The organism is Planococcus beijingensis, assembly GCF_016820615.1.
Taxonomy (GTDB): Bacteria; Bacillota; Bacilli; order Bacillales_A; family Planococcaceae; genus Planococcus; species Planococcus notacanthi.
Window position 1 is genome coordinate 169,485 of record NZ_JADHDZ010000001.1, and the last position, 57,671, is coordinate 227,155.

Annotated in this window: 50 protein-coding genes (2 of these 50 cut by a window edge); 33 read left to right on the plus strand and 17 right to left on the minus strand. The window is 46.3% G+C overall.

The window, feature by feature from the left end:
• From IRE19_RS00895 to trhO, 4 genes are all read left to right on the plus strand, one after another.
• Positions 1-1,038 carry the 3' portion of a metallophosphoesterase gene (locus IRE19_RS00895; RefSeq protein WP_203338983.1) on the plus strand. The gene continues 51 nt to the left of window position 1, outside the view, so only the last 1,038 of its 1,089 coding nucleotides appear in the window; the start codon falls outside the window, past its left edge; its stop codon occupies positions 1,036-1,038.
• A 14-nt stretch (positions 1,039-1,052) separates the two neighbouring features.
• Positions 1,053-1,664 (plus strand): DedA family protein, encoded by a 612-nt coding sequence (locus IRE19_RS00900; protein ID WP_191713454.1) that lies wholly within the window; start codon positions 1,053-1,055, stop codon positions 1,662-1,664.
• Positions 1,665-1,739: 75 nt separating this feature from the next.
• Positions 1,740-2,690 carry a 2-hydroxyacid dehydrogenase gene (locus IRE19_RS00905; RefSeq protein ID WP_203338984.1) on the plus strand — a complete coding sequence of 317 codons (951 nt, stop codon included), beginning with the start codon at positions 1,740-1,742 and terminating at the stop codon, positions 2,688-2,690.
• A 196-nt stretch (positions 2,691-2,886) separates the two neighbouring features.
• On the plus strand, positions 2,887-3,849 hold the full coding sequence (gene trhO, locus IRE19_RS00910; protein WP_203338985.1) for an oxygen-dependent tRNA uridine(34) hydroxylase TrhO: 963 nt from the start codon (positions 2,887-2,889) through the stop codon (positions 3,847-3,849).
• A 60-nt stretch (positions 3,850-3,909) separates the two neighbouring features.
• Here trhO and IRE19_RS00915 read toward each other — a convergent pair whose 3' ends face one another.
• From IRE19_RS00915 to IRE19_RS00945, 7 genes are all read right to left on the minus strand, one after another.
• The gene (locus IRE19_RS00915) at positions 3,910-5,436 is read right to left on the minus strand and encodes a tripartite tricarboxylate transporter permease (protein WP_203338986.1); all 1,527 of its coding nucleotides are present in this window, start codon (positions 5,434-5,436) and stop codon (positions 3,910-3,912) included.
• A gap of 18 nt (positions 5,437-5,454) precedes the next feature.
• Positions 5,455-5,904 (minus strand): tripartite tricarboxylate transporter TctB family protein, encoded by a 450-nt coding sequence (locus IRE19_RS00920; protein WP_203338987.1) that lies wholly within the window; start codon positions 5,902-5,904, stop codon positions 5,455-5,457.
• Between the two features lie 50 nt (positions 5,905-5,954).
• Positions 5,955-6,974, minus strand: a complete 1,020-nt coding sequence (locus tag IRE19_RS00925; protein ID WP_203338988.1) for a Bug family tripartite tricarboxylate transporter substrate binding protein — start codon at positions 6,972-6,974, stop codon at positions 5,955-5,957.
• 136 nt (positions 6,975-7,110) lie between these two features.
• Positions 7,111-7,788, minus strand: coding sequence for a response regulator (locus tag IRE19_RS00930; RefSeq protein ID WP_432419925.1), 678 nt, complete (start codon positions 7,786-7,788; stop codon positions 7,111-7,113).
• On the minus strand, positions 7,781-9,319 hold the full coding sequence (locus IRE19_RS00935) for an ATP-binding protein (protein ID WP_238943025.1): 1,539 nt from the start codon (positions 9,317-9,319) through the stop codon (positions 7,781-7,783). The genes IRE19_RS00930 and IRE19_RS00935 overlap by 8 nt, the downstream gene beginning before the upstream one ends.
• A gap of 159 nt (positions 9,320-9,478) precedes the next feature.
• A complete protein-coding gene (locus IRE19_RS00940) occupies positions 9,479-9,619 on the minus strand; it encodes a hypothetical protein (RefSeq protein ID WP_185960000.1) in 141 nt (46 codons plus the stop codon).
• The gene (locus IRE19_RS00945; RefSeq protein ID WP_203338991.1) at positions 9,612-10,487 is read right to left on the minus strand and encodes a MerR family transcriptional regulator; all 876 of its coding nucleotides are present in this window, start codon (positions 10,485-10,487) and stop codon (positions 9,612-9,614) included. Before IRE19_RS00945 ends, IRE19_RS00940 begins: the two co-directional genes overlap by 8 nt.
• Positions 10,488-10,987: 500 nt before the next feature.
• On the opposite strand from IRE19_RS00945, the gene IRE19_RS00950 reads away from it, so the two are divergent.
• Both IRE19_RS00950 and IRE19_RS00955 read left to right on the plus strand, forming a co-directional pair.
• Positions 10,988-12,469, plus strand: coding sequence for an aldehyde dehydrogenase family protein (locus IRE19_RS00950; protein ID WP_203339674.1), 1,482 nt, complete (start codon positions 10,988-10,990; stop codon positions 12,467-12,469).
• Between the two features lie 21 nt (positions 12,470-12,490).
• Positions 12,491-13,657, plus strand: a complete 1,167-nt coding sequence (locus tag IRE19_RS00955) for a saccharopine dehydrogenase family protein (RefSeq protein ID WP_203338992.1) — start codon at positions 12,491-12,493, stop codon at positions 13,655-13,657.
• A 77-nt stretch (positions 13,658-13,734) separates the two neighbouring features.
• Here IRE19_RS00955 and IRE19_RS00960 read toward each other — a convergent pair whose 3' ends face one another.
• Positions 13,735-14,646, minus strand: coding sequence for a diacylglycerol/lipid kinase family protein (locus IRE19_RS00960; protein WP_203338993.1), 912 nt, complete (start codon positions 14,644-14,646; stop codon positions 13,735-13,737).
• A gap of 93 nt (positions 14,647-14,739) precedes the next feature.
• Here IRE19_RS00960 and IRE19_RS00965 point away from each other — a divergent pair, with 93 nt between their 5' ends.
• From IRE19_RS00965 to IRE19_RS00985, 5 genes are all read left to right on the plus strand, one after another.
• Positions 14,740-15,921: an alanyl-tRNA editing protein gene (locus IRE19_RS00965; RefSeq protein ID WP_203338994.1), complete on the plus strand. Its 1,182-nt coding sequence runs from the start codon at positions 14,740-14,742 to the stop codon at positions 15,919-15,921.
• Positions 15,922-15,989: 68 nt separating this feature from the next.
• The gene (locus tag IRE19_RS00970) at positions 15,990-18,146 is read left to right on the plus strand and encodes a beta-propeller domain-containing protein (RefSeq protein ID WP_238943026.1); all 2,157 of its coding nucleotides are present in this window, start codon (positions 15,990-15,992) and stop codon (positions 18,144-18,146) included.
• 107 nt (positions 18,147-18,253) lie between these two features.
• Complete coding sequence (locus tag IRE19_RS00975) at positions 18,254-19,393, plus strand: zinc-dependent alcohol dehydrogenase (RefSeq protein WP_203338995.1); 1,140 nt, start codon at positions 18,254-18,256, stop codon at positions 19,391-19,393.
• A gap of 114 nt (positions 19,394-19,507) precedes the next feature.
• Positions 19,508-20,263 (plus strand): threonine/serine exporter family protein, encoded by a 756-nt coding sequence (locus IRE19_RS00980; protein ID WP_203338996.1) that lies wholly within the window; start codon positions 19,508-19,510, stop codon positions 20,261-20,263.
• A 12-nt stretch (positions 20,264-20,275) separates the two neighbouring features.
• A complete protein-coding gene (locus tag IRE19_RS00985) occupies positions 20,276-20,743 on the plus strand; it encodes a threonine/serine exporter family protein (protein ID WP_203338997.1) in 468 nt (155 codons plus the stop codon).
• A gap of 314 nt (positions 20,744-21,057) precedes the next feature.
• Here IRE19_RS00985 and IRE19_RS00990 read toward each other — a convergent pair whose 3' ends face one another.
• Positions 21,058-23,064 carry a bifunctional diguanylate cyclase/phosphodiesterase gene (locus IRE19_RS00990; protein WP_203338998.1) on the minus strand — a complete coding sequence of 669 codons (2,007 nt, stop codon included), beginning with the start codon at positions 23,062-23,064 and terminating at the stop codon, positions 21,058-21,060.
• Positions 23,065-23,230: 166 nt separating this feature from the next.
• Between IRE19_RS00990 and IRE19_RS00995 the strand changes: the two genes are divergently transcribed.
• From IRE19_RS00995 to IRE19_RS01020, 6 genes are all read left to right on the plus strand, one after another.
• Positions 23,231-23,764: a copper resistance CopC family protein gene (locus IRE19_RS00995; protein WP_203338999.1), complete on the plus strand. Its 534-nt coding sequence runs from the start codon at positions 23,231-23,233 to the stop codon at positions 23,762-23,764.
• Positions 23,764-24,822, plus strand: coding sequence for a copper resistance D family protein (locus IRE19_RS01000; RefSeq protein ID WP_238943027.1), 1,059 nt, complete (start codon positions 23,764-23,766; stop codon positions 24,820-24,822). Before IRE19_RS00995 ends, IRE19_RS01000 begins: the two co-directional genes overlap by 1 nt.
• Before the next feature lie 59 nt (positions 24,823-24,881).
• The gene (locus tag IRE19_RS01005) at positions 24,882-25,796 is read left to right on the plus strand and encodes a DMT family transporter (RefSeq protein WP_203339001.1); all 915 of its coding nucleotides are present in this window, start codon (positions 24,882-24,884) and stop codon (positions 25,794-25,796) included.
• 263 nt (positions 25,797-26,059) lie between these two features.
• Positions 26,060-27,787 (plus strand): ABC transporter ATP-binding protein, encoded by a 1,728-nt coding sequence (locus IRE19_RS01010; protein ID WP_203339002.1) that lies wholly within the window; start codon positions 26,060-26,062, stop codon positions 27,785-27,787.
• Positions 27,780-29,603 carry an ABC transporter ATP-binding protein gene (locus IRE19_RS01015; RefSeq protein ID WP_203339003.1) on the plus strand — a complete coding sequence of 608 codons (1,824 nt, stop codon included), beginning with the start codon at positions 27,780-27,782 and terminating at the stop codon, positions 29,601-29,603. Before IRE19_RS01010 ends, IRE19_RS01015 begins: the two co-directional genes overlap by 8 nt.
• A 254-nt stretch (positions 29,604-29,857) precedes the next feature.
• Positions 29,858-30,703 carry a GNAT family N-acetyltransferase gene (locus IRE19_RS01020; RefSeq protein WP_203339004.1) on the plus strand — a complete coding sequence of 282 codons (846 nt, stop codon included), beginning with the start codon at positions 29,858-29,860 and terminating at the stop codon, positions 30,701-30,703.
• A gap of 61 nt (positions 30,704-30,764) precedes the next feature.
• On the opposite strand, the gene IRE19_RS01025 is transcribed toward IRE19_RS01020, so the two are convergent.
• The gene (locus tag IRE19_RS01025; RefSeq protein ID WP_203339005.1) at positions 30,765-31,280 is read right to left on the minus strand and encodes a YusW family protein; all 516 of its coding nucleotides are present in this window, start codon (positions 31,278-31,280) and stop codon (positions 30,765-30,767) included.
• Between the two features lie 129 nt (positions 31,281-31,409).
• On the opposite strand from IRE19_RS01025, the gene kynA reads away from it, so the two are divergent.
• Together kynA and IRE19_RS01035 are read left to right on the plus strand one after the other, a co-directional pair.
• Complete coding sequence (kynA, locus tag IRE19_RS01030) at positions 31,410-32,264, plus strand: tryptophan 2,3-dioxygenase (protein WP_203339006.1); 855 nt, start codon at positions 31,410-31,412, stop codon at positions 32,262-32,264.
• Positions 32,265-32,274: 10 nt separating this feature from the next.
• On the plus strand, positions 32,275-32,991 hold the full coding sequence (locus IRE19_RS01035; protein WP_203339007.1) for a glycerophosphodiester phosphodiesterase family protein: 717 nt from the start codon (positions 32,275-32,277) through the stop codon (positions 32,989-32,991).
• Positions 32,992-33,108: 117 nt separating this feature from the next.
• Here the strand turns inward: IRE19_RS01035 and IRE19_RS01040 are convergent, their stop codons facing one another.
• From IRE19_RS01040 to IRE19_RS01055, 4 genes are all read right to left on the minus strand, one after another.
• Complete coding sequence (locus IRE19_RS01040; RefSeq protein WP_203339008.1) at positions 33,109-34,128, minus strand: DUF2804 domain-containing protein; 1,020 nt, start codon at positions 34,126-34,128, stop codon at positions 33,109-33,111.
• Between the two features lie 134 nt (positions 34,129-34,262).
• Positions 34,263-35,120, minus strand: coding sequence for a DegV family protein (locus tag IRE19_RS01045; protein WP_203339009.1), 858 nt, complete (start codon positions 35,118-35,120; stop codon positions 34,263-34,265).
• A 96-nt stretch (positions 35,121-35,216) separates the two neighbouring features.
• Complete coding sequence (locus tag IRE19_RS01050; protein ID WP_203339010.1) at positions 35,217-35,789, minus strand: glycerol-3-phosphate acyltransferase; 573 nt, start codon at positions 35,787-35,789, stop codon at positions 35,217-35,219.
• Positions 35,790-35,867: 78 nt separating this feature from the next.
• Positions 35,868-37,244: a dipeptidase gene (locus IRE19_RS01055; protein WP_432419926.1), complete on the minus strand. Its 1,377-nt coding sequence runs from the start codon at positions 37,242-37,244 to the stop codon at positions 35,868-35,870.
• Positions 37,245-37,393: 149 nt separating this feature from the next.
• On the opposite strand from IRE19_RS01055, the gene IRE19_RS01060 reads away from it, so the two are divergent.
• The 3 genes from IRE19_RS01060 to IRE19_RS01070 all read left to right on the plus strand — a co-directional run bounded on the left by IRE19_RS01060 (position 37,394) and on the right by IRE19_RS01070 (position 40,922).
• Positions 37,394-38,638, plus strand: a complete 1,245-nt coding sequence (locus IRE19_RS01060) for a CNNM domain-containing protein (protein WP_191714457.1) — start codon at positions 37,394-37,396, stop codon at positions 38,636-38,638.
• Between the two features lie 192 nt (positions 38,639-38,830).
• Positions 38,831-39,367, plus strand: a complete 537-nt coding sequence (locus tag IRE19_RS01065) for an RNA polymerase sigma factor (protein ID WP_191713478.1) — start codon at positions 38,831-38,833, stop codon at positions 39,365-39,367.
• A 100-nt stretch (positions 39,368-39,467) separates the two neighbouring features.
• On the plus strand, positions 39,468-40,922 hold the full coding sequence (locus tag IRE19_RS01070; RefSeq protein ID WP_203339011.1) for a phospholipase D family protein: 1,455 nt from the start codon (positions 39,468-39,470) through the stop codon (positions 40,920-40,922).
• 548 nt (positions 40,923-41,470) lie between these two features.
• Here the strand turns inward: IRE19_RS01070 and IRE19_RS01075 are convergent.
• Positions 41,471-43,036 (minus strand): ABC-F family ATP-binding cassette domain-containing protein, encoded by a 1,566-nt coding sequence (locus IRE19_RS01075; protein WP_203339012.1) that lies wholly within the window; start codon positions 43,034-43,036, stop codon positions 41,471-41,473.
• Positions 43,037-43,073: 37 nt separating this feature from the next.
• A complete protein-coding gene (locus IRE19_RS01080) occupies positions 43,074-43,256 on the minus strand; it encodes an SE1832 family protein (RefSeq protein ID WP_203339013.1) in 183 nt (60 codons plus the stop codon).
• A 147-nt stretch (positions 43,257-43,403) separates the two neighbouring features.
• On the opposite strand from IRE19_RS01080, the gene IRE19_RS01085 reads away from it, so the two are divergent.
• Together IRE19_RS01085 and IRE19_RS01090 are read left to right on the plus strand one after the other, a co-directional pair.
• Positions 43,404-45,227: a cation:proton antiporter gene (locus tag IRE19_RS01085; RefSeq protein ID WP_203339014.1), complete on the plus strand. Its 1,824-nt coding sequence runs from the start codon at positions 43,404-43,406 to the stop codon at positions 45,225-45,227.
• Positions 45,228-45,380: 153 nt separating this feature from the next.
• On the plus strand, positions 45,381-45,944 hold the full coding sequence (locus IRE19_RS01090) for an NADPH-dependent FMN reductase (protein WP_203339015.1): 564 nt from the start codon (positions 45,381-45,383) through the stop codon (positions 45,942-45,944).
• Positions 45,945-46,117: 173 nt separating this feature from the next.
• Here IRE19_RS01090 and IRE19_RS01095 read toward each other — a convergent pair whose 3' ends face one another.
• Positions 46,118-47,083, minus strand: coding sequence for a nuclease-related domain-containing protein (locus IRE19_RS01095; protein WP_203339016.1), 966 nt, complete (start codon positions 47,081-47,083; stop codon positions 46,118-46,120).
• Positions 47,084-47,349: 266 nt separating this feature from the next.
• On the opposite strand from IRE19_RS01095, the gene IRE19_RS01100 reads away from it, so the two are divergent.
• The 9 genes from IRE19_RS01100 to IRE19_RS01140 all read left to right on the plus strand — a co-directional run.
• Entirely contained in the window at positions 47,350-49,509 is a 2,160-nt protein-coding gene (locus IRE19_RS01100; protein ID WP_203339017.1) for a DNA topoisomerase III, read from the plus strand.
• Positions 49,510-49,571: 62 nt separating this feature from the next.
• The gene (gene ybaK, locus IRE19_RS01105; RefSeq protein ID WP_191713486.1) at positions 49,572-50,063 is read left to right on the plus strand and encodes a Cys-tRNA(Pro) deacylase; all 492 of its coding nucleotides are present in this window, start codon (positions 49,572-49,574) and stop codon (positions 50,061-50,063) included.
• 66 nt (positions 50,064-50,129) lie between these two features.
• The gene (locus tag IRE19_RS01110; RefSeq protein WP_191713487.1) at positions 50,130-50,771 is read left to right on the plus strand and encodes a YczE/YyaS/YitT family protein; all 642 of its coding nucleotides are present in this window, start codon (positions 50,130-50,132) and stop codon (positions 50,769-50,771) included.
• Positions 50,772-50,953: 182 nt separating this feature from the next.
• Entirely contained in the window at positions 50,954-51,589 is a 636-nt protein-coding gene (locus IRE19_RS01115; RefSeq protein ID WP_203339018.1) for a class I SAM-dependent DNA methyltransferase, read from the plus strand.
• A 19-nt stretch (positions 51,590-51,608) separates the two neighbouring features.
• Complete coding sequence (locus tag IRE19_RS01120) at positions 51,609-52,082, plus strand: S-ribosylhomocysteine lyase (protein ID WP_191713489.1); 474 nt, start codon at positions 51,609-51,611, stop codon at positions 52,080-52,082.
• 11 nt (positions 52,083-52,093) lie between these two features.
• Positions 52,094-53,029 (plus strand): PLP-dependent cysteine synthase family protein, encoded by a 936-nt coding sequence (locus IRE19_RS01125; RefSeq protein ID WP_203339019.1) that lies wholly within the window; start codon positions 52,094-52,096, stop codon positions 53,027-53,029.
• Positions 53,026-54,159 carry a bifunctional cystathionine gamma-lyase/homocysteine desulfhydrase gene (locus IRE19_RS01130; RefSeq protein ID WP_203339020.1) on the plus strand — a complete coding sequence of 378 codons (1,134 nt, stop codon included), beginning with the start codon at positions 53,026-53,028 and terminating at the stop codon, positions 54,157-54,159. Before IRE19_RS01125 ends, IRE19_RS01130 begins: the two co-directional genes overlap by 4 nt.
• Before the next feature lie 206 nt (positions 54,160-54,365).
• Complete coding sequence (locus tag IRE19_RS01135; RefSeq protein ID WP_203339021.1) at positions 54,366-56,480, plus strand: M6 family metallopeptidase; 2,115 nt, start codon at positions 54,366-54,368, stop codon at positions 56,478-56,480.
• Positions 56,481-56,573: 93 nt separating this feature from the next.
• A protein-coding gene (locus IRE19_RS01140) for a glycine C-acetyltransferase (RefSeq protein WP_203339022.1) crosses the window boundary here: on the plus strand, positions 56,574-57,671 show its 5' portion. It continues 93 nt past the right edge of the window; only the first 1,098 of its 1,191 coding nucleotides appear in the window; its start codon is at positions 56,574-56,576; its stop codon lies off the right edge, out of view.

A 57,671-nucleotide genomic window follows, 5' to 3' on the forward strand; every position in this document is an offset into this window, starting at 1 on the left:
GTTGCGTATCTTGGCTGGGCAGTCTATAGCTGGCTGGCCAGTTTTTGGGAAGGGGCGAATCCATGGGTTTTTGCGGTTCTGTGGCTGGTTGTTGCCTATAGTTACATCATCGGGCGAATTGGACACAAGTGGTTGAGTTTCACGATTCTGGGTTCCTATTGGTTCGCATTTTTACAGTATGCGATCCTGGTGATTCCGGTTGCGAATGTCCTCGTACTGGCAGTTGAGTTTATGGACGATGTGTTCATTATCGGCAGTGCTGCTGCGATAATATTGCTGGTGATATTTATTGTGGGCACTTATTTGGCTTATAGTCCGGTTGTCCGGAACCTGGAAATCACAGTAGATGGAAAAGAAGCCGACCCTTTGCATATGGTCATCGGCTCCGATTTTCACCTGGGAGTTTTATCAGGTAAAAGCCATTTGCAGCGTTTTGTGGACAAGACCAATGCGCTCGATCCGGATGTAGTGTTTTTAGCTGGTGATCTCGTGGACGATGATCCGGTCTGGTTTGCCCGCTATGGCATGGGTGAGGTAATGGCGCAATTGCAGCCTTCACTTGGTGTTTACGGAGTATTGGGGAACCACGAATATTACGGCAAAAAAATTCCTTTGCTGGTAAGGCTGATGGAAAAATCGGGAGTAAATATATTAAGAGATGAAACTATTCTTGTGGGAAATCGTTTCTATTTGACGGGGCGTGAAGACCGGACGAACGGCAAGCGCCATCCGCTGGCTCAGCTGAAGCCGGAAAAAGGCGGAATGCCGTGGATCATCATGGACCATACACCTTCTGATCTGAAAAAACCGGTGGAACTAGATGCCGATTTCCATATGTCAGGCCATACCCACAAAGGACAGATGTGGCCCAATCATTTATTGACAAGAAGGATTTTTGAATTGGATTACGGGTATCGGTTAATAAAGAAGACGCATTTCGTGGTATCTTCGGGTTTCGGCTTTTGGGGACCGCCTTTGCGCATTGGAAGCCGCTCAGAACTATGGTCGGTGAAAATGAATTTCCGGCCTTCTTCGTAAAAAGGAGTGTTTAGATGGAAGATTGGATTACATCAGTCATGTCGGATTATGGCTATTTCGGCATCTTTCTGCTGATTATGCTGGAGAATGTTTTTCCGCCGATACCGTCAGAAGTGATTTTGACGGTCGGTGGATTTATGACCACAACGACAACGATGACTATACCGGGAGTGATCATGGCCTCGACTGCCGGATCGGTTGTGGGTGCAGTTGCTTTATACGGTGTCGGTTTGTTGCTGGACGTGGAGCGATTGGAAAAAATCATTGATAAGTACGGCAATTGGTTGCGTGTGAAGAAGTCTGATATACATAAAGCAGATGCCTGGTTCGACCGCTTTGGAATATGGACAGTGTTTTTCGGACGGTTAATTCCTTTAGTGCGCAGTCTCATTTCAATTCCTGCAGGGATGTCGAATATGAAATTTTGGCTATTCTTAACTTTTACGACTCTTGGCACCTTGATCTGGAATACGGTATTGGTGTTTGTCGGAGAAGCAGTAGGCGATAATAGAGAGCAAATCATGCATCAATTGGAACTCTACTCCAACGTAGTCTATGTTTTGATAGCATTATGCGGGATCGCGGCTATTTGGTATTATTTTAAGAAGATTAGAGCACGCAACTAACAGGAAACTGCTGGCAATTGCCCGCAGTTTTTTTAATTGCTATAATCAGGGCATAACAGAGGATGGGGGATTTCTATGAAGCCGATTGTATTCATCACGCAAAAACTGCCAGATCAGGCAGTAGCTGGATTAAAGGAACAATATGAAGTCCGGATGTGGCCGGAAGAAGACACCCACGCACCACGCGAAAAATTGCTCGAAGAAGCGAAAGAAGCGCATGCGCTTTGGACGATGCTGTCCGACCAAATCGATAATGAAGTATTTGAAGCAGCACCTAACTTGAAAATTGTGAGCAATCTGGCAGTTGGCTATAACAATATTGACTTGGAGGCAGCCCGCAAACATGGTGTGACTGTCACAAATACACCTGATGTCTTGACGGAAGCTACTGCAGACCTGACCTTTGCTTTAATCCTGGCAACAGCCCGCAGAATCATTGAAGCGGAAAAGACGGTTCGCTCAGGTGAATGGAAATCCTGGACCCCAATGGGGATGACGGGACAGAATGTTGGCGGGGCAACGCTTGGAATCATTGGCATGGGACGTATCGGCGAAGCGGTGGCTCGCCGTGCGCAAGGATTTGGCATGGACGTCCTGTATCATAACCGGACGCGCCGAAGCTTGGAAGACGTGCGTTATGCCGGATTCGAGGAATTGCTGAAGGTTTCGGATTATGTAGTGATCTTGACGCCGCTGACACCGGAAACTGAAGGAATGATCGGAGCGGATGAAATAGCTTTGATGAAAGAAACCGCTTCTTTGATCAACGTTGCCAGAGGCGGCATCGTCGATGAAACGGCTTTATACGAAGCGTTGAAAGACAATAAAATCTGGGGCGCGGGCCTCGATGTTTTTGAGCAGGAACCGGTGCCGCTGGATCATCCGCTGCTGACATTGCCGAATGTTACGGTATTGCCGCATATCGGCAGTGCAACGATTCAGACCCGTCTGGAGATGATGGCACTGAATGCCGAAGCAATCAGCGCTTGTCTGGAAAGCCGGCCGGTGAAAAATAGGGTCTGCTGAAAGCCAGCAGAAACAGGCAGCTATTATTCAGCTGCCTTTTTTAGTACGAAAAATCGAAAATGAGTTGTCGAAGTTGGATAAAGCGTCTTTCCTGCGGAAGGAGAGTTGAAGTTTGCCGTTATTTATTGTAAAATGATTGAGGTTTTTGCTGTCTTTTTGGCAACGAATCAAATAGAAGAAATAGGAGGTATGATTCATGCAAAATCATACACACAACGTCTTACTTTATTATTTATATACACCCATTGAAGATCCAAAAGCTTTTGCGGCTGAGCATTTGGCGGCATGCAAGGAGCTTGAGCTGAAAGGGCGTATCCTTGTTTCTGAAGAAGGAATCAATGGTACATGTTCAGGAACTATTGAACAAACTGAAGCTTATATGGAAATGGTGAAAAGCGATTCACGCTTCTCAGACATCGTTTTCAAAATTGATGCTGCTGAAGGCCATGCATTCAAGAAAATGCATGTTCGTGCGAAAAAAGAAATCGTTCACCTTGGACTTGAAGAAGATATCAATCCAAATGAACTGACAGGCACTTACTTGGAGCCGGTTGAATTTTACAAGCAGATGCAGCAGCAGGACACTATCGTCTTGGATGCGCGCAATGATTACGAATACGATCTTGGGCATTTCCGCAACTCGGTCCGTCCGGATATTGAAAACTTCCGTGACCTTCCGGAATGGATCCGTGACAACAAAGAGCAATTCGAAGGCAAGAAAATTTTGACGTATTGTACAGGCGGCATCCGCTGTGAAAAATTCTCAGGCTGGCTGAAAAAAGAAGGCTTTGAAGATGTTGCTCAATTACATGGCGGTATTGTCACTTACGGTAAAGACTCTGAAGTGAAAGGCGATCTATGGGACGGACAACTATATGTCTTTGATGAGCGTATTGCCGTGCCGGTAAACCAGTTGGAGCACGTCGTTGTCGGAAGAGACCATTTTACAGGTGAACCTTGTGAACGCTATGTAAACTGTGCCAACCCTGATTGCAACGCGAAGATTTTAGCTTCCGAAGAAAACGAACATAAGTACATGCGTTCATGTTCAGATGAATGCCGTGAACACCCGCGCAACCGTTATGCTTTTGAGCATGGATTGACCGGGGAACAAGTACAGGCACGTCTTGATGCATTGAAAGAAACAACAACAATCTAATACAAAAAACGCCTCCATATTTTGGAGGCGTTTTTGTATTGCGTGGAAATCTATAGTCCATCAATCTTCTTCATTCAAAACAATAGTGCGGCCTTTTAATTTCAGAAGCAAGGGAATCAGCAACCAAGCGGCAGCAACGATAAGCAGGATCAAAGACAATGGTTTAGTAAAGAAAATCATGAAATCACCATTTGAAATAGTTAAAGCTCTGCGCAGATTGTTTTCAATCATTGGCCCCAACACCAGAGCCAAAACGAGTGGTGCAACAGGAAAGTCGTTTTTGACCAGCAAGTAGCCTAGAATTCCGCAAGCAAGCAACAGGAAAAGGTCGAAAGTCGTGTATTGGACTGCATATACTCCAAAGAAAGAAATCGCGATAATGATTGGCAACAAATATTTTTTGGGCGTTTCAATGATTTTGGCGAATACTTTGACTAGCGGCATGTTCAGCACCAACAACATCAAGTTGCCGACAAACATGCTGGCGATAAGTCCCCATGCCACTTCAGGATGATCATCAAACAATAATGGGCCTGGTTGAATATTGTACATGATGAGTGCTCCCATTAGGATAGCAGTGGTTCCGGATCCGGGAATGCCTAATGTTAGGAGTGGAATCATGGCGCCGCCTGATGCAGCGTTATTCGCTGATTCAGGACCCGCGACACCTGCAATTGCCCCTGTCCCAAACTTTTCAGGAGTTTTGCTGAATTTTTTCTCGGCAATATAAGAGAAAAATGAAGCAAGAGTCGCTCCGGCGCCTGGAAGCACGCCAATAAAGAAGCCTAGAAGAGATCCTCGCATAATCGGTTTGACACTATCTTTCATATCCTGTTTTGTAGGAAGGATTCTGCCGATCTTAGCGATCGTACCATCTTCGTGTTCACGCTCTAGAATGGTCTTAAATACCTCGCCCAGTGCAAACAAACCGACTGCAATTGTTAGAAATTCAAGACCGGAATATAAAATTGGCAAATCGTAAGTAAACCGGGCAATTCCTGATACAGCATCGATGCCGATTGTTCCAAGCATCAATCCGAAAACAGTCATCATTAATGCCTTGGTCATGGACTTCCCAGCTAATCCGCTTACGGCAGCAAGACCAAGCAGCATAAGCGAAAAGTATTCGGCTGGGCCGAACTGGAGTGCCACATTGGACAGCGGTTCTGCCAATAATACGAGACCGATCAAAGATACGATCCCCGCTGCAAATGAACCGATTGCCGCAATCGATAAAGCGGCTCCTGCGCGTCCTTGACGGGCCATTTGATATCCGTCAAGTGTAGTGACAACAGAAGAAGATTCTCCCGGCGTGTTCAAAAGAATCGATGTAGTTGAGCCTCCGTACATGGCTCCATAATAGACTCCAGCCAATAAGATAATGGAGCTTGCGGCCGCCGCTTCTGTCGGCATGCCGGAAGTGATTGTAGCAGTCACTGGAATAAGGAGGGCTACGCCGCTCATTGGTCCAATACCCGGCAATACGCCAACTGCTGTTCCAATAAGAACCCCTACAAAGGCAAAGAGAATGTTCTGCCACTGGAATGCGATGCTGAATCCATCCATTAAAAATTGTAATGTACTCATTGCCATCCGCCTTTCGTTTTAAAATCCAGGGAATCCCGGTAGTGACCCGCCGAGAAATTCGGCGAAAAGATAATAGACACCAAATGAAAATGAGCCGGCAATGACAAGTGTCTGAAGCCATTTTCCACGTTCCATTGTTTGAAATGCTGTGACCAAAAATAAGAATGTCGTAATGACGTAGCCAAGCGGCTCTAAGAGGGCAGCATATAGAACAGCACTAAAGAAAATGATGAAAAACTTTTTGTATTTAATAGACTCCTCATTTTTAGTGACTGCTTCGTAGCGGAAAGTTTCATACAGCAATCGAGCACTTAAGAGAATCAATATACTTCCTAATCCGATCGGAAAGATGTCTGGCCCGACTTCTGAACCGTAGGAACTCTCGGATATTCGCTGGCTTTCTATGACAAATAGAAGGCCAATCAGTAAAAAAATAATGCCAGCAAATCGATCGAATGTTTTACTCATGGTCTTTCGCTCCTTTTAAATTAGAAAACGGCCGAAGCCGTTTTTTCTAATTATTTTTGCATATCAAGTGCAGTCAACAACTCAACAATCAATTCTTCTTGATTTTTTAAATATTCTTCGAAATCCTCACCGTTTTTGTATTCACTTTGCCAGCCGTTCTGTTCAAGCTCTTGCTGCCATTCTTCGCTGGCAGACATTTCTTCCAGTTTTTCTGACCAGTACTTGTATGCACTATCTGTCATGTTCTTAGGACCGAAAATGCCGCGCCAGATTGTGAATTCAGTGTCAATTCCTTCTTCTTTGAATGTGGGGATTTCACTAAGCTCGCCTTCCAAGCGTTCAGGAGCGCTTACTGCCAGTACTCGGACATCACCAGACTTCATATATTCCCCAATCGTAGATGCATCTGTTGCAATGACATCCGCATTGTCTCCAAGCAGTGCAGCAACAGCTTCGCCGCCGCCGTCATAAGAAACGTATTTCACTGATTTTGGATCGATGCCATATTCAAATGCCGGCAAAATACCAACCAAATGATCCATTGAACCGGGAGCAGAACCACCGGCGAATGTTACGGCTGTAGGATCAGCTTTTACAGCGTCGAGTACATCAGTCAATGTCTGAAACCCAGAGTCAGCACGAACAACAATCGCACCGTAATCGCGTGTCAACTGGGCAAGTGGGGTTGTATCCTTGTAGCCGTATGGACTATTTCCTTCAGCTTTGCTGTTATTGATGAGAATCGGCGGGGATTTCACCATGAGCATGTAGTCATTGTCGACTTCTTTCGTTGCATATTCCGCCATATAGACAGCTCCACCGCCACCCGGTTTATTTTCGACCATGATCGGCTCTTCAATCAAGCCTGAGTTATTCATCGTTTTTGCAATAGAGCGCGCAGTCAAATCCCAGCCTCCACCAGCTCCAGAAGGTGCCACGATGGTTAATCCGCGTTCTGGATAATCAGCCGAACCATTGTTATTTGCTTGAGAATTTTCTTCAGACGAACAAGCAGCAAGACCCACCGCTAAAATACCGGCAAGAGAAACAGAAATCATTTTTTTCAACATATAATTCATCCCCTTTTATAAAAGTAAAAAGACAGCGCTTTCAGCGCTGTCTTAAACTTATCAGAATATATGCCCAATTCGATGTTTACAGTCATAAGGTGGATACTGTACATACTGGTAATACTGTTCATAAAGTTCACTGGGCAGGAAAGTACCGTCTTTCCGGTCTTCCGATTGTGCCATAAAGCAATTCAGCTCTGGCTGCCTGGCCGGCTGTCAAGTGTTCGAGATAGCGGCGGGCGGTTGAACGGCTCATGCCACAGGCGATTCCCATTTCTTCGGCTGTTATCCCGTTTGGTGAATCATTCAACTTTTCTTTTATTTTAATCATGGTACTTGGATCGATTCCTTTTGGTGTAACTACTTGTTCCATATAAGATTCAGCGTTTTTATTCCACAATTGCTCTATGGATTGTTCATCCAAGGAATCTGATTTTTCAAGAGATACTCTTTTAGACTGATAATCGAGAAGGCTTTTCTGAAAACGGTCAAAAGTGAGAGGCTTGAGCATGTAATCGGAAACTCCGGCTCTAAAAGCTTTTTTGACAATGGACGTTTCGGAGGCGGCTGTAATAAAGATAATATCGGATTCAGGGCTTTCCAGTTTTATATACGGCAAAAGGTCAGTACCTTTCATATCGGGCAAGAATACATCCAGCAAAATTAGCTGCGGTTTCAACACCTGTATCCAATCTTTTGCTTCATCGCCATTATGTGCAGCACCTACTACTTGAAACCCTGGGATTCTCTCAATAAATCGCTTGTGTATATCTGCAATTCGCTTATCGTCTTCAATGATTAGAGTTTCAATCATATTCATTTCCTCCAGTCGGTATGGAAATAATAAATAGAGCACCGCCAAAATCGCCGTTTTCCATGGTTATTTCTCCTTGTAAATCGTGAACATTTTCTTGAACTTTTACTAGCCCATAGCCGCGGTCATCGCCGTTTTTTGTGGAGATCCGTTCTTTAAAAAGAGTGGGCAGGATGGAAGGGTCCAGTCCTTTTCCGGTATCTTCGACTTCAATTAAAATTTCATGGCCATTATCGACAAATAAGAGTCTGACCAACCGTTCATGTTCAGGCAAGTATTCAACGGCCTCGAAAGCATTCGTTACAAGATTGCCAAGAATCGATACAAATAAACTTTTTTCAAGATGGGATGGAAGCTTCTCTAAATAGCTGTCCTCATCGAGAAGAAACTTCACTTTCAATTCACGAGCCCTATTAAAAAGACCGATGACAATTCCGCCAAGCAGCGGATCCTGCAGCCGATTCGCGATAAACTGAACAAGTGATTGCTGTTCTTTTGTTTCGTTATGAATGAGTTCCATCGCTTCATCGAGTGAATTCAATTGAATCAATCCGGAAATAGTATAGAGGAAATTATGATGTTCATGAGTCTGCGAACGCAGTAAGTCTGCATATTGCCTAATTTGTGTCAGCTCATTGCGCAAACCATCCAAGTCTGACTGCAATCGGAAACTGGAAACCGCTCCAGCAATTTCATTGTCAATAACAATGGGGATGCGGTTGACTATTGTTTTCTTGCCGCGGATTGTCATGGGACGATCGAATTGCTGTTCACCTGTCAACAGGACTTGAGGGAGCAAAGTATTGGGCAGAACTTCGTCAATCAACTTTCCAATCAGGCTTTTTTCTTTCGGCAAAGACAGAACTTCATAGGCGGACGCATTAGCCATTGTGATTTCACCACTTTTGTTGACCATTATGATGCCTTCTCTTACAGATTCGATCAGTGTATTTCTTTCTATGAATAAACTTGCAATTTCTGCAGGTTCTAAACCAAATAATGTCTTTTTAATGTTTTTGGATAGAATCATTGAAGCGATTCCGCCAATAGCAATTGCAATTAACACAATAACTATAATAGAGTCTGCATACTGCAAAAAAATAGAAGTCATGTCTGTTTTCAAAAAGCCCACTGAAATAACACCGATTATATTATTTTGCTCATCAACTATAGGTGCTTTTCCTCGCAGAGCGGGACCCAACGAACCGACTGCTTCTGAAATATAAGATTCGCCTTTCAAAATAGCACGTTCATTATCGTCGCCGACCATTTTCTGGCCGATGCGATCTTCTAGGGGATGAGTGTAACGGATTCCTTCAGCGTTGCCGATAACAACATATTCAGCGCCTGTCTGATTTTGTACTTCATCAGCGATTGGTTGAAGTGAAGCATGAGGATCATCAAAAGCAAAACCCTGCACTATATCTGGACGATCGGCAGTGGTAACAGCAATGTTCAAAGCACGTTTTCCCATTTGTTCTTCAATGGCTTCTGAAATCGTAAAATAAAACGACAACCCAGCCGAAATCATAATGAAGGCTACGAATAGGGCTCCATATAAAAAAATCCTTCGCTGCAAAGACATCTTGATATCACTCATTTCCAGTTCGTTGTCATAGTTAATGGGCTAATTATATAGTCATTGATATGAAAACTCCATGTTTTTAAGAAAAGAAAAAACGCAAAAGATTTACTTTTGCGTCAGTTCGTCTTGTTGTTCTTCGCAGTCAAAACAGACCAGTTCTCCATCAACATAAACTCCATCGAGAAATCCATCACGGCAATAGACGTCTTTACCACAATTGCTGCAAGGCCCGATGAGTTCACGCATCCTGTAAACCTTCAGCATAGACATACATGGCTTCTTTAAGATACTTGGCCAATCCTTCGCCATGCTGATCGATATTGTTGGCGAAACGGCTATCGGATGCATACAAGTCACCCAGGCCACGAAACATTTTCGGCGAACACTCATAGAAGCGGTTCAAAAGTGTATAGTAAGCCTTCATTTCCGTTTGGACAGGAGCAGCCTGTGGAGGCAAATGCATCAAACTGGCAACCGTATTGTAAATGCGGTCTCCTTCACGGTTGATTTCGTCCAAATCCTCTTCTTCTTTCTCCACTTTGACCGGTTCGCTGTAAGTTGCTGCAGCTTCAGGTTCTTCATGCAAAGCTGTTTCAACTGGAGCAATCGCAACGGCAACCGCTGAGTCCTCTTTGTCATAACTCGGTACAGCTTGATAAGCTTCCATCGGTGATTCACTCTGTTCTGGGACAGAAATATCCATGTCAGATTTGTGGTATTTCTTAAGCAGATCTTCCTGTTTTTGGCTTGTGAATGCGGAGAAACGTTCTGTATCCGACAAACTCTGCAACCCTTGCAGTTCCAGTTGAGTTTGCTGTGCATTTTCAATCAGACTTTCAATACGCTGTTTCTTTTGTTCAAGCAATCCAATGTGCTGGGACAATGCATATTCCTGGTCAAAGCCATCAGCCACAAGTTCCTGGATTTTCTTCAGCGAAAAATCCAATTCTTTCAAGAATAAAATCTGTTGAAGCAACTTCAAATCTTTTCCATTGTAGTAGCGGTAACGGTTGGTGCCGATATTAGACGGTTTCAATAAACCGATGCTGTCATAGTGATGGAGGGTCCGAACACTGACGCCCGCTATTTTTGCCACTTCTTGTACTTTGTACAATCTAATCACCTCTCTCTCTAAAATACACTATAACGCACCGTTAGTGTCAATAGTTTAAAGAAAAAGACATTAAAATGTTTGGTTCTGGTGCGGTAGTAAGGATTGAAAACGGAATTTCTACAAAATGAGCGAAACAAAGAAGAAAAAATTCTGTAAGTCACTTTTTTGTTTTCTAGGCTGAGATGGGGTGTTTGTAAATGAAGTTTTGAAATTTCTACCTCACCTAATGTCTTCTCTACATGAAGTATTTGTCTTCTAACATGAAAGTCCACTTTTTTTGCGTATGGAAGCTGGAAAGAATGGAGAAGGTGCAGGTGGCCAGCATAAATGTTCATGTAATAAAGGTGGAGCATAAAGTTTCTCCTCCAAAAACAAAAATTTAATCAATCCAAAGATAAAAAAACAGACATTTCAGAAATCTGATAGGTTTTTCTGGTTATCTGTGAAATAATGAAAATGAAAGCGTTCTCAAAAATAGAATGCGGGAAGGGGCAATGATGATGAAATTGACCAATTTCGTGAACGGACAGTGGCAACAGACAGAGCAGGCGGAATTCAGGCCTGTCTTGAATCCGGCAAATGGAGAAGAGTTGGCGCAAGTGCGGATGTCTACTGAACAGGATGTCGACTTGGCAGTACAAGCGGCTCTAAAAGCGCAGAAAAAATGGGCAAACGTGCCAGCTCCCAAACGTGCAGCTTATTTATATGAAATCGGGCGGCTGATGAAAGAACGAAAAGAGCAGCTGGCTCAAGTATTGACGAAAGAAATGGGGAAGGTCATCGAAGAAGGGCGCGGTGAAGTGCAGGAAGGAATTGATATGGCTTATTACATGGCTGGTGAAGGCAGGCGGTTATTTGGTGAAACGACACCATCAGAACTGGCGGATAAATTTGCCATGAGCATCCGTTCGCCAATCGGCGTCGTTGGATTGATCACGCCTTGGAATTTTCCAGTGGCAATTGCTACATGGAAGTCGTTTCCGGCGATCGTGGCAGGCAATACATTCGTCTGGAAACCGGCCACCGAAACGCCAATGATGGCTTACGAAATGGCGAAAATATTTGAAGAAGCCGGGCTTCCGGAAGGCGTCGCGAATATTGTCTTCGGGTCGGGCCAAGAAGTCGGGACAGCTCTTATTGAGCATGAAGGAGTCCGTGTCATTTCATTTACAGGATCTACAGAAACCGGGCGCAAAGTGGCAGAGGCAGGTGGCCGCAACCTGAAGAAAGTGTCGCTTGAAATGGGAGGCAAGAACGCCGTAATCGTCATGGAAGATGCTGATTTGGACTTGGCGGTGGAAGGGATTCTGTGGAGTGCATTCGGTACCGCCGGCCAGCGCTGTACGGCATGCAGCCGGGTGATTGTCCATGCAGATGTTAAAGAAGAGCTGCAGGAGCGTCTGCTGTCTAAGATGGAAGCGCTGACGATTGGAGATGGAATGGACGAATCCATCAAAGTAGGGCCGGTCATCAATCGCAAGGCACTTGAAAAAATCCATTCCTATATTGAAGTCGGCCGTCAGGAAGGAGCTACACTGCTGGTGGGCGGCGAGATCCTGACTGGGGGCATCTATGATAAAGGGAACTATTACGCTCCGACATTGTTTACGGATGTCAAGCCGGATATGCGCATTGCACAGGAAGAAATTTTCGGGCCCGTCGTGTCAATAATTGAAGTGTCAAGTTTCGAAGAGGCGATCGATGTCAACAATGGCGTGATTTATGGGTTATCCAGTTCCATTTACACCGCTGATGTGAATCGGGCATTCAAAGCGCAGCGTGATTTGGATACTGGAATCGTTTATATCAATGCTGGTACGACAGGAGCGGAAATCCACTTGCCGTTCGGCGGGACAAAAGGAACAGGCAACGGGCACCGCGATTCGGGAGTTGCTGCCTTAGATGTCTTTACTGAATGGAAAAGTGTCTATATCGATTACAGCGGAAAATTGCAGCGTGCTCAGATTGATAATGACATTTAATGGGGAAAGGGGATGCGGGAGATGAAAATCGTCGTATTAGGCGCAGGATTGATGGGTAAACAAGCGGCTCGGGACCTGGTTGAAGAAGAAGCGGTGGAACGGGTCTTTTTAGCGGATCGCAACATCAGCCAGGCAAAACTGTTCGGTGAGCAGCTTGGCAGCGATAAACTGGAAGTGCTGAAACTAGATGCTGCTGATGATGCTGCATTGGCAGAAACTATCAATAAAGGCGACATTGTCATCAATGCGTTATTTTATACTTTCAATGAAAAAGTGGCAGCCACCGCCCTTCAATGCGGGGTTCATGTTGTCGATTTGGGTGGCCATATTGGAGGTGCTACAGATGCTGTATTGGACATGCACGAAAAAGCCCTGCAACAAGGAGTCACGCTGATTCCTGACCTGGGCGTGGCTCCAGGAATGATCAATATCCTGACTGGCTATGGTGCCAGCAAACTGGACCAAGTATCAGATATACGGCTGTATGTTGGAGGCATCCCGCTTCACCCAGAACCGCCTCTTGAGTATAATCATGTCTTTTCATTGGAAGGGGTCTTTGACCATTACACAGATAAATCCCATGTCATTCGCGGCGGCAAGCTGTTGGAAGTTGAATCATTATCCGAAATCGAACATGTCACTTTTGAGGATTTTGGTGAACTGGAGGCCTTCCACACTTCGGGTGGGACTTCGACTTTGACGGATACCTTCAGTGATATCGATTCTTTGGAATACAAAACTTTGCGTTATAAGGGGCACGCTGAGAAATTTAAGCTGCTGGTGGATCTCGGTTTTACCGATCGCACGAAAACCGTGGAAGTGGATGGACGGGAAGTGAACCTTCGTACTGTTTTAAAAGCGGTGCTTGAACCGATAACAGCACTTGGAGACAAGCAGGATGCCGTCGTCTTGCGGGTTTTGGTATCAGGAGTGAAAGAAGGAGAGGAAATCACCTACGAATACAATATGGTGACCGTGAAAGATCCGAAGACGGGTGTAACGGCAATGGCCCGTGCGACTGCCTATACGATTTCAGTCGTAGCGCAGATGATCGGCAAAGGGATTATTGATAAACGGGGCGCCTATCCGCCGGAAATGATTGTCCCGGGAGATGCGTATATCGAAGAAATGGCCAAGCGCGGAGTAAACATTGAGGAGACTGTCCATCGTTCAGCTTTACAGAGTTGATGGATGCAGTTCTCGCCGTTTTAAAAGCGAACAGTGAAAAGGCAAGGTTCCTATTGGAATCGTGCCTTTTTTTCGGCTTATATCAGTTCTTCTGCTCGTTTGGGCACCAGCATTTTCAAACTGCCTGGCTGAATTTCGATATCGAGCGGCGTCTTTAAGTAGATCTCACCATCGGTATCGACATCCAATTCTTCCGTTGTTTTGATGGAAATGGATTTTCCTTGATAATGGACGATATGCTCCAGTTCTTCAGTCACCACTTCAGGCTGCGACAATGAAAACCATTCACGCAGTGCAGCCAAAGAAGATGTTTGGATAATAAATAGATCCAATAGGCCATCTGCCGGATCGATTGTGGCCAATGGGAAGTTATGCGTACCGATCGATTTGCCGTTCATGACAAGAACCAGCACGCCTTCTTCAGCATAGGTGATGCCATCAATCTTCAGCTGCACGGGGAATGGGTCTGCCTGTCGCATGGATTGCAGCGCACTCATAAAATAGCTCAGCTTACCATAACGCTCTTTTAGATGAGGATCAATATTTGAAGAAGCATCCGTGATCAGCCCGATGCCAGCAAAGTTAAGGAAAGACCCACCATTGATCCGACCCGTGTCGATATCCCTGAATTCCCCATTGATCAATTCTTCCGCTGCTAAATTCAAGTCTAAAGGGATATTCAAAGTGCGTGCAAAATCATTGCACGTGCCGCTTGGCAAGATAGCCATCGGAGGAGGGGCGGGAATAGCTGATAAGGCACGGACTGCAGAATGGACCGTCCCATCACCTCCAGCAATAAACAAAATGTCTGCATGGGTTGCAGCTGTCTGGCAGGCATTTTCGAACTCTTCGGGTGATTCAGTTTGGATAAGTTCGAGTGACTTGGAGGCTTCAGCCAAGTACGGAACGGCCATTCGCAGAACGGAGTCTATCGTAGACGCTCCTGCGTTGCCGTTATACAATAAAACGGAACGATTGAACTTAGGCATTTCATGTGCCCTCCTGTACTTCTATTTATATATCTATTCCCACTAATACAGATCCCGTAAACTATGGCGGACTACAAAAAATGAGGTGTCAGCATGACGATGAAATTATATTATCAGGATTCGGAGATTTCAGAAGCAATGGTAGAGGTGATAGAGACTGGAAAAGATCAAGCAGGCTTTTATGCTGTTTTGGACCAAAGCTGTTTCTATCCAGAAGGCGGCGGCCAACCGGCAGATACCGGCAACATCGGATCTGCAAACGTACTGGATGTCCAGACAGTGGAAGGAGAAATCCGCCATTATACCGATGTCGAGCTTCCAAAAGAACGTTTTGCTGCAAAATTGGACTGGCAAAAAAGATGGGATCATATGCAGCAGCATGCCGGGCAACATTTATTGAGCGCATTGTTTGAGGACGAATATGGCTTAAAAACCCAAAGTTTTCATTTAGGGCAAGAGCGTGTCTCCATCGATTTGGATTTGGATACAGTAACAAAAGAACAGCTGCTGGAAGTCGAAGAGATGGCCAACAAAACGATCAGCCGACGCCTCGTGATTTCCACAAAGTGGGTCAGTCCTGCAGAAGCCGAAGAATTAAAGTTGAGAAAGCCGCCGGCAGTTGAAGGCGACATCCGTTTGGTTGGAATTGATGGCATTGATCTGAATGCGTGCGGAGGCACTCATCCTAAAAATACGGCAGACATCGGCCTGTTGAAGATCATCTCCACAGAAAAAGCGAAAGGCGGCACACGGGTTTATTTTCTATGCGGCAATCGGGCTTTAACGTATTTTAACTTTTTGATGGACACCACTGACAAATTGGTTGTTCAGTTGAATGCGCCGTCTTCTGAATTGTCCGAAGCTGCCGGGGCTTTGCTGGCTGAAAAAGCCACAGCTGATAAAACAATCAAAACCTTGCAGGAACAATTATTGAATCTGGAAGCGGAAGCGATTCTTCCAGACAATGGCGTTGTCGAAAAATTGTTTGAAGACCGGCCGATCAAAGAGCTGCAACAGCTCGCCCGTTATGTAATCAGCCGGCATCATGCGGCGACCGGGCTGTTTATCAGCCGTTCAGGGGATGATGTGCGTTTTGTTTGTGCAAAAGGTGAACAGGCGCCGGGCGATATGCGGGAAGTGCTGAAGCAACTGCTGGCATTGACGGATGGGAAAGGCGGCGGCAATCCTCAGTTTGCACAAGGCGGTGGCAAGACTGCTGAAGCACCAGAAAGATTCCAGGAGATTTTTCGGACAATGGTAAAGAATTTCGGATAAACTGTGTAACTTTTCCAGCGGATTGCTGTCTAATGGGAAAAGGGATGTCTGAAAGGGTGTGAAGCATCATGAAGAAGAAAATCTGGGCCATTGCAGCTGTCGTGGCTACAGCGCTTATTCTAGCTTTTGTTTTTCTCAATGATAAGGTGTCGGTGAGCGCATCTCCGGTGGCGTTAGCGGAGCAGGGCTGGAAAGCTAATTTTTCTTCTGCACTTCAGCAGGATGCTGTAAATAACGGCGATCTGTACATCACGGATGCAGAAGGTGAAAACATAGCTGCCGAAATGATCATCCACGCCAATGGCAAGACTTTGGAAGTGCCGGGGCTGGCCACAGGCGAATATCGATTGCATATCAAAAAAAAGGCCTTACAAAACAGTTTTGTAAAAAGCTTAGCAGCTACTGAAATAACGTTCGTTGTTCAGGAACAATTGGAAAAGCTGTCAGAGGAAGAAGAGCTGCGCATGTACTTTTCCCGGCTGATGGAAATGCAGCGAAATAATCCGCGATACGGTGGGGCGGTTGCAGAAAACAGTGAAGAGACGGCCGAATCCTCCGACTCTGCAGCAGGCGAAGCTGAAGGTTCTGGTGGAGGTCATTCAAGCACCAATAATCAGGTGGATGGGGTGGATGAAGCGGACTTGGTGAAAACGGATGGTTCGTATGTCTACTCGATCAGTGAGTCTCGAGTGGTGATTTCGGATGTCCGAAATCCGCAGGGAATGACAGTGGCTGCCGAGCTGCCATTTACAGAAGAAACTTATCCGCAGCAGCTTTTCTTATCAGGCGACACCTTGGTGGTTATGGGCAGCCGCTTTTCTGCCATGCCAACAGATGACTTCCAGCTGCCGGAGAACCAGTTGCCGCATTTGAACGTCACATCTGTTTCTTTATACGATGTCAGCAAGCCCACTTCACCTCAGCTGATCCGCGAGTTTGGCAGTGAAGGGAATTTGAACGGTGCAAGGCTGACGAACAATGTCCTTTACTTTGTCACCAATGTTTACCCGGATTATTGGATCTTGGAAGAACAGGGTGAGCCTGAACTCCGGCCGCATCACTATGATTCGAAAGAAGGCGGGACCCTTCAACCGCTCCCTTACGACAGTATCGCGATTCTGCCTGGAACGATGGAAGGCAGTTATAGCGTCATCACGGCGATCGACCTTGCTGCACCTGAAACCAACGACATTTCGACAGAAGGTTTTTTGGGCGGCAGTGAGCAGCTTTACATGAATGAAGAAAATCTGTATCTGACCGCTTCTGCCTATGTTCCGTTGGATGATGAATCGGTACGGAGCGGCAGAGAAACAATGATTTGGATTCCGGAACAAGCCAATACCGAGATTTTTAAATTCGGGCTGAACGGGACGGCTGTGGAGTTCCTGGCTTCTTCAGAAATAACGGGCTCTCTGCTTAACCAATTTTCCATGGATGAGCACAACGGCTATTTCCGAGCGGTGACCACAGAAGGGATTGCTTGGGATCTCACCACACCATCGAAAAATCATCTGTTCGTTCTGGATGGCCAAATGAACCAGGTTGGATCAGTGGAAGATTTGGCGCCTGGAGAACGGATTTATTCCGCTCGCTTTATTGGAGATAAGGCTTATATGGTGACTTTCAAAGAAACCGATCCCCTTTTCGTTATTGATATTTCGGCGCCTTCTTCTCCGCAAGTGCTAGGAGAATTGAAAATACCGGGCTTCTCAAATTACTTGCATCCTTTGGATGACAATCATTTGATTGGTTTCGGCTATGATACGAAACTGGTGCCTGAAAAAAATGGAGAACCGCGCGTAGTCACAGGGGGCATGAAAATTTCTTTGTTTGACGTCAGTAACTTTAATGCCCCAGTAGAGAAAGATACGGAAATCATTGGAGGGGCAGGCACTTACTCAGCGCTTCAATACGACCATAAAGCGCTGTTTACGCATAAGGAGAAAAACTTGTTCGGTTTTCCAGCTGCCATTTATAAAGAGACTACAGGCGATTACGTGGAATTTGAAGGCGAAGGTGCGTTGATCTACACCATCACGGCACAAGGCATTTCACAAACCGCAAGCTTGGTCGAACAAACCGACAATCAGTACGAAGATTGGAACACTGCTGTACAGCGGATCCTCTATGTCGGTGACACGCTTTATACAGTCGCGAATGGTGAAATTAAGAGCTATGGTCTGGAGACATTTGAACCCATCAGCATTCTGAAATTTGATCAGTAGCAAAAAAGAGGCGGATTTTTATCCGTCTCTTTTTTTATATATGTTTTTAATTAGCAGAAAAAGGGAAGTTGAGAAGTATTCTGAAAACTATAAATGGAGGGATATTGATGAAAGCCGTAACATTCCAAGGAACCAAAAACATGCAGGTGAAAGAAGTAAGAGATCCTGAAATCCAGAAAAATGATGATATCATCGTAAAAATAACTTCCACGGCTATATGCGGAACAGATTTGCATATTTATCAAGGCGCTTTGCCGACAACAAAAGATACAGTCATTGGGCATGAACCGATGGGGATTGTCGAAGAAGTAGGGCCAGGCGTCACCAAGGTGAAAAAAGGAGATCGCATCGTACTTCCTTTCAACGTCAGCTGTGGCCATTGTTTTTATTGCAGCCATGAAATGGAGAGCCAGTGTGATAATTCAAATGGCAACCCCCATTTCGACACAGGCGGCTATTTCGGCTTAACGGAACGCTATGGAGATTATTCTGGTGGACAAGCTGAATATTTGCGTGTACCTTACGGAAATTTCATGCCACTTGTCATCCCCGAATCCTCTGAGTTGGAAGATGAATCACTCCTGTTCCTGTCTGACGTTCTGCCGACTGCTTGGTGGAGTGTCGAAAACGCAGGAGTAAAAAAAGGCGACACGGTTGTTGTGTTAGGCTGTGGTCCTATTGGACTCATGACACAGAAATTCGCCTGGATGCAAGGCGCCAGCCGCGTAATTGCGGTGGATGAAATTCCTTACCGGATGGAACTTGCTAAAAAAATGAACAACGTCGAAATTGTTGATTTCAGTAAACATGACAACACAGGTGCATTAATCCATGAAATCACGCAAGGCGGGGCGAATGTGGTCATCGATTGCGTAGGGATGGATGGCAAGAAATCACCAGCAGAAGCAGCGCAGCAAAAATTGATGCTGCAAGGTGGTACTCTCAGTGCGATTGATATTGCAAAAGATGCCGTCGGCAAATTCGGAACCATTCAATTGACGGGCGTTTACGGATTGACTTACAATCAATTTCCATTAGGCAATATATTTGAACGGAACGTCACCATGAAAATGGGGCAGGCTCCAGTTATTCACCTAATGCCGATGCTGTACAAAAAAATCGAAAACGGAGAATTCGATCCGCGTGAAATCATTTCACATATTGTGCCACTGGAAAGTGCCGCAGACGCATATCAGATTTTCAACGACCATCAGGATAATTGTACAAAAGTCGTCTTGAAACCATAACTGTCGATTCATCTCCAACACACCATTAAACGCCCCGACGACCTGGGGCGTTTAATTTTTTGTCTATGTGCGTTATGATGAGTACAGAAACCGACCGCGAGAGGAGAGAGACATGTGGCGCAAATAGGAGAGACCCGGCGCGAACTCGCGTTGGATTGTTTTTTGCTGGCGGGCAGAATCATGATGGAGAGCGGGGCCGAAACCTATCGAGTCGAGGACACAATGATCCGGATGGCGGTATCGCAAAATATGGTGAACTCCCATTGCTTTGTTACACCAACAGGCATCATGTTTTCTCCAAGTGAAGAGCTGGCAACACGATTTGTTCGAATCAATAACCGGAGCACCGATTTGGAACGGGTGGCACTCGTCAATTCCGTTTCACGAAACCTGGTGTCCGGTGAATATACATTGCAACAGGCTTATGATGAAATGCTGATGATTGATCAAACCAATTATCGATCCAGTATATGGGTGCAGACACTGGCCGCTTCAGTGGCGAGTGCCTGTTTTTTTATTTTATTGGGCGGCAGTTGGATCAACCTTCCATTTGCTTTTGTAATCGGAGGAATCGGCTTTATCATTGTGGAAAAGATCCTGGAAGAAACGCGTGTTAAGATATTTGCTGAATTTATCGGGGCTTTTGTAATCGGGATACTTGCATCCCTCGCTGTCTATTCAGGGGTTGCGACCAATTTGGATACGCTGATCATCGGTTCTATCATGCCGCTCGTTCCGGGCTTATTGATTACAAATGCTGTACGGGATTTGATGGCGGGCCATTTTGTATCCGGCTTGTCCAAGGGAGCTGAGGCATTTTTGACGGCCTTTGCCATCGGTGCAGGAATCGCTTTAGTCATATCGTTTTAAGGAGGAAATCAAATGAATTGGCCATTGGAAGCGCTACTTAGTTTTTTGGCGGCAGGCGCATTTGGCGTCATCTTCAATGCCCCGCGCCGGACCCTGGTCAGTTGTGGACTGGTGGGCATGAGCGGATGGCTCATTTACCGCAGCTTCTTTCTGATCTTTGATGATTCGGTCCAAGCCTCTTTTGCTGGAGCCTTTGCTGTTTCAATTGTGGCACATTTGCTGGCGAAGAAGTTCCGCATGCCCATGATCATATTCAGTATCGCGGGAATCATTCCATTGGTTCCGGGAAGCAAGGCATACAACGCCATGCGCAACATCGTTGAAAACAATTACCTGGAAGCTATCGCTTTCGCATCCGAAGCGTTAATGATCTCCGGAGCTGTGGCAATGGGACTGGTTTTTGCAGAAGTGATGATGCAACTGTTCTTCAAGCGGCAGGCAAAAAGAATACAAAGAAAAATGGGCCTGACACAAGAGTGATTCTTGTTAGTCAGACCCATTTTTAATTTGTGGAAATGAGAGATTGAACAGGCGTTTCCGCTTTTCTTTGTGTCCAGCTCCAGCAGCCAGCTCCTCGAGTCGCTTCATCCTTACCAGCAATGGCTGAAAAATGCCATTACTGGTAAGGATTCCAGCGCTTGTCGGGGCTAAACGGCTGCTTCCGCTTTTCTTTGTCCAGCTCCAGCGCCTAGCTCTTTGGGTCATAAGCCAACCCAGCTGCCGTGGCAAAAAACGCCACTCTGCTGGTCTGTCTTATGCCCGGCAGAGCTACACAGGCGCTTCCGCTTTTCTAGCTAGTTCAACCATTTCTCCAAATCTGCTGCTGTCATCGGGTGGCCGATGATGTAGCCTTGAAGGCTGTCGCAGCCCATGGCGCGCAACAGTTCAAACTGTTCATTGGTTTCAACGCCTTCAGCGGTTACTTGGAAGTCGAGTGATTTGCCGAACTGAATCATGCCGTTGATCAGTTTTTGTATTTTTTCCTGTTTAGTGATGGATTGAATAATCGTTTGATCTATTTTTAATGAAGAAATTGGCAGCATAAGCATATAGCGGAATGAGGCGTAACCTGTTCCGAAGTCATCTAACGCAAAACTGATGCCTTCTTGTTGAAGAGTCTTCATTTGAGACATAATCGAACGTTCCGCTTCTGCTTCAAGTGCAAATTTCTCTGTGATCTCGATCATCAACGAACTTGCTTTGCAGTCATTGATTTTTAATTGTTCAAGTACCATCTTCGCCATGTCTTTGTCTCTGAACTCACGGATAGAAGAGTTGATGCTGATTTGCAAGTCGATGTCCTTGTTTTGCCATTCTTTTAATTGACGGCAGGCAGTTTCGACGACAAAGCTGCCGATTTCATTGATCAAGCCATTTTCTTCAGCAATCGGAATCAGTTCGTCCGGTGTAATGACACCGATTTCCGAATCAGTCCAACGCACCAATGCTTCTACGCGCTCCACTTTGCCGTTGTTCAAATTGACCTGCGGCTGGTAGAGGAGCTGTAAGTTCTTGCGGTCCAAAGCATAGATGAGCCGTTTTTCGATAAATGCTTTACGGTTCAGCCGCTCGTGGTCATCAGATGTCAGTGCGGCAATGGCACTGCCTCCACGGTCTTTCACTTTTTTGATGGTCGCATAGGAAGCTTTGATCAAATGCATGAAATTCTGCTGATCTTCAGGATATTTCGTGATGGCACCGCTGATGGTCATTGGCACTGCTGTACCTTGAAGGTAAATCGGGTGCTGCTTCAGGTAATGAAGGAAGCCTTCGATAAACCAGTTGCTCAACGGTGTAACCAGTGCAAATTCGTGCAGGCCAGCACGCGTGATGATCGAATCGGAAAAATACATCCGCAGGCGCTTAGTGAACTCGATGAGCAGCTCGTTTTCTGTATCCGTATCCGAGACGTCGCGCAATGTGTAAAAACGGTCAATATCCAGGAAAACAAAGGAGAAATGACGTTCTTCCTCTATGTGTTCATTCACGACCTGTTCAAGGCGATGGCGATTCTCAAGGCCGGTGACCGGATCAATAAAAGCAATTTCTTCGAGATGCTGCTGGGCTTTCTTGTTGGCGGTTATGTCTTTTTCCAGGAAAATGTAATAAGTATCATCACCGGAAAGCTGCATCGGGATGGCCGTTAAGTCCACCCAGTAGATTTCTCCACCTTTTTTTACTTTTTTCGCTTCACCGTTCCAGACATTTCCTTGTCTGAGAGAGGACAAAATCGAATCGACAAACTGAACGTCTTCTTCACTGTCTCCAAACATATGCCAAACAGGCTTGCCCAAAATACGTTTTGGTGTCCACTTGCTCAACTTCAAAAACAGTGGGTTCGCATAGGTAATCAAAAATTCCTGATCGAAATAAAGCAGCATGAAAGAGTCGTCCAGACCGTTCCGCAAATGGTTTAATTCTTTAGCGGGAGAACCGTCTTCATCGGTTTCGTCCAGTTCGTAGATGGTCATGACATACTGCTCGTCGTCGGCTGTATAGGATTTGGCTACAACTGTTGTATATGCTTTTACTCCGTCGCCCATTTCGATTTCCACATCTTCAAATCTGACCGGTTCCTTAGTCTTTAGTAACTTGTCCCAGGACTGCTTGTTCAACGCTGCTTTTTCGGGATTCATATAAGGAGAGAGCTGTCCTTTGACAGCTTCGGATTCTATTTGGAAAACACGTTCAGCATGCTGATTGCACCATGCAATGAACCCATTTTTATCTATGATGATGATGGGGAATGGAATATGGTTGAAAACGAGGGTATCGGCTAATTTTCCTTGCAATTCGCTCATTCTTTGACGCTCCTTAACCGTAGTCTATTCTTATTATAGAGAAGAAAAGGTCTATCGTCATCCTTTTCAAAATAATCTCTATGACAAGTTCATGGTTTTTTCACTATCCTTTAGCCGATAATCGTGAGAGAATAGGCATAAATCATAAGAAAATTGAGGTAAGAGTATGTTAAAGAAAATTTTTGTATTATTATTCCTGATTTTTATAATTCCTTTTTCAACTCTGGCACATACGACTCTATTGTCATCGACACCTGCTGAAGGTGAAAATTTGACGGAAGCCTTAAAAGAGGCGGAACTGGTTTTTGGAACAAGAATTGAAGAGGGCAGTACGATGACAATTGAAGGAGAAAACGGTTCTTTTGAATTCGACAGTATTGCTATTGAAGGTGATACAATGAACGGCATTTTCAGTGAAACCTTGGAAAATGGATCTTATCGTATTCTTTGGAATATCATTGGAGAAGATGGACACCCGATAGAAGGGGAAATCGCTTTTGGGGTAACTGTTGAAGAAGAGGAAGCTCCGGTTGCCGCTGAAACAGCCGAAGAGCCGGCAGAGGAATCTGCGGCACCTTCAGAAGAAGTGGCAGAACAACAGCCTGAAGAAGGCGGCAATTTACTGGTAACGATTCTGCTTGTGGCGGCTGCTGTTTTGGTCGTCTACGGAATCTTTAAGTTGCTCAAGAAGAAAAAATGATGTCTTTCTCCGCAATTGCCGATGTCTTGCTGTATGTCGCTTTTTCGTATCTCGCAGGCTCGATTGTACTCCAGTTTATCCCGGATGACCGAAAGCCATCGCTATCCACTTCCAAAATTCTGCTGCTGCTCAGTACGGCTGGTGTTATTGTGCTGTCCTTTATGCCGGTCTATGAATTGGCTTTATTCCTGCAGAGCAGCCAAGGATGGGGCGAGGCTTATCAGAATGCCATTACCGGGTTCCGGGTAGGGCAAGGCTGGCTGATCACGGTGCTGCTCAGCATCATTTTGGGAATCTCCATCTATTTGGGGGGCAGCCGGTATATTCAGGCGCTGTACTTATTTTTACTTATTTTGACCGTGGGCTTTTACAGCCACATTTCCACGCTTGATTTGTGGGCCGGCTTCGCTCTTCATTCCATCCATGTTCTTTTCATGGCAATGTGGGCGGGGGTTCTGCTCCATGTAGGCTGGTTCGCAAAAGATGGCTCAAATTGGCGGCGCTTTCTGTCCTGGTTTACGCCTTTTGCGTTTTTCTGTGTGGCAGCCGTCATAGGCAGCGGCATTATTATTATGTTCTTTTTTGTAGCGCCGGCCGATTATGCGAATTCCTGGGCATTGCCTTATGGCCAATTGCTGTTGCTGAAGCACCTAAGCATTATTCCGGTGCTGTTGGCGGCTTTGATCAATGGCTTTCTCAATAAGCAAAAAGTTTTCCGGCAGTCTTGGCTAAAACTTGAAAGTACCCTGTTGCTGCTTGTTTTTGTTTTTACTGCATTTATGAGCAAACAAGCTCCTCCTCATGACGTTAATGACACACTGCGGATTGAAGGCGGAGCTTGGTTTTTGGAGGGATTGGCGGGACCATTATATATCCCGCTGGCAGCCGGATTGGATTGGACATTGAACGGCTCACTGCTGATGGGGCTTGGCTTGCTGCTCTTGGCTATGATGCTGTTAAGTTTTTTCCGACAGCTGAATGCCTGGCTGTCCTTGCTGTTCAGTCTCGGCTTTATCATTTGTTTCTACGTGGGCTTAATGATGAATCTGTCATTTTAACTAATGAATGGCCAATCTTTCGGGATTGGTTTTTCTATTGGAAGGAAAGGAGAGTTGATATGGAACGTCTAAAAGGAATAGCCATGATATTAATCGGAGCGATGCTGTGGGGAGCCTCGGGTCCTTTGATGGAATGGACCATGGAAGTTTACGGGATTTCCGTTCCATTTCTTTTAACTATACGATTGACGGTGGCGGGCCTTTTCCTGCTTCTTTTCTTGAAGCTGAAAGGCGTGCGAATTACGGCCATTTTCCGCAATAAAATGTGGATCCGGCCTTTGCTGATATTTTCCGTATTGGGAATGTTGGGTGTCCAGTATAGTTTTGTCGCTGCCATCGAAGCAAGCAATGCAGTAGTCGCCACTTTGATGCAATTTTTGGCGCCTGTCTATATTATTGCTTTTGTTTCTCTAACCCATAAAAAAATGCCGCCGGTCTACCAAATTATCGGAATGGCAGGAACATTAGCGGGATTGTTCCTGTTGCTGACCAATGGCAGGCCTGACCAACTGATTATTAGCGGAGAAGCATTTTTCTGGGGAATTCTCGTCGGACTGGCTTTCACATTTTATACGCTTTACCCTGCACAGCTTATGCAGGAATGGGGCGTCCTGCTCGTTGTCGGCTGGTCGATGCTTTTTGGCGGAATTTTTTTAGGGCTGATAAATCCTATCTTCCTTTCAGATGAATGGCCGATCTTGGCCCAATGGCCGGTAATTGGATCCATATGTGCCATTATTGTCGTCGGCACAGCTGCCTTTATCTTGTTTCTAAGCAGCATGCGCTACATTACGGCCGTCGAAACCAGCATTCTTTCATCCATGGAACCGTTGACGGCAATGGTCATCTCCGTGTTCTGGTTCGGGCAGGTGCTGTCGCCGATTCAATTGTTTGGGGCATTCGCCATGCTGGTGTTTGTCACCTGGTTGTCGCTTGCCGGCAATCCAAAGAAGAAAACTGCACAGGTGAATTAGCATAAGGATTCGGTTCTTTGGCGCGGATCAATATGATCAATAAAAGCAAAATGGTAAGGAATGATACCTATCACCTGAAAAAGCGATGCCCCTTAAAAAGGCATCGCTTTTCTGGCTTATTCCGCTATAGCGATCAAAAGGAATGAAGAATCGGGCTGCTTGATGTTTTGCTTTAAAATAGAAATTCCTATTCGATATCTGAAAATTATGGCATACTAGTCAATATAAAGGTTCGAGTTTCGAAACGTTTAGGAGGAACTCCCATGAAAACAGTTTTTTCATACGCCAAACCATATAAATTTTACATTGTTATTGCATTGATTTTAATGCTTCTGGAATTGACTGTGGAGTTGCTTCAGCCGCTTGTCATTGCCAGCATTATCGACCAAGGGATCGTGGCGGGAGATCAGGACGTTATCATTCAATTGGGCTTAGTGCTGATGGGCTTGTCGGTCATCGCCTTTGTATCGGGCATCGTCAATTCGTATTTTGCAGCGCATGCCTCCCAAAGCTTTTCATTCGATCTTCGGCAGGCTCTTTATGGGCGGATCCAATCATTTTCACTGGCCATGTTCAACAAATTCCCGGCTTCGGGTTTGATTACACGATTGACCAGTGATGTCACGTTGGTGCAGCAAGTTCTCTATATGGGGCTTCGGATTATGCTGCGCGCCCCTTTGCTTGTCATAGGAAGCATGATTATGGCATTTGTCGTTAATCCGAAACTGGCCTTTTATTTGGTGATTGTTTTTCCATTCTTATTAATATTCCTATATGCCATGGTCAAAAAAGGAGTCAGCTATTTCGGTTTTGTCCAAAAGCGTCTGGACCGGGTCAACCGGATTGTTCAGGAAAATCTGCAGGCTGTGCGTCTGATCAAAGCCTATCTGCGCGGAAAATATGAAACCAACCGTTTTTCGGAAGTGGCAGGCTCATTGAAGATTGATACAGTAAAAGCATTTCGCATCATGGAAATCATTTTGCCGATTTTATTGTTCGGCATGAACTTGTCCTTATTGGCTGTTTTATGGTTTGGCGCCTTTGAAATCCGCAGTGGCGGTGCCCAAATCGGTGAATTGGTCGCCATTGTCAATTACGCGATGCGGATGACGGGTGCTTTCACCATGTTCTCTTTCATCATCATGATTTTTGCCCGTGCGAAAGCATCCTCAGAGCGCATTGAGGAAGTGCTGCTGGCAGAGGATGTCCGTGAAAAAGATGAGAGCGGCGAATCCAAAGAAGTGCACCGCGGTGAAATCCGTTTCGAGAATGTTTCGTTCATGTATCCGGAAACTTCAAGACCGGTGCTGCGCAATATTTCGTTCCATTTGAAAGCCGATGAAAAACTGGCAATCATGGGAGCGACCGGCTCCGGAAAATCTTCTTTGCTGCAGCTGATTCCGCGTTTCTATGACGCCACCGAAGGAACGGTCTCAATCCATGGCAGGGATGTAACGAAATGGCAGTTGCGTGCTCTGCGAAAAACGATCGGCATTGTGCCCCAACAATCGCTTCTTTTTACAGGGACCATTTCCAATAACTTATCTTGGGGGAAAGACGAAGTGGTGCAGGACGAACTGGCTGACGCGGCGATTAAAGCGCAGATCCACGAAACGGTCGAACGTTTCCCGAAAGGCTATTACACCCGCGTGGGTCAAAAAGGCGTCAATTTATCCGGCGGCCAAAAACAGCGTCTGTCGATCGCCCGCGCTTTGGTGCGCAAACCTTCCATTTTGATTTTGGATGACAGCACAAGTGCACTGGATGTTAAAACCGAAGCAGCATTATGGGAAGAGTTGGAACAGGAACAAGCGACAATGCTGGTGGTTACGCAGAAAATCAGGACCGCTATGAGGGCGGACCGGATTCTGTTGCTGGAAGATGGCCAAATTTCCGGTTACGGCACCCATGCCGAGCTCTTGGAAAGTTCTGAGCTGTATCGCCAGATTGCCATGTCCCAACAGGAAGAGGAGGTTGATGAATATGTTTAATGCCATTCGCCGCCCATTCGGCCATGAACCGCTTTTTTCGAGAGAAGACTTGAAGAAAAAGGATGAGAAGAAGAACGAACGTGCAGAAAACTGGAAATCAACCTTGCTGCAGATCTGGAGACTGGTCGACGAGCAGCGCTTTCTGCTGATTGTGGTGTTGTCGTTGGTGTTTGTCAGCTCGGCTCTTGCCTTGCTGGGACCTTATTTAATCGGCTTCATCATTGATGAATACATCGTTCCCCAGAGCTTCAATGGCATGGGCATCGTTGTCGTGTGGTTGATTTTCGTCTATATCGGGCATTCCGTTTCGCTGTATCTGCAGAATTTCTGGATGGTGGGAATCGCACAGCAAGTGATTTTCCGTATGCGGACGCGTCTCTTTTCACATCTTCAGCGTTTGCCGGTATCGTTTTTTGATAAACGGCAGCATGGGGAGTTAATGAGCCGTATGACCAATGATATTGAAAACGTTTCTTCGACCTTGAATACGTCTTTTATCCAGGTGTTTTCGAGTATTTTGACTTTGACCGGTACGGCGATCGTCATGCTGACCCTGAGCCCGTTGTTGACGTTGTTGACCTTGATCATCATTCCGCTTATGTACATTTCGATTCAATGGATCACCAAGCGCACCGGCAGGCTCTATAAAGAACAGCAGAAAGCAATTGGGGAATTGAACGGCATGATTGAAGAAACAATCTCCGGACAAAAAATCATTAAGGCGTTTTCACAGGAACCGCGTGTCATGGAAGAATTCCGTGAAAAAAGCGAACGGCTCCGGCGTGCCGGATTTTGGGCATGGACCTATGCCGGCTTTATTCCCAAAGTCATGAACTTCCTGAACAACGGCAGTTTTGCCATCGTGGCAGGTGTCGGCGGCATCCTGGCGCTCAATGGATCCGTGTCGATCGGTGTCATTGTCATTTTCACAGAGTACTCCCGTCAATTTACCCGTCCATTAAACGATTTAGCCAATCAGTTCAACACTGTCTTGTCTGCAATAGCTGGAGCTGAACGGGTTTTCTCGATTATGGATGAAACAGAAGAAAAAGACGACCAGGTCCTCAACGTGGAAAAACAGCTGGAAGGCGAAGTAGTTTTCGACCAGGTATCGTTTAAGTATGAAGGGGCAGAAGAAGATTGGACCATTCGTGATGTCAGCTTTACCGTCGGCATCGGCCAAACCGCAGCGCTTGTCGGCGCAACTGGGGCAGGAAAGACAACGATCATGCAGCTCTTGGCGCGTTTCTATGACGCCAATGAAGGCGAAATCCGTCTTGACGGCACTCCGATTGCAGAGATGCCGCGTGAAACCTTGCGCAAACAAATCGCTTTTGTGCTGCAGGATCCGTTCCTGTTCGAAGCGAGCGTCAGCGACAATATCCGTTATGGGAAATTGGATGCCACAGACGAAGAAGTGATAGAAGCAGCAAAAGGTGCCAACGCCCACGACTTTATCGAGAAGCTGCCAGATGGTTATGACACGATCCTGACAGGAGACGGCTCAATGATCAGCCAAGGCCAGAAGCAATTGCTGTCGATTGCCCGTGCGTTGATTGCCGATCCGGTTATCCTGTTGCTGGATGAAGCGACGAGCAGCATCGATACGGTTACCGAACTGAAAATCCAGGAAGCGTTGGAGCACTTGATGGCAGGGCGAACCAGTTTTGTCATCGCCCACCGCTTGAATACGGTGCGAAAAGCCGATTTGGTCTTGGTTATGGAAATGGGAAGATTGGTGGAATCGGGAACGCAGCAGCAATTATTGAACGGAAATGGCATTTACGCCAATATGCTGGCCGATGCGAAATTATAAGAAGGTGAGGATCCTTTCCCGCTGAATATCAGTTGAAACATTTGGTGCTGCCGGTTATGCCGGATAAAAAGAAGGCCTGTTCCGGCAAATTCGGAGCAGGCCTTTATGTTTGGAAAGGTCTGTGTTTTTCTTTCTTTTCAAGCTCAACTTGTCCAGTTGATGTGATAGGATGAAAATACAGAGAAATATTGAAAAACCGGGAGCTATTCCCGCAAACTGCTTTAGCAGGATATCGTTTTACAGGAGGTTGCAAAATGGATTTATCACTATCGATCGTTTCATTTCCGATAGATGAACAAACTGGCAGCGACATGGCACAATTGCTCGAACATCTGCCAGCGGAGCATCGGACAGTTCTCCATCCATCGCTATGGAGAGCGGATGGTTCCAGAGGTTTCGCAGTGATTGCCTATACCGATAAGGAGGAATTGATCGGCTTTGCTGCGGCAGCGGATATGGTGGGCCTTCACCATTATGAGTGGTCGCTTTTCGTCCATCCGGATTACCGCCGGCTTTCGCTGGGAACAGCGCTGGCAGACGGTGTAGTTCATGCTTTGGCGCAGCGACAGGCGGAAAGTGAGCTTGCGGCTTTTGTTGACGAGACCGACATCGCGGCATTTATGGAAAGCCTCGGCTTCCGTCCGGATTTCAGGGAAATCCTGCTAGCTGCAGATCCGCTGCCAAGCAGTGGACTGCCGCAAGAGGTTCAGGTTGTTCCTTATGCAGGAGAAGCGGAGGAGTTGACTGAGTTGCTGGCTAAGGCATTCGACGACAGCATTCTGCCGATACTGGAGCATAATATGGAGGATCCGGAAAGAGAAATTTGGCTGCTCAAGAAAGACCGGAAGCCCCTTGCAACGGCAACGCTTTTGACAGAGGAGGATGCATTATGGGTTACGGCATTTGCTGTCCATCCTGATCAGCAGGGGAAAGGCTATGGCAAGCTGTTTTTGAAATGGTGCCGGGAACTGGCTTTCAAGCGCAACCTGGAAAAAGTCCTTTTGGATGTCGAAACAGAGAATGATGCGCTGCATGTCTATGAGAAATCAGGTTTTCACAGACTCCAGACAATTTCATATTGGAAACGGGAACTAGCTTAGAAAAATGAAAAACCATCCGCTTATGCGAATGGTTTCCCTGTCGGCAACAACTACTTTTAAATCAATTGCCGGTTTGTCTATATTCTTTTTCGGTGCCGTCCGGGTACCTGACTTCAATTTCGATTTCGGTAAAGCCGTCTTCGATGCCAAAGGCTTCAACGACCTGTGAGATCGCTTCATCATCGGGGGTGTTCGTTGTCAGTTCCAATTGGCTGAGGCCAGGTTCGATTTCATCCATGGCGTCATTTCCTGACAAATCCGTTTCCGTCATTTTGTTTTTGTATTCAGCTTCCACTTTGTCACGGTCTTCTTCATAATTGAGTTCAATCATGTCGTCCATGTCGGGAAAATCGACATTGACATCGAGTTCAGTAAAGCCGAATGTTTTACCGCCGATGCTATTTTGGTCCAGGCCGCCTTCAGGAGAAGCGTTTTCGGTTCCGCCAGCATCAGCAGGCTGTTCTTGGTTTTCGTTATTCACGGGTTCCGTCACTTGTTCGTCATCTCCACAGGCGCCCAAGATCAGCATTGAAGAAAAGAGTATCGGAGCCAATAGATTTTTTTTGTTACTAGTCATTTGCTAACATCCTTTCGGGGAATTGATATAGTATGCACTTTCCCGAATTTTTAAAGGTTTAATCATTTGCAGAAGAAGCGGTAAAACAGACCAGCAGAGCCCAAGCCGAGAATGAACGGAGCAACTTTGATGAACAACTATGAAAATGGACAGAATATCGCTGCAGCCACCGAGAACAATATTCGCACGGATTTTAAGGAAAGCATGACGTACGGTGACTATCTTCATCTAGATAAGCTCTTGACGGCACAAGGAGGCGTCAGTGGCCATCATGATGAAACCTTGTTTATCATCATCCATCAGGTATCGGAACTATGGATGAAGCTGATTTTGCATGAACTGCAAGCGGCCATCGACAATATCCATAAAGATGATCTTCAGCCGGCGTTCAAGCAATTGGCCAGAGTATCACGGATCCAGTCCCAGATTATCCAAGGGTGGGATGTGTTGTCGACATTGACACCTGCTGAATACATGGAGTTCCGCGACGATCTCGGCAATGCCAGCGGATTCCAATCTTACCAGTATCGTATGATCGAATTTGCGCTCGGTTATAAAACCAAGCATGTGCTGAAAATCTACGAAAAAGATGCACCGCTTCATGCCGAACTTGAAAAAGCTTTTAATGCTCCAGGGCTTTACGATGCAGCGATTCAGAAACTGGCAAGAAGCGGGTTTGCTATCGATAAAGAGATATTGGAGCGGGATGTCAGCATGGTCTACGAATCAAATGAAAGTGTACGCAATGCCTGGAAAACGGTTTACCGTGACGTGGACACGCATTGGGAACTGTACCAGCTGGCTGAAAAACTAGTAGACATTGAAGATTGGCTTCAGCAATGGCGCTTCCGCCATATGAAAACAGTGGAGCGGATCATCGGTTTCAAACAAGGAACGGGCGGTTCGTCGGGAGTCAATTACTTGAAAAAGGTTCTGGATCAATACTTTTTCCCGGAATTATGGGAGATACGAACAGATATTTAGGAGGGGTTTTGTGAAGATTTACGCGCATAGAGGCTGCTCAGGAGCCTATCCGGAAAATACATTAGTGGCCTTTCGTGCAGCAGCTGAATTGCCGATTACAGGAGTCGAAATTGATGTTCATTTAACCAGAGATGGAGAAATCGTCGTCATCCATGATGAAAAAGTTAACCGCACCACCAACGGCAAAGGCTATGTAAAAGATAAGACCTTAAAAGAACTTCGTGAACTGGATTGCGGTTCCTGGTACTCCGAAGAATGGAGCGGCGAAAAAATACCGACACTAGATGAAATTTTTGATATTTTTGAAGAGACCAACCACAGGCTGAATATCGAATTAAAGACCGATGTCTTTCCTTATGATGGCTTAGCGGATAAAGTTGTCGACCTCGCTGCAAAACGCGGGTTCACGGATCGTGTGCTGATTTCTTCTTTCAACCACGAAGATATCCAGTCGATTGTGCAGGACAAACAGGTGGAAAGCGCCATCCTGACTTTTGAAGTGCTGGTTGACGTTTACGACTATGCCCGCGTTATCGGAACAAAACGCATCCATATTTCCTTGCCATCCGCTTTCAGAAGAATGACAACAGACGCTTTGCGAAAAGGCGCCATCGTCTATGTTTATACGGTCAATGACCTGAGCTACGCGGAAGAACTGCAGAAAATCGGCGTCCACGGCATTTTTACGGATCATCCCGAAAAGATGCTGGAGCATTTCGGACAATAGAGTCGGAAGTAACAGGAGCCGGGCTTTCAAAGGCTAGGGTGCAGAAAAAAATAGTGCCACTAAAGAAAGCAAAAGAGAAAAGACGAATTGGATGTTTCTCCAATTCGTCTTTTCTTTTTACCATTTAGCGTAATGCTCCTCGATGGAACCGAGAAGCCGGGTGATTTTCAGTTTTTTGCCATCGGGATAACGGACATAACCATTATAATAGCCGATTAGTTGATGGACTTCCGATTTGACGAGGCGTACATCGGTTTTGGAGACGCGTTCAAAAAATGGAGAGAACGTCAGTTGGACATCATCAGAAAATTTGGTGTGGATCAGCCAGGGTTTCTTGTAATCTTCTTTGTCGTAATGAAACAAAATGTCTTCATGAATCTTCGTCATTTTGCCATTGACGAAAAAAGCGTTTTCCGTCATTCCAGTCCCATCGGTCCATTTTCCGCCTAAATTCAAGCCAATCACTTTCCCGAGTGAGCGCTGGGAAGCCATGCCCCAATTCCAAAGAGATTCCCGTGGCCAAACCCCGCGGCCATAATCCAATACCGCAAAACTGTCGAGTTTTTCAAACTCAAACCGTTGGCTGCCGATTTTCACCATGCCATTGACTGGCAGTGACGTATGCTTCCCAGTGAACTGGAAAGTTTGGCGATTCCATGGGACAACAACATTCAAGGATTCGTAATCTTTAGGATGAGAAATGACTAGGATCGCTTCCAAGTCTTCTCCATCAAAGTCCTTGACGCTGACTGTTAAATGGGTCGCATCCTGGCTGTATATGGATTCGATCGTCATGGTATCGCTCCGGAAATAACAGGGATCCAAAGCATTTTCAGACAACTTCACGTGACGTGTAAAAGGAAGCACGACTGTTTTTTCATAAAAGCGCTGGGTTTCATAATTAAGGAAATACACAAAGCAGACAGTCGCATAATCCAAATGGGAAATAGTGGCTGAAAACAGGATTTCATCCCCGAATACACACCAATAATTCCATTTTTTCTTACGCATGAAATTTCCGCTTAAATTGCTTTCCACCAAAGGCTGCTTGGCATAACCAATGGCTTTTGGATTTAATTGGCCTCTTGCATCACAAAGTTTTACGTATTCAGTAAGCTCTCGTTCAACATGTTGCATTAAATCCACCTCACCATCAATCTTCTCCTCTTATTGTAGCAGAATAGAGATGGAATAGCCGTCCAAGAACGGTCAGTTTAGACAAAAAGTCTGAAAATTCTTATGGGCTATGTGTCATTAGTCACGGAGAAGTTTTACGAAACTTCCCGTCGCCATTGAAATGCCAATGTTCCTTCCCCGGCATGGACAGCAAGAGAGGAACTTAAATCGCCGATTAAAATGTCAGCTTCCGGCATTTCCTGAAGCAAGACCTGTTTCAGGTTTTCGGCTTCTTTCACAACATGGCCGTGCATAATCTGGAAACGCCGCACACCGTGCTCATCGTAATCTTTTTTGGCATGGTTGATCAAATACTGAATCGCTTTTTTATGTGAACGAACTTTATCGATCGGCTGAAGTTCGCCATCGGAAGTGAGCTGGACAATCGGTTTGATCTGCAGCAGGCTGCCGATATAGTACTGGGCGCCGCTCATGCGGCCGCCTTTGTAAAGCTGTGTCAAATTGCCGATCAGAATGTAATTGCGGAAATTAGCGGTTTCTTTTTCCAGGTGTTGGGCGATTTCTTCTGCCTCAACTCCTTGTTCCTGGAGCTTGAGCCCGCGTTCAATCAACCCAGATAAACCGTAAGACAGCGCCAAAGAGTCAATGGCGTAGACCTTGAATTCACTCATCTCGGCACCGGCAGTGGAAGATGCGATGGTTCCGCTGAGCTTGGCCGATGCATGCACGGCGATGGCGCATTCATATTCTTCTTTCAATTTGTCATAGAGCTCTGCAAATTTTCCTGCAGCAGGCTGTGAGGTCTTAGGGAATTCGGTTGATTCTTTTATGCGCCGGTAAAGTTCATCGTTCGTCAAATCCACCCCATCATCAATAAATTCCTCTGTGCCAAAATGAATATTCAACGGCACAATATAGACATCAGGATGAGCTTTAAATTCTTCGGTGACAAACCCGGTTGTATCCATTACCCATGCAATCGGTTTCTTCATAAAAAAACTCCCTTTTCTGTTAGAATAGTTCGAATACAAAAAACTATAACACGGATAATATTTCTGCGGTAGCAATAGCTGTAAAAGCAGAAGTTCCTATAGAGAAGAGGAGCGGAAACGCCCATTGAACGATTCCTCGATATCGGTTTTATGTTTAATTACAATAATAATTATGGCTCCAATCAATGGCCAAATGACTAACCAGACATTGAGGATTACGGCCATTGCGATAAACCCGGCAAAGCTGGCAAGCATCGATAAAGTCGCACTTTTAAGCCAAGGAAAAAATGCCAGGAACAATATGAACATCGCCAAAAATAAATCCGGTGTTAGACAAAATGTGACCCCGATGAAAGCGGCGATTCCTTTCCCCCCTCGGTACTTGAGCCAGAAAGGGAATAAGTGGCCCAGGACAACGGCGAAGCCAGCCACAGCAATTTCCCAGATGGAAAAATGGTAGAACAAGCCGATCCAGACAACGAGGGCACCTTTACCGGCATCGCCAAGAAAAGTCAGGACAAAGGCGGTTTTGCCGAGGATAGCGCCAGCATTTCTGGCGCCGAGATTGCCGCTGCGCTGCTGGCGCAAGTCAACGCCTTTCCATTTGCCGATCCACCACGCCGTCAGGAAATTGCCGATAATATAGGAAAGTAGCCAGTATACGATCATAAGCGGGACCTCCAATTTCAAAATAAAAACAGAATAGAAAGGCCTTCCCGATACGCTGGGAAGGCCTTTATGGGAAAATCAGTCCAACTCTGCAACTTGGTGTAGGTAATCGCTGATGACGCGAAGCCCTTTATCGAAGTTTTCAAGATGGAAATGTTCATTGGGTGCATGGAAATTTTCAGATGCAAGACCGAAGCCCATCAAAACCACAGGCAAGCCAAGAATTTCATCGAAAGCGGCAACGATTGGAATGGATCCGCCCATGCGTGTGAAAGCGGTCGGTACGCCATATACTTTTTCATAAGAACGGCCGGCTGCCTGAATGGCAGGATGGTCATAAGGCGTCAGGAATGGTTTGCCTTTGTCGAACTCAGAAATCTCGACGGTTACCCCTTTAGGCTTATGGGATTCAACATGTGCTTTCAATTTCGCAACGATATCGTCAGGGTCCTGGTTTGGCACCAGACGGCAAGTGATTTTTGTGCTGGCTTCTGCAGGCAGCACGGTTTTGATGCCTTCGCCTGAGAAACCGCCCGTAATGCCGTTGACTTCAAGAGTCGGACGAATCCATGTACGCTCGACGAAGGAATAGCCTTTCTCGCCAAAATCCTCTGAAATGCCGATTTCCTGTTTCTCGTGTTCCAGGTCAAACTCAAGCGCCGCAAACTCTTCCCGTTCTTTGTCGGAAACTTCGAGTACGTCGTCGTAAAACCCTTCTACTTGAATCAACCCTTCCTGGTCGCGGAACGATTGAAGGATCTCCACGATGGCATGAAGCGGATTCTGTACCGCGCCGCCGTATAGTCCGGAATGGAGATCGCCTTTTGGCCCTTTGACATCAATTTGGATGCCGGCAAGACCGCGCAAGCCATAGCATACAGCCGGGCGTCCCGGCCCTTGCATGCCGGTATCCGAAATGACGATAATATCGGATTTCAATAATTCCTGGTTTTCTTCTACGTATTTCGGAAGGCTTGGACTGCCGATTTCCTCTTCGCCTTCAATGATGAATTTGACGTTGACCGGCAACTCGCCGTTCAATTGCAGCAATGCTTCCACAGCTTTCAAGTGCATGAATACTTGGCCTTTGTCATCGCTTGCGCCGCGCGCATAAAGTTTGTTGTCGCGGACTTGCGGTTCAAAAGGTGCGGATTCCCACAGGTGAAGCGGATCGACCGGTTGTACATCATAATGGCCATATACCAGTACGGTCGGTTTGCCAGCTGCGTGTAGCCAGTCGGCATACACCACAGGATGTCCGTCGGTCTCATCGATTTTTGCATTTTCCAGTCCAGCGCTTTCCATTGCGGAAATCAGCCATTCGGCGCCTTTGCGCATATCGGCTTTGTGTTCGGATAAAGAGCTGACGGAAGGGATGCGCAAGAACGTTTTTAATTCTTCCAGATGTGTTTCACGGTTATCTTTGAAGTATTGATCAACTGCTTGAGCGTTCATCAGGATCCCTCGCTTCATTGGATTTAACTATGAAAAAATTATAACATACCAGGTTTTGGTTTTCGACAAGTGGAAATTAGCTATGGTATAGTGTTTAATACGGAAAGAGTTCGTAAAATTTTGTGTTTTTGACACTGGAGGAAATGAAATTGTTTATAGCTTTAGGTATCTTTCTATTCATGTCGTTCTTCTTATCGGGAAGCGAAACGGCATTAACGGCAGTAAATAGGATGAAGGTCCATCTTCGCGCCGAGCAGGGTGACGTCAAGTCTCAGAAACTGCAGAAGTTAATTGCGAAGCCGGACCGAATGATTACAACAATTTTAATCGGTAATAACATAGCGAATATTATGCTGCCTACATTGGTGACGACGATTGCCATTACAAGAGGATGGGAAGTTGGCCTTGCAACAGCTATTTTAACGGTGATCTTGATTATTTTCGGTGAAGTGCTGCCGAAAACCATCGCGGCGACTTTTGCTGACAAAGTGGCTTATATTGTATTCCCGGTCATCAGCTTTTTGGTCGTTCTTTTGACGCCGTTAACATGGCTGCTTGCACAGTTCACCAATATCTTCATTCGCATCATCTCCAAAGGAACAGTTAAAGAAGCGACCATGACCAAAGAAGAGTTGCGGACGATGGTCGACATCGCTTCAACTGAAGGGACGTTCGAAGAGGATGAATCCGAACGCATTAAAGGCGTTTTGGATTTCCCGCATAAAGACGTTTCGGATGTCATGTCCACCCACAGAACCGATACGGTAGGGATTGCCATCGATTCCACTTATGAAGAGGTTCGCGACCTGATCCTGGATTCTTCGTATACCCGTTATCCAGTCTATGAAGACAGCATGGACAATGTTGTAGGCTTGTTCTATTCGAAGAAACTGATCGAATGGTCGATGAATCCGAATTTAACGCTAGAAGAGCTGATGGACGATAATCCATTGTTCGTGGTTCAATCGGTCAGCGTTGAAAAAGTCTTTAAAATGATGATGGCGAAGAAAAAGCACATGGCTGTCATTTTGGATGAATACGGCGGCACCCTTGGTATTGTCACCCATGAAGACATTATTGAAGAAATGATCGGCCAGGATATTGAAGATGAAACAGATGAAGAAGACGACGAACTGGTCTTTGAAATGACCGACACGACATTGTCTTGCCACGGCCGCTTGGAAATTGAAGATGTCAACGACATGTTCAAAGTGGAAGTGCCGAATGACCATGACACCATTGCCGGTTTCGTTATGCAACAGCTGGGGCATGTCCCGGATGAAGGCGAAGAGTTTGTGTATGAAAATCTTCACGTAGAAATCAATGAAATGGACCGTAACCGTATTGTGCGTTTAACCATCACAAAAAAAGATAAAGAAGAAGCGCTAGCATAGAAAACTCCTGTCCTTGGACAGGGGTTTTTCCTTTTTAACAACTGGATTTTGAAAAAGTTCCCTTTATTACACCTTTGTAAGGAAAATGAAAGCAGAAGCGATAGAGTGAAAGATGGACTTCCGTCATTATAAGGTTATAAGAGAAAGCGAAAATCACTTCGCTGGACAAGCAGAACGGACGGGGGCACGATCATGGAAACGTTATACACAGAATACAATCGCTATATTTATCATTTATGCTTGAAGCTGACACGCAATAAAGCCGAAGCGGAAGATTTGATGCAGGAAGTTTGGTTAAAAGTTGTACGCTACGAATCTTCGATTGCTGAAGTGGATCATGTAAAGGCGTGGTTGACGACAATCTGTATGAATACGTTCCGTGATCGTTACCGCAAAAATGTACGGCGAAGCAAGCATCTGATCCAGCAGCCTGAAGGCTTGGATGTTTCCTTGCTTGACTTGATTCCTTCAGATTCAACAGGTGTCTCTGAATTATTGGAAAAACAGGATGTCTCTGTGATGATCCGCCATAAGATTTCCGAGCTGGATGCGATCTACCGCACGACCATTCTTTATTTCTATGTCCACCAATACTCACTGATTGAAATTGCCGATGCGATGAAAGTGTCAATCGGCACAGTGAAATCCCGTTTGTTCCGAGGCAAGCAACGCCTGAAGGACATGCTGATGGAAGACGATCGGACACGTGAATACGTAGTGGCAATTTAATTTACCTGAAACAACCGAATTTTCGGTTGTTTTTTTATGGAAAATATTAAAAGAATTTTTCTCTGGAGCAGGTATAATAGAAACACGAGGAGGAAGATTCATGAAAAAGAGAAAGTTTCAGGATTGGAGCAAAAGGCGGCGAATTGCCATGGGCAGCGTCGGCATTTTGGCATTCCTGTATATTACGGTCATTGTTTGGCATACTTTCAAGCCATTGCCTGAGGGAATTTCAGTCGCAGGCGACCTCCATGCGGCCGAAGAGGTGGAAATGATCTATGATTTATCCTATGCACAAGATAAAGAAGGTACAAAAACAGAAAGCGAACTGCGGATCTTCAATGAAATAAACGACATGATCGATCAGGCAGAAGAATTCATCGTCATCGATCTCTTTCTCTTTGACAATTACAATGACCAGGACATGGATTTTCCCGCAGTAGCGGAAACCTTAACAGATCATTTATTGGATAAAAAAGCTGAAAATCCCGATATGCCGATTTATTTCATTACCGATCCATTGAATTATGGCTATGGTTCCTATGAAAATCAGTTTTTGGGTACGTTGGAAGATGAGGGAGTCGAAGTCATCACTACGGATCTGGACAAGCTGCGAGACTCCACGCCGCTTTACTCCGGATTCTACCGCGTGATTTTTCAATGGTTTGATGCAGGAGGCCGAGGCTGGGTTCCGAATGGCATGTCGAGTGATGCACCTGATTTAACGGTATCTTCCTACTTGAAAATGATGAACATTAAAGCCAATCACCGAAAAGCGGTGATTACGGAAAAAGAAGCGTTGATCAGTTCAGCGAATCCTCACAATGCCAGCGGTTTGCACGGCAATATGGCCTTCAAAGTCAGCGGCCCAGTAGTGAATGACATCCTGGAGGCTGAAGAAGCCGTATCCCGTTTATCGGGAGGGCCCGATTTGCCTAGAGTAGAAGTAGCTGAACAACAAGGGGACTACCAGGTGCAATACCTGACCGAACGCAAAGTGCTCGATGCCCTGCTTTCCGATATTGAAAAGACGGCAAAAGGGGATGCCATCCGTTTGGCGATGTTTTACATTGCAGAAAGCAGTGTGGTGGACGCCTTATCAGAAGCTGCCAATCGCGGAGTGGATGTCCGTTTGATTCTTGATGCCAATGAAAATGCCTTTGGAACCGAAAAGACCGGTTTGCCGAACCGGCCGGTGGTCCATGAGATGTTGGCGGAATCAGATGAGCATCTGCAAGTCCGCTGGTACAACGCTGTGGTCGGGCAGTTCCATACTAAATCGATCATGATCCAAACCGACAAGGAAACCATTGTCTCAGGAGGCTCGACCAATTATACAGAGCGGGCATTCAATGACTACAACCTGGAAAGCAATATCCGGATTGTGGCTCCAAACGACAGTGAAATGACCCAGGACATGGAGGCGTATTTTGATCGCTTATGGAATAACGAAGACGCTCTTTACACGCTGGAAACCGATGAATACCAAAACGATTTCACTTTCTGGCAACGCGGAATCTACGGCTTCCAAAGATTGTTCAAATTAACGACCTATTAAAAAAACGCCTCTTCTGAAAAACAGAAGAGGCGTTTTTTGTTTGTGGATGTAGTCTAGTAATAGTGAATGGCGGTGCATAACCCCAACCGCTCTGGCTACTCCGCTTTCCATAGGCTCAACCTCTTCGTCACTGGAAAACTAGTGCTCCTGCATCGCTGCGCTAGCTTTCACCGCTATGCTGCATGCATAGCGACGAGGCCGGTTCGGTTGTGTGTATGTGACTTCAGTGAAAGAGAGAAGCTTGTTAGTCAATTCCAAGGTGAAATAGCCTGAGCAAATTCAGTCATCCTCTCACGCAAGGATCCGGAGCGCAAGTCGGCGACTCCAGCGGGAAAGCGAAGTGCCGAAATCCACTCGGGCGCTAGTCCGAGTTAGTTCGGCGCAAGCCCGCAGGAAAGCGTCCGAATGGAGCACAGGATTCGGTATAAGTGCAATGAAATGTGTAAATGTACTGCAAAACATATAATTTTTTTATTTACAAGCTACAAAAACGCCTCTTCTGAAAAACAGAAGAGACGTTTTTTGTTTTTATTCGATTAAGCGGTACTTTACGATTGCACGGGTTTGCCGGCTGAAATCCATTCTTCAACGTTCCAGACTTTCGTTGCCAGTCCTTCATAAAATTCAGGTTCGTGGCTTACCAGAACGATGGTGCCTTTATAGGCCTGCATAGCGCGTTTCAATTCTGCTTTGGCGTCGATGTCCAAGTGGTTGGTCGGTTCATCGAAAATGAGCCAGTTGCTTTCTTCCATCATCAATTTGCACAGACGGACTTTGGCTTGTTCGCCACCGCTCAGCTGTGTCATCGGACGGGAAATGTGTTCGTTCTTCAATCCGGTACGGGCAAGGGCACCGCGAACCTGGCCTTGGTCCATGCTTGGATAAGCAGCCCAGATTTCGTCAAGCGGCGTATGCGTCGGCGCTTTGACTTCCTGTTCGAAATAGCTTGGCGTCAAGTATTCACCGCGAAGTACATCGCCGTCCAACGGTTTGATTTTGCCGAGCATTGTTTTCAACAACGTCGATTTCCCGACACCGTTCATGCCGACAAGCGCGATTTTTTCGCCGCGCTCAATCATAAACGTCAACGGCGGCAGAAGCGGTTTATCGTAACCGATGGAAAGGGCTTCCGCTTCAACTACGTAACGGCTCGGGCTGCGTGTTTCTTTGAAAGCAAATTGCGGTTTTGCGGCAATTTCCGGCTTGTCGATGCGGTCCATGCGATCCAATTGTTTCTGGCGGGACTTGGCACGGCCGGTTGTCGACGCGCGCGCTTTGTTTTTCGCAATGAACGTCTCGGTTTTCTTGATCATGTCTTCTTGTCTTTCATAAGCATCCAAATGCTGCTGCTTGCTCAATTCAGCAAGTTCGATGAATTTTTCGTAAGTGGCTGTGTAACGCGTCAGACGTGAAAATTCCAAGTGGAAAATAACGCTGGTGACGCTGCTCATGAATTCCGTATCATGCGAAATCAATAGGAACGCATGCGGATAGTTTTTCAGGTAGTTGACGAGCCATTGAATATGCTCTTCATCCAGATAGTTGGTCGGCTCATCCAAAAGCAATACTTTCGGCTTTTCAAGAAGCAGCTTCGCCAACAACAATTTTGTGCGCTGTCCGCCTGATAGAGCTTCTACATTGCGGTCAAGGCCGATGGCATCAAGGCCCAAGCCGCGTGCAATCTCTTCTACTTTGCCGTCCAGCGTGTAAAAATCTCCAGCGTCCAAAGCGTCTTGCGCTTCCGCCATCTGCTCAAGCAATTCTTCGAGCCGTTCAGGATCGGCATCGCCCATTTGCATGGCGATATCGTTCAGTTCCGCTTCTTTTTTATAAAGAGGCAGGAATGCATCCTGAAGGGTTTCGCGGATTGAACGGCCAGGCTGCAGTTGCGTGTGCTGGTCCAAATATCCGTAATGCGTCCGTGGCTGCCATTCAACGCGGCCATCATCGTGGATGATTTTGCCCGTTAAAATATTCATCATCGTCGATTTTCCGACACCGTTGGCTCCAACCAATCCGACATGTTCGCCTTCTACCAATCGGAAAGATACATCGTTGAAAAGGGTCCGATCACCGAAAGTGTGGCTTAAATTTTCTACTGTCAATAAACTCATTTAATAAATTCCTCCATTATCATAAAAAAAATCGCGGTTACAGATCCGCGAGTTTTTGGTTTAATTCCGCAAGTTGTTGTTCCATTTTTTCCAAACGCAATTCCGCTTTCTCAACCATTCCGGCATGTCCAGTCGTTTCCAGCTTTTCGATATCGCCTTGGTGGCGGACATAATCCATCTTGAGTTCAGCAATCGCGTATTCCAATTCCTGTTTGTTCACAAAATCACCCTTATTTTTCTACCATTGTAACACAAAAACACAAAATTTGAATCTATTACGATTTTCATTCACAATATAAAACCTGTATAATTCCAAAAAAGAACTAAAGGAAGTGGACTTGCCATCGATACTTTATTATTTGATTTGATGCTCATTATATTTCTGGGAGTGCTCTCCCAATGGATTGCATGGCGTCTTCAGCTTCCTGCAATTGTACTGATGTCGATTGCCGGCCTCCTTGTCGGCCCGATTTTTGAAATCATCCACCCCGCCGAGAGTTTCGGGGAACTGTTCAATCCGTTTATTTCATTGGCAGTAGCGATCATTTTGTTTGAAGGCAGTTTGAATTTGAATTTCAAGGAAATCCGAACCTTCAGCAAGCCGATTTTACGGATCGTCACACTCGGCGCATTCATTGCCTGGATTGCCGGGTCCCTGGCTGCGCATTACATCGCCGGTTTATCGTGGGCAGTGGCATTTGTTATCGGCGGGCTGTTTATCGTAACCGGACCCACCGTTATCCTGCCGCTATTGCGGCAAGCAAAGTTAAAATCACGCCCGGCAGCCATCCTGAAATGGGAAGGCATCGTTGTCGATCCTTTCGGGGCGTTGCTGGCTTTATTTGCATTCCAGTTTGTATTGTTTGCCAATGGTGACGAAACAGCGGCCGCCTTTGGCCTGTTTTTCCTGGCATCCCTTTTTGCGGCAGGACTTGGTGCAGGAGCGGGAGGGCTGATGGGGCTGATGTTCGAGAAAGGGCAGGTTCCGGAATTTCTGAAAGCGCCGATGGTTTTTGGCATGGTATTGCTGACTTTTGTCGTGTCGGATTTGATTATGCATGAAACGGGACTACTGGCTGTAACGGCAATGGGCATGATGATGGCCAATATGAACATCGCTTCGATCAACGACATGCGCCACTTCAAAGAAAATATTTCCGTCTTGCTGATTTCCAGTATTTTTGTGATGCTGACTGCGTCTTTAAGCCTTGAAGTCCTGATCGGCATCTTCAATTGGCAGATTGTTTCATTCGTCCTGGCGACGTTGTTTGTCGTCCGGCCTTTGTCCATTTGGCTGTCGACGATCGGCACCGATTTGACGATTCAGGAAAAAACCTTGGTCGGCTGGATTGCGCCGCGCGGCATCGTGGCTTTAACGGTTTCCGGGTATTTTGCGGGCGTTTTGCTGGATGCCGGCTTTGCGGATGCGGAACTGCTGACGGCGCTGACTTTTGCGCTGGTCTTTTCGACCGTTATCGCACACGGCTTTACTATCAGCTGGCTTGGCAAAAAGCTTGGGTTGGCAGCAGCGGACGAACCAGGCGTCATCATTGTGGGAGCCAGCCGGTTTGCCACAAAGCTTGGTGAAGCACTGGCAGATTTCAATAAAAACGTACTGATTGTGGACCCTTCCTGGGGGCGCCTGCAAGGGGCGCGCCAAGCTGGATTGAAGACATATGCTGGTGAAATCCTGTCGGAACATACGGATTATGAAGTGGAGTTAACGCCTTACGAGACGATGATTGTTGCTACAGAGACCGATTCCTACAACTCTCTTGTCGTCAATAATTTCGTTCCGGAACTGGGGCGCACTAACCTTTACCAGACAGCGATCCATATTGGGGATCCGTCTGACTTTCATGTTTCCTTGAGCGGGCGGACGTTATTCGCAGAACAATGGAATATCCATGAACTGGAGGCGAAGACCGAAGAAGGCTATACGATGCGCAAGACGCAATTGACGGATCAATTCAGCTTCGAGGACTTCAAAGGAAAATGGTCAGATGAGATGATCCCGCTCTTTATTCAAAGGTCGCAAGGAAAAATTGAGTTCTTTGAGGGGAGCAATAAACTTGAACCAAAAGCTGGGGATGTAGTTGTCAGCTTTACTTCTCCTGCACGCCAATCGGACCGCACGCAAGAACGTTTGGAAAACAAACGGGTTAAAATTGCAACTCAGTCTAAAGAATGAAATCATCCATATGTAAGCTTTTCGATGCGTAATGTGAAACAGGGTTTGTTATGATGGGAACAAACGGGTTGCTGCGGATTTAGTTGCAATAACGTGGATTTACACACATACAACCGATTAGTTACTTACGCATTTTGAGGAGGACATAGAATTATGAAAGTTTTATTAGTAGACGGAACGATTCTTGGACAAAAAACCGGTGCCATTCTGGAGCAGGTGCAGACTTACATCAAGGAATCCGCTCCTGAAATGGAATTAACGATGTTGAAGCTGGCCGATTACGACCATCAGTTTGTCGATGGCCGTCCACTTGGTGAATACAATGACAGCATGCAGGAAATCGTCCGCCGCTTTGAAGACGCCGACGGCTATATCATTGCCTCGCCGATTTTCCAGGGTTCGATTCCAGGTGTCCTGAAGAATACATTCGATATGCTGCATCCGCGCACCATGCGCTACAAGCCGGTATCGATTGTGGCGAACGGCGGCACTTACCAGCATCACTTGGTCATCGAAAACCAGCTCAAGCCGATTCTCGATTACTTCCGCTGCCTGGTGACGCCCAACTACGTCTACACCCACAGCAGCCATTTTGACGACACCAACACCATCACCAACGACGACGTCCACAACCGCTTGCGCGAACTGGCACGCGTCTTCGTGCAATATGCGGAAATGAGCAAACACCTGTCGAAGGAAACGTTGGATAATCATTGATTGATTGAAGAAACCTCCCTGTATGGGAGGTTTTTTTAGTGTTATTTTGGATTATGTTTGAAGAAACGATTTGTTTTATTCCATTAAAAGAGCTTACTTTCTATTAAGAGTCAAATACTTTCTACTAAGGAGCAAATACTTTCCGTAAACGATTGAATACTTTCTAATAAACTCTAAATACTTTCCATGCCTTCAAAAAGTTCAGGAATAGCATATATTCGATCTTTATAACTTCCTGCAAACGGCATATTCGTCGATTTTAATAGCTTAGAGGCGGTGGTAGTGGAGTGAAGTCCAGTAAACTCCCGAAATTCCCGATTGCTAATCGTCGTATTGACCAATGCACGATATTGCAACAAAGCGCCAAGATGAGCGATCGGATCACAATGGGCGCAAGTTTCGCAGCGCCACTTCCCCCGGCGGTAACTCAGTAAGCGGTCCGAGCAATCAGGACAGAATATACCTTTCAAAAGTGAATTTGAAAGACCCAGAGGTGCTAAAGGTTTTGAAGAATGAAGCTCCAACAATTTATGGACGATTAATTCTGTTTTCTTCTTTGATAAGATTTCTTGCGGATGTTTTTCCAACAATCGATCCATTAGGTGGGGGAGGCCGGAAGCCTGGACCATCAAACGGTTTCCGGCTCGCGATTGAACGACCGATGAAGGATAAGTGAAGACGATGACGCCGATGACAGGCAACTTTACCCATTGGTGGAATAAAAACTGTTCCAGCCATTTTTCGTGGCGGCGCAATTGGTCATCCGGGTTTTTCATGCCGTCGATGCTGCCGTCTTTATTGGTACGGGAAAATTGCCTCAGTTGGGGATCGAAGTTGAGCAGGCCGGAAATGCTTTTGATTTCCAATGCTAGCACAAAACGGCTGGTGATGAGGACGCTGTCAATCTGATGGGAAGACTTCTCTTTTTGGATGAATAAGTCGTGGATGAAGTAATGCGGCAAAGGGAGATCGATTTCGTGCCAAAGGGAGTCGACGCGTAATTCGCCGTGGTAACCGGCAGTGATGCGGCGGAGTTTTTCGGTCCAGTAGGAAAATTGGGGCTGGACGGATGAAGTGCGCTGGAGCAAGCTTTCGAGCTGAAAGATTTCTTGCGGTTTGTTTCGATCTTTAAAAATCAATTTATCCTCTCCTTTTTTATAAATCTGCTCCAATATAGCGTAAATTCTTAGGGATAGCAATACTATTTCAAGGCTTCTGGAAGTTATTTGGAAATACTTTCTGTTTGGGTCAAAATACTTTCCAAAAGGCTATAAATACTTTCCAATAAAATGAGTTTACTTTCCATTGGAAGCTAAATACTGTCTAACCCACAAAAACCCCTCCCAAAAGCCAGCTTCAACAGAAAATGTTACAATAATCACATCAGAAATGAGGGTGAATTTAAATGAAATCAGTAGTTTTAGCAGAAAAGCCATCCGTGGCGCGTGATATTGCGCGCGTTCTCGGATGCGAACAAAAAGGAAATGGATATTTGGAAGGCAAGCAGTACATCGTCACGTGGGCACTCGGCCATCTGGTGACGCATGCGCAGCCGGAGCAATACGACAACGACTTCAAGGAATGGAAAATGGACACGCTGCCAATCATTCCGAAGCCGTTCAAGCTGGTGCCGATCAAGCAATCAATGAAGCAGTTTAACGCGGTTAAATCCCAGCTGCAGCGAGGCGATGTCAAAGAAGTCATCATCGCGACAGATGCCGGACGTGAAGGCGAGCTCGTGGCTCGCTGGATTCTGGAGAAGACGAATACGCGCAAGCCTGTGAAGCGTTTGTGGATTTCGTCCGTTACCGATAAAGCCATTAAAGACGGCTTCAACAACTTGAAAGACGGCAAAGCTTATGAAAATCTCTATGCAGCAGCTGTTGCACGTGCGGAAGCGGACTGGGTAGTCGGCATCAACGCGACGCGCGCGCTGACCGTCAAATACAATGCGCAATTGTCAACTGGCCGCGTGCAGACACCGACGCTGGCGATGATCGCCGAACGCGAAAAGCAGATCCGCAATTTCCAGCCGAAGCCGTATTACGGCATGCAGGCGATTACCGACAAAGCGGCATTCACTTGGACAGACGGCAACTCGACGCAATCTTTCGACAAGGAAAAAATCGACCGCTTGTTCAATAAACTCCAGAACACCCACGAAGGCACCGTGACGGATATCAAGATTACGCCGAAACGCCAGCCGGCACCGCCTTTATTCGACTTGACCGAACTGCAGAAAGAAGCCTACAAGCGCTATAGCTGGTCGGCGAAAGAGACGCTCAACACGCTGCAGAATCTTTACGAGCGCTACAAAATTGTGACCTATCCGCGGACCGACTCGAAGCATTTGACGAGCGACATGCGGGATACCTTGAAGGACCGCGTCAAAGCGGTGCAAATGGGTCCTTACCGCAGCCTGGCCGCGATGATTTTGAAAAATCCGGTAGCGCCGCAGAAAGGCGTGATCGACGACGCAAAAGTTTCCGATCACCACGCCATCATCCCGACGGAAGAAACGCCGCCGCTGCATGATCTTTCCGATAAAGAGGTTAAATTATACGACATGATCGTCAAGCGCTTCCTAGCGGTATTTTACCCGCAGTACGAATACGACCAGACGACCGTCAAACTGACTGCCGGCGGGGAAACGTTCCAGGCAAAAGGCAATACGATCCGCAATGAAGGCTGGAAACGCATCTACAAAGATGAAGATGACGACAACGATACCACGCTGCCACCGTTTGAAAACGGGCAGAAGCTGGCGATCAAAGGCATCGCACTGACGGACGGAAAAACCAAGCCGCCCGCTTTCTTCAATGAAGGGACGCTTCTTGGCGCTATGGAAAATCCGGCGCAGTTCATGAGCGGCGAGTCGAAAGAATTGATCCAGACGCTCGGTGAAACCGGTGGACTGGGTACGGTTGCAACGCGTGCCGATGTCATCGATAAATTGTTCAATACTTTCCTAATTGAGAAAAAAGGCAAGGACCTGACGATCACTTCGAAAGGCCGCCAGTTGCTGGAACTTGTTCCGGAAGACTTGAAGTCGCCGAAGCTGACAGCAGATTGGGAACAGCAATTGACCAAGATCGCCAAAGGCCAATTGAAAAAAGAAGAATTTATTAAAGAAATGATTGTCTTCGCTGAAAAATCCGTATCGGATATCAAGAAGAGCGACAAAAAGTTCAAGCATGACAACATCACCGGCAAAATGTGTCCGGATTGCGGCAAACCGCTTCTTGAAGTCAACGGCAAGCGCGGCAAAATGAATGTCTGCCAGGATCGCGACTGCGGCTACAAAAAGCAAGTGGCGATGCAGACCAATGCGCGCTGCCCAAACTGCCACAAGAAGTTAGAGATGCAAGGTGAAGGAGACGGCAAGATTTTCGTCTGCAAATGCGGACATCGTGAGAAGTTGTCAGCCTTTGAAAAACGCAAAAAATCCGGTCAATCTAAAGCTAATAAAAAAGACGTCAATAAATACTTGAACCAGCAGGAAGAAGCGCCGCAAAATACGGCGATGGCTGATGCACTGAAAAAATTATTGGGCCAAACCGAATAGAATCCCGCTGCTGATGATGGTATGCTGTGAAGAAGCAAGTTTTCAGATAAGGAGAAAACGCCATGGCTAAAAAAATCGCAAAAACCAATGCAGCACGTATGCTCGACAAAGAAAAGATCCACTATGAACTGCTTCATTACAGTGCCGAAGACGGCAAAGTGGACGGCGTTTCTGTCGCTGCCAAAATTGGCCATTCGGCAGAACTCGTCTATAAAACTTTGGTGGCCATTGGTGCCTCCAAGCAGCCATATGTGTTTGTTATTCCGGTTGCGGCAGAACTGGACTTGAAAAAAGCGGCCAAAGCGGCCGGCGAAAAGAAAATTGAGATGGCACCGGTGAAGGATATTCTTGCACTCACCGGCTATATTCGAGGTGGCTGTTCGCCTGTCGGGATGAAAAAGCCCTATCCGACTTTCGTGTCAGTTGAAGCGGAGCAATTGCCTGAAATGATTGTCTCTGCCGGTAAAATCGGCATGCAGTTGAAACTGGCTCCTGCGGAACTGGCCGCTGCGACAAAAGGCCACTTTGCGGAATTGACAGCTCCAGGTCAATGAAGCTTCCATCCATTCGTTTTGAATGGGTGGATTTTTCATATCATAATAAAAGAAAGAAGGATTTGGATGAAGCGTTCGCTGTTTTACCGTTGGTTGTTCTTTATTGTCGGATTGATTGTTCTCGCTCTCGGTTTTACCATGACCATCAAAGGCAGCAAGCTAGGCATCGGGCCATGGGATGTGCTGCATGTCGGCCTGTACCTGAACTTCGGTTTGACCATCGGCACGTGGTCGGTCATCGCCGGATTTGCGCTGATTGCCAGTACCGCTATCTTCACACGGAAAGTACCACAGATCGGCACTTTTTTGAATATGCTGCTGATCGGTGTCTTTATCGACATTTTCAATTTCCTGATTCCGGACATCCATACGCTGGTTGGGCAAATCCTGATTTTGTCAGCCGGAATCGTCGTGTCAGGCTATGGCGTCGGCCTCTATGTGTCGCCGAAAATCGGTGCAGGTCCGCGTGACAGCTTGATGATGATGCTCGTTGAAAAGACCGGCCTCAGCATCAGCGTCGTTCGGGCAGGGATTGAAGTCGGGGTGGCGTTGCTTGGTTGGCTGCTCGGCGGACCGGTCGGCATCGGCACCATTGCAGTTGCGTTGCTGACGGGCAGAATTGTCCAAGTATCCTTGCCGCAATTTGAAAAACTGCTGGTGACGCTCATCGGCAAAAAAGAAGGCATTCCGCCAGTCCTTAAGATTTAAAGGAATGGCCTAAAAGCTAAGTAAAGCAAGAGATCGGGGACGTGCTCATTCTCTTGCTCTACTATGCTAAAACCCAATTCTCATGACCGTTGTGATTAGTTGAATCCTTTCTGCCAATATGTTATAAATAAAGCCGAGTAACTCTATTGGTTTTATTGAATATAAGAAAAGGGGCTTGAACAATGGGACGCGAGTTTGTGGGGATTTTCGATGAATGGGTTCATACCTATGATGATTCAGTAAGTGGAAAAGATGAGGAATACAAAGATGTATTCATGAAATATAACGAAATTTTGCAGGCGGTGGCTGATGCAGCGATTGGTCCGGTTATAGAATTCGGTGTCGGCACCGGCAACTTGACGGAAAAACTTTTAAGCCGTGGCTTGGAAGTGGTCGGAATCGAACCAAATCAGGCGATGCGTGAAGTAGTTGCGGAAAAGATGAAAGAATTGACTGTCATGGACGGTGATTTTTTGGAGTTCGAAACAGCGATCAAACCACGAAGCTTTGTCAGCTCATACGCATTCCATCATTTGACGGACACGGAAAAAGCGCAGGCTTTTCAACTATACGCCGAGCAATTGCCGGCGGGCGGCAAAGTGGTTTTTGCAGACACGCTTTTTGCTTCAGAAGCAGCCAAAAAGGAAATAATTGCATTTGAACAAGCAAGAGGTCATGCTAATCTAGTAGAGGACTTGAACCGTGAATATTACACAACGGTTCCTGTGATGGAAAAACTGATTACGGATGCAGGGTTTACGGTGGAATTGTCGAAGATGAACAATTACGTATATCTGATTGACGCAACTAAAAAATAAGAAATAGGGAGCGATTGGAATGAAAAAAATGAATGTTGAAAGCTTTAACTTGGACCATACAAAAGTAGTGGCGCCATATGTGCGTTTGGCAGGAGAAAAAACCGGCGCAAAAGGCGATACGATCCGCAAATACGATATCCGTTTTAAACAGCCGAACAAAGAGCATATGGATATGCCTGCGCTTCATTCCCTTGAGCACATGATGGCTGAACACAGCCGCAACCATTCGGATAGCATTGTGGATATTGGTCCAATGGGCTGCCAGACAGGTTATTACCTATCAGTTATCAACCATGACGATTTCGAAGACATTCTGCGCATTTTGGAAAACACCTTGAAAGATGTCATTGAAGCGGACGAAGTGCCGGCATGCAACGAAGTGCAATGCGGATGGGCTGCAAGCCATAGCTTAGAAGGCGCTAAAGAACTGGCGCGTGAAATGCTCGCGAAAAAAGACCAATGGAGCCAAGTCTTCGCGGATGAAGCGATCTAAGGAGAATTACGATGAACTATGTAACTGAAATTCAGCAATTGATCGGCAATACGCCGTTGCTGGAACTGACACACAGCAAAATTCCGAACGGCTGCCGCATCTTTGCCAAGCTGGAATATTTCAATCCCGGCGGCAGCGTCAAAGACCGATTGGGTGTTTCATTGATTGAAGATGCAGAAAAACGCGGAGTGCTGAAACCGGGCGGCACGATGATCGAGCCGACGGCCGGCAATACCGGCATCGGCCTGGCCATCGCAGCCATTGGCAAAGGCTATCAGGTGAAGTTTGTGGTGCCTGAGAAATTCAGCCAGGAAAAACAAGGGTTGATGCGTGCCCTAGGCGCAGAGGTCATCAACACGCCAACTGAAAAAGGCATCAAAGGCGCCATCGAAAAAGCCAAGGAATTGGTTGAAGCAGAAGGGGCATTTTCCCCTTCTCAATTCTCCAATCCGGCAAATCCCGAAACCTATGTCCGAACGCTTGGGCCGGAAGTCTGGGAAGCCCTTGATGGAGAAATCGATGTCTTTATTGCAGGAGCAGGATCCGGTGGCACGTTCATGGGGACTGCGCGTTACTTGAAATCAAAAAAACAAGCCGTTAAAACAGTTATTGTGGAACCCGAAGGCTCGATTTTGAATGGCGGACCATCCGGACCACATTTGACTGAAGGCATCGGCATGGAATTTTTGCCGGATTACATGGATGAGAACTATTTCGAAGCGATCCACACGATTACGGACAAAGAAGCATTCATGGCAGTCCGGGAATTGGCGAAAAACGAGGGTTTATTAGTCGGAAGTTCCTCCGGCGCCGCTTATGTGGCAGCGTTGCGGGAAGCGGAAGCTGCCAAACCGGGAAGCCATATTGTCACCGTATTTGCGGACTCAAGTGAACGCTATATGAGCCAGGATATTTATGGCCGAACTTTTAAGGGGGATCAGGAATGAAACCGAAAACAAGATTAATCCATGGGGGCATTGTCGGCGATGAAGCGACAGGCGCCGTATCTACACCAATTTATCAGGTCAGCACCTACAAGCAGGAAGCTGTCGGTAAATTCAAAGGCTACGAATATTCACGTACAGGAAACCCGACACGCCACGCGCTCGAAGAGTTGATTGCAGATGTTGAGTTCGGCCACGCCGGCTTTGCATTCGGTTCAGGAATGGCTGCCATTTCTTCTGTCATGATGCTGTTTTCTGCGGGAGACCACGTCGTTCTGACAGATGATGTCTACGGCGGAACTTACCGCGTCATCAATAAAGTGCTGAACCGTTTTGGTTTGGAGTTCACATTTGTTGATACGGGGAATTTGGAAGAAGTGGAAGCGGCGGTCAAAGAAAATACGAAAGCGATTTTTATCGAAACACCAACCAATCCACTATTGAAAGTGACGGATATTGAAGCTGTCTCAGCCTTTGCAAAATCGAAGGGCTTGTTGACGATTGTCGATAACACCTTTATGACGCCTTATTTGCAGAATCCGATTTCGCTGGGCGCTGATATTGTTGTGCATAGCGCGACGAAATACATCGGTGGCCACAGTGATGTTGTAGCAGGACTGGTAGTCGTCAATTCAGCGGAACTTGCGGAACAAGTGCATTTTGTGCAAAATTCCATCGGCGCTATTTTAGGGCCGCAGGATTCATGGCTGCTGATTCGCGGGTTGAAAACATTGGGCTTGCGCATGGAAGAAGCCAATTCCAATGCACAGAAAATTGCCCAATTCCTGGAAACGCATGAAGCGGTCGGCAAAGTCATTTACCCAGGACTTGAAAGCCATCCGGGACGTGATTTGATGCAGAAACAGGCGAATGGATTTGGCGGTATGATTTCATTTGATGTAGGCAGCAGAGAGAAAGCTGGAGAATTATTGGCCAAACTGAAATACTTTACCTTAGCTGAAAGCTTAGGAGCTGTTGAAAGCTTGATTTCTGTACCGGCCCAAATGACCCATGCTTCCATTCCTATCGAACGCCGTGCAGAACTGGGCATTGTCGAAGGGCTTGTGCGCATTTCAGTCGGGATAGAAGATGTGGAAGATTTGATTGAAGATCTGGAAAATGCTTTGAAATAAGTGACTAACCGCCTACTTCAGGCGGTTTTTTTATGTTCTTTTAAAGTTATTGAAACCATATGGACTAGTTGAATGTTAGAAAAAACAACCATATTACCTGAAATTTCGTAACTCGAAATACATCTTATAGCCTATTCTTCTGACTATTCTGTCATGGTAAGATTTTCAAAGAAATAATATTCTGACAGTTCGGAAGGGGATTCAACATGAAAAACAGCAAATGGGTATCGATCTTATCGGCTAGTGCGTTAACCCTATCTTTATTCGCGCCAGCAGCTGCAGCGGCACCAACCGAAGCAGTGCCATCAATGAACGACTGGAACAGTGAACGATACGGGGACCGGATCGATATCGACCAAAGCCTGAATGAGTTGACGCAAGATGAAAATTTCAAAAAAGAAGCAGAAAAGAAGATAAAGGCGCAGGCGGATGAAGTGGCAGGCGGAGAGTCTGATTCAAAAGCCAACGGAACATTTACATACGATGGCGGAACAAAGCAATTTCTAAATCGCAATCTTAAGTTTAAGAACTTCACGTTGCGGAGTGTAGGCGACAACGTGGAAATCTGGGTTGCCAATGACTTGGCATATGGACCGAACAACCCAAAACCAGCCGATGTGGTAACACAAGCGCAGGTGGATAAATTACGTGCTGAATTCGACAGCAATATCTATCCGGTAGCGACGGATTTCTTTGGAACACCGGACCAATTGGACGGATCAAAGGCTACTGTTCCGGGTATGGTAGGACTACCTAATGACTATTACGAAGGATCGGACAAAGTCATCATGCTGGTCGACAATGTCCAGGATGAAGGCTGGAACGACCCGAGCTATCCATTCTTTGTTGCCGGCTTCTTCTGGCAAACACTTGAAAACTACACAGACCGAAACATCATCACCATCGATACGAATTCATGGGAAACGCGTTTGGAGAGCACATTCTTCGGCACAACCATCCATGAGTTGCAGCATTTGATCCAAGCCGACAACGACGGCGCTGAGGAAACCTGGTTGAACGAAGGCATGTCGACATTCTCTGAATTCCTGGGCGGTTATGGCCATGGAGAAGGATCGATCAACTTCTATTTGGATCACCCGGAAAACTCATTGGTCAACTGGGATGAGCATGGAACAGCAGCAACTGGCCCGGAAACAATTGCAGATTATGGCCAGGTCTACCTGTTCACTCTTTATATGTACGACAAGTTTGGACAGGAATTTATTCGTGAGTTGGCAACAGATGGCGACAGCCAAGGGATGGCAAGCGTCGACAAAGTGCTGAAAGATTATGGTACCAATAAGACATTCACGGAAGTCTACCAGAACTTCATGACGGCGTTGACGTTGGACAACTCAGACGTCAGCAGCGATTATAATTTCGAAAGCATTGATTTGCGTGAACTGCCGGTCGGTACAAATGGTGACGTGCGCGGCAAAACGGTAGACTTTGAAAAAGCGAAGACATTTGAAAAAGAAGGCGTTCCAGCATGGGGCGGCGACTTTAAGGAATTCAACTTCGGCAAAGATGTCCGCGGCCTGGAATTTGACGGCGTCGACTTCCTGCCATTGCAATGGCAAACTGTAGCAGATCCAAAAGGGTCTGGTGCACAAGTATTGCATGCAAATAACGGAGACGAAGCAGATCAGGAATTGATCTTTGGAGCAACAGTGCCTGCTGCAAACGCGGCTTTGACGTTCGAGCATTACTACGATATTGAAGAGCAATGGGATTTCGGCATGGTTCAAGTATCGACTGACAATGGCGATACATGGACTTCGCTTGAAAACGCCAATACGCGCAGTGACGTAGTGGCAGAAGGCTACCCGACCATCAAGGAAAACGTACCTGGCTTCACGGGAACAAATGGCGACTGGGTAACAGAAACATTTGACTTGTCGGCTTACGCAGGAAAAGATGTCCTGGTTTCATTCCGTAACTTGACTGACTGGGGTTCCAATAACCCAGGCTGGTTCATCAAGAACATTAAATTAGGTGATTTCTCGGCTGACGGCACATCAACGGAGGTTTTCCAGTCATTGGGGCAGTTGAAAGGTGACTACGTCAACTTTACGACAACATTCATCCAAACCAAGAAAAATGGCAAAGAACGCGTCTTCCACGTAGATCCGTATAACGTGACGGAGAAACAAGCCTTGGATCTTCAACAAGTTCTCCGTGAAGGCAATGTGAAAATGATCACTTCTTATGCTGCTGAAGAAGGGCAAAAAGAAGCGAAAGAATTCACTTATGAAGTCGTCTACAAAAAGGACAACCCGAACAAAGGCAAAGGCAAGAACAACGGAAAAGGCAATAAATAAGGCAAAAGCGGACCTCGGTCCGCTTTTTCTTTTGGAGAAAATGACCCTTATGGTAAGATGGAAATTGAGATTGTTTGTGAAAGGAAGAGGACATTGTCGAAAAAATTAGATGCATTTTTAGATGAGAACTTAACAGAATTAAAAGAGCAGGGCCTCTATAATGAAATCGATCCGGTTGAAGGACCGAACGGCGCGATCATCAAAGTGCGCGGCAAGGAACTGATCAACCTTTCTTCAAATAACTACTTGGGGCTTGCGACCAACGAAGACTTGAAGCAAGTGGCGAAAGACGCCATCGACAAATACGGTGTCGGCGCAGGGGCAGTCCGTACAATCAACGGAACGTTGGATCTGCATGTGAAGTTGGAAGAAAAGTTAGCTGAATTCAAAGGTACAGAAGCAGCTATTTCTTATCAATCCGGCTTTAATTGCAACATGGCGGCCATTTCAGCTGTCATGGACAAGAACGATGCGATTCTTTCTGACCAGTTGAACCATGCATCCATCATCGATGGCTGCCGTTTGTCGAAAGCGAAAATCATCGCATTTAAGCACTCGGATATGGAAGACCTTCGCCTGAAAGCGAAAGAAGCGACTGAATCCGGCCTTTACAATAAAGTCATGGTCATCACAGATGGTGTCTTTTCGATGGATGGCGATATTGCCAAGCTTCCGGAAATTGTAGAAATCGCCAAAGAATTCGACTTGATCACATACGTGGATGATGCGCACGGATCAGGCGTTACCGGCAAAGGGAAAGGCACCGTGAAGCATTTCGGCCTTGAAAAAGAAATCGATATGCAAATGGGTACTTTATCTAAAGCGGTCGGCGTTGTCGGCGGTTATGTGGCCGGCAAGAAAAATCTGATTGACTGGTTGAAAGTTCGTTCGCGCCCGTTCTTGTTCTCGACAGCGGTGACTCCAGGTGACGTTGCAGCTATCACAGCGGCAGTCCAAATCATCATCGACTCAACGGAATTGCACGATAAATTGTGGGACAATGGCGATTACTTGAAAAAAGGCCTGGATCAATTAGGCTTTGATATCGGCCATTCAGAAACACCGATCACTCCTTGCATCATCGGCGACGAAAAGCTGACGCAGGAATTCTCGAAGCGTTTGTTCGAAGAAGGCGTCTATGCAAAATCAATCGTCTTCCCAACGGTTCCAAAAGGCACTGGACGCGTCCGC

Excerpts from the sequence above, each read along its gene's own strand:
- IRE19_RS00900 (WP_191713454.1), top strand. The coding sequence starts at position 1,053 with ATGGAAGATTGGATTACATCAGTCATGTCGGATTATGGCTATTTCGGC.
- IRE19_RS00905 (WP_203338984.1), top strand. The coding sequence starts at position 1,740 with ATGAAGCCGATTGTATTCATCACGCAAAAACTGCCAGATCAGGCAGTA.
- trhO (WP_203338985.1), top strand. The coding sequence starts at position 2,887 with ATGCAAAATCATACACACAACGTCTTACTTTATTATTTATATACACCC.
- IRE19_RS00915 (WP_203338986.1), bottom strand. The coding sequence starts at position 5,436 with ATGAGTACATTACAATTTTTAATGGATGGATTCAGCATCGCATTCCAG.
- IRE19_RS00920 (WP_203338987.1), bottom strand. The coding sequence starts at position 5,904 with ATGAGTAAAACATTCGATCGATTTGCTGGCATTATTTTTTTACTGATT.
- IRE19_RS00925 (WP_203338988.1), bottom strand. The coding sequence starts at position 6,974 with ATGTTGAAAAAAATGATTTCTGTTTCTCTTGCCGGTATTTTAGCGGTG.
- IRE19_RS00930 (WP_432419925.1), bottom strand. The coding sequence starts at position 7,788 with ATGATTGAAACTCTAATCATTGAAGACGATAAGCGAATTGCAGATATA.
- IRE19_RS00935 (WP_238943025.1), bottom strand. The coding sequence starts at position 9,319 with ATGATTTCGGCTGGGTTGTCGTTTTATTTTACGATTTCAGAAGCCATT.
- IRE19_RS00940 (WP_185960000.1), bottom strand. The coding sequence starts at position 9,619 with ATGCGTGAACTCATCGGGCCTTGCAGCAATTGTGGTAAAGACGTCTAT.
- IRE19_RS00950 (WP_203339674.1), top strand. The coding sequence starts at position 10,988 with ATGAAATTGACCAATTTCGTGAACGGACAGTGGCAACAGACAGAGCAG.
- IRE19_RS00955 (WP_203338992.1), top strand. The coding sequence starts at position 12,491 with ATGAAAATCGTCGTATTAGGCGCAGGATTGATGGGTAAACAAGCGGCT.
- IRE19_RS00960 (WP_203338993.1), bottom strand. The coding sequence starts at position 14,646 with ATGCCTAAGTTCAATCGTTCCGTTTTATTGTATAACGGCAACGCAGGA.
- IRE19_RS00965 (WP_203338994.1), top strand. The coding sequence starts at position 14,740 with ATGACGATGAAATTATATTATCAGGATTCGGAGATTTCAGAAGCAATG.
- IRE19_RS00970 (WP_238943026.1), top strand. The coding sequence starts at position 15,990 with ATGAAGAAGAAAATCTGGGCCATTGCAGCTGTCGTGGCTACAGCGCTT.
- IRE19_RS00975 (WP_203338995.1), top strand. The coding sequence starts at position 18,254 with ATGAAAGCCGTAACATTCCAAGGAACCAAAAACATGCAGGTGAAAGAA.
- IRE19_RS00985 (WP_203338997.1), top strand. The coding sequence starts at position 20,276 with ATGAATTGGCCATTGGAAGCGCTACTTAGTTTTTTGGCGGCAGGCGCA.
- IRE19_RS00990 (WP_203338998.1), bottom strand. The coding sequence starts at position 23,064 with ATGAGCGAATTGCAAGGAAAATTAGCCGATACCCTCGTTTTCAACCAT.
- IRE19_RS00995 (WP_203338999.1), top strand. The coding sequence starts at position 23,231 with ATGTTAAAGAAAATTTTTGTATTATTATTCCTGATTTTTATAATTCCT.
- IRE19_RS01000 (WP_238943027.1), top strand. The coding sequence starts at position 23,764 with ATGTCTTTCTCCGCAATTGCCGATGTCTTGCTGTATGTCGCTTTTTCG.
- IRE19_RS01005 (WP_203339001.1), top strand. The coding sequence starts at position 24,882 with ATGGAACGTCTAAAAGGAATAGCCATGATATTAATCGGAGCGATGCTG.
- IRE19_RS01010 (WP_203339002.1), top strand. The coding sequence starts at position 26,060 with ATGAAAACAGTTTTTTCATACGCCAAACCATATAAATTTTACATTGTT.
- IRE19_RS01015 (WP_203339003.1), top strand. The coding sequence starts at position 27,780 with ATGTTTAATGCCATTCGCCGCCCATTCGGCCATGAACCGCTTTTTTCG.
- IRE19_RS01020 (WP_203339004.1), top strand. The coding sequence starts at position 29,858 with ATGGATTTATCACTATCGATCGTTTCATTTCCGATAGATGAACAAACT.
- IRE19_RS01025 (WP_203339005.1), bottom strand. The coding sequence starts at position 31,280 with ATGACTAGTAACAAAAAAAATCTATTGGCTCCGATACTCTTTTCTTCA.
- kynA (WP_203339006.1), top strand. The coding sequence starts at position 31,410 with ATGAACAACTATGAAAATGGACAGAATATCGCTGCAGCCACCGAGAAC.
- IRE19_RS01040 (WP_203339008.1), bottom strand. The coding sequence starts at position 34,128 with ATGCAACATGTTGAACGAGAGCTTACTGAATACGTAAAACTTTGTGAT.
- IRE19_RS01045 (WP_203339009.1), bottom strand. The coding sequence starts at position 35,120 with ATGAAGAAACCGATTGCATGGGTAATGGATACAACCGGGTTTGTCACC.
- IRE19_RS01050 (WP_203339010.1), bottom strand. The coding sequence starts at position 35,789 with ATGATCGTATACTGGCTACTTTCCTATATTATCGGCAATTTCCTGACG.
- IRE19_RS01055 (WP_432419926.1), bottom strand. The coding sequence starts at position 37,244 with ATGAACGCTCAAGCAGTTGATCAATACTTCAAAGATAACCGTGAAACA.
- IRE19_RS01065 (WP_191713478.1), top strand. The coding sequence starts at position 38,831 with ATGGAAACGTTATACACAGAATACAATCGCTATATTTATCATTTATGC.
- IRE19_RS01070 (WP_203339011.1), top strand. The coding sequence starts at position 39,468 with ATGAAAAAGAGAAAGTTTCAGGATTGGAGCAAAAGGCGGCGAATTGCC.
- IRE19_RS01075 (WP_203339012.1), bottom strand. The coding sequence starts at position 43,036 with ATGAGTTTATTGACAGTAGAAAATTTAAGCCACACTTTCGGTGATCGG.
- IRE19_RS01085 (WP_203339014.1), top strand. The coding sequence starts at position 43,404 with ATGCTCATTATATTTCTGGGAGTGCTCTCCCAATGGATTGCATGGCGT.
- IRE19_RS01090 (WP_203339015.1), top strand. The coding sequence starts at position 45,381 with ATGAAAGTTTTATTAGTAGACGGAACGATTCTTGGACAAAAAACCGGT.
- IRE19_RS01100 (WP_203339017.1), top strand. The coding sequence starts at position 47,350 with ATGAAATCAGTAGTTTTAGCAGAAAAGCCATCCGTGGCGCGTGATATT.
- ybaK (WP_191713486.1), top strand. The coding sequence starts at position 49,572 with ATGGCTAAAAAAATCGCAAAAACCAATGCAGCACGTATGCTCGACAAA.
- IRE19_RS01110 (WP_191713487.1), top strand. The coding sequence starts at position 50,130 with ATGAAGCGTTCGCTGTTTTACCGTTGGTTGTTCTTTATTGTCGGATTG.
- IRE19_RS01115 (WP_203339018.1), top strand. The coding sequence starts at position 50,954 with ATGGGACGCGAGTTTGTGGGGATTTTCGATGAATGGGTTCATACCTAT.
- IRE19_RS01120 (WP_191713489.1), top strand. The coding sequence starts at position 51,609 with ATGAAAAAAATGAATGTTGAAAGCTTTAACTTGGACCATACAAAAGTA.
- IRE19_RS01125 (WP_203339019.1), top strand. The coding sequence starts at position 52,094 with ATGAACTATGTAACTGAAATTCAGCAATTGATCGGCAATACGCCGTTG.
- IRE19_RS01130 (WP_203339020.1), top strand. The coding sequence starts at position 53,026 with ATGAAACCGAAAACAAGATTAATCCATGGGGGCATTGTCGGCGATGAA.
- IRE19_RS01135 (WP_203339021.1), top strand. The coding sequence starts at position 54,366 with ATGAAAAACAGCAAATGGGTATCGATCTTATCGGCTAGTGCGTTAACC.